Raw genomic sequence first — 57671 nt, forward strand, 5'->3', positions numbered from 1 at the left:
AAACAATTTTTCTCCTTTTGTCAATCGAAGTGCTGACATTTCGTTTATGCGTTCGCGAAGGCGATCCGCAAAACCGTCTGGATAGCTATGTTTTCCTCGATTGATAAATTGATAGCGTGCTTTTGCTTTTGGAAACAACTTTACCACGGCAAACTGCATCGTAAATTTGTAAAAGTCGTTGTCCAATATGGAAGAAATTCCGGCCATGCGAGAAAATGTTGTTGTAGCCTGTGAAAATAGCAAATACTTTCGAGATTGGCCATAATCAACAAGAAAGCGGGAAGATCGCTCTGCCCGCTTTGCATATAAATAAACAATTAAATAGACTTCTTGAAAACTTTCTCCGTTAGCGACTAGTTCTGCCGGATGCACCTCTCGATGACGAACCTTCAGATGATGAGCGGCCGCTGCTTCCTCTTGACGAAGAAGAGGTTGCTCGACTGCTACTGCCGCCTGACGCACCGCGCGACATCGTGGTTCCTCGAGATGATGATGACGATGAAGATCGGCTCATCGTTGCTGAACTTCCTCTTGAACTGCTGTTATTCACGCTAGATTCTGAACGTGCAGCGCCTCTGTTGCTCGTTGCGCTTCCGCGCGAAGAATTATTGACGCGCGATTCTGATCGACCTGATGAAGCTCTTCCGCTTGAACTCGATGAACTTGCTCCGCGTTGAACGGTACCTGTAGAACGATTGCTCGCGCCACGATTGCTGGTTGAAGTTGCTCGCTCATTAGTACGCTGATTAGTTGCGGTTCCGCGGTTAGTAGTTGCTCCGCGCGAGGAGGTGACTGTTCCACGATCCGAATTGGTCGACGTACGTCCGGAAGCTGCGCCGCGTCCGCTGTTGTTTCGAGAACCGATTGCTCCGCGATCCGATGCATTCGCTCGTGATGAAGCACCGCGCGAGCTTGTGTTACTTGTCGCTCCGCGACTGCTTGTTACCGCTCGTCCACTTGTTACGGATCTGCTGTCGCGGTCCGGGCGATAAATATTTACCGTGCGATTGGATACACCTCGCGATGAAGGACGATCGGTGTAAGCCACTTGGTTGACGCGAACACGACGACCAGTATTTCTTTCGATGTTTTGTCTCGACGGCCCGCCATAATAATGGTTGTTGTTCACGATGTACGTATTATTAATAACGGTTGTTCTATTGAAAATACTGCGATGTCCGCGCGACCAATAGCGATTCATGTTTTGCGCGTAGATGCGGCGTGTCGGAATAAAAATCCAAAAGTCCATCGGTACGCTCGTTGCCACCAAAACACGAGGTCCCATTGGCGCCCAGCCGTAATAACCGCCGCCATTACGCCATTCTACCCAGCCCGGTCCCCATTCGTATCCCGGAATCCAACCCCAACCGCGGTAGGAAGTGTGTACCCAACGGCCGTAGTGAAACGGCGCCCAGCCCCAATCGTAATTGGAAACCCAAGTATTTCCGTATTCGGTCATTGTCCAATAACCATCCGAACCATAAGGCATAAAATCTCCATCTACTTCCGGAAACCAAATATCGCCGTGGCGCGGATCATTTGTCCAATGTCCATATGGTGAAAGTTCTTGATGAAATACCTCCAAAGAAATGCGTCCTTGCGCAAGTGAAGTTTTGGCAGTGAACACACTAAATAAGGTGGTTACTATCGTGGCCAAAATAACGGATGTAAAAATTCTTTTCATGGCTCCAAGTTTTAGTTTTTTCATTGTCACTAATACTATGACTGCATAGTATTTTTTTGGTTTAACGTAACCTCGTCGATTGGCTGAGTTTTTGCGTAAAACAATTATTAGAGAAGCAGAAGTAATGCAAATGAAAAAGTTTGTAACTTTGACCTGTTTCTTCAAATTAGTCAATACTAGAAAAATCATTTTTTCCGATGGGAAACAAGATACAGGTCTTATTGCTGGAGTTTGCGAAAATCCACCGCTTTTTAATGCGTTTCTTTCGCGAAGTATTCAGTCCGCCTTACGAGTTCAAAGAGATAATCCGACAATGCTATGAAGTAGGTTGGAAATCATTTCCATTGATCAGTTTAACGGGGTTCATTGTAGGTTTCGTATTTACCAAACAGTCCAGACCTTCTTTGGAGGAGTTTGGTGCATCATCTTGGTTGCCCGCGCTGATATCAATTGCAATCGTTCGAGCACTCGCTCCGCTAGTGACGGCCTTAATTGCTTCAGGCAAGGTTGGTTCCCAAATTGGCGCGGAACTGAGTTCCATGAATGTTACCGAACAGATTGATGCGATGGAGGTTTCCGGAACAAATCCTTTTAAGTTTTTGATTGTTAGCCGTATTTTGGCGACCACGTTCATGATTCCGATCTTAACGTTCTACGTGGCGGGAATTGGCTTATTTGGAGGATATCTGAGTATCATTTCGAAAGATCAGCTTAGCTTATTGAGCTTTTTAACGCAGGTTTTCGATAAGATTGCACTCATTGATATCTTCGCGATGTCCATACGTGCGTTGGTGTTCGGATTTACGATAGGATTCGTTAGTACATACGTAGGTTTTTATTCATCGAAGGGAACAGAAGGAGTGGGTAAAGCAGCGAATGCTGCGGTAGTTGCATCGATGTTCATCGTTTTCATCGAAGAATTGTTAATTGTTCAGGTATTAGCTTTAATCGGGTAGCAAACTATGGAAAAGACTAAAACAACGGCAATTGACCGAAACGATGCGGTAATCCATGTAGACAATGTGAGTAAATCGTTCGGCGATTTACACGTATTGCGAAATGTCGACTTGAAACTTTATAACCGAGAAAACCTCGTTGTACTTGGACGTTCAGGAACAGGTAAATCGGTGTTGATCAAGTTGATCTCCGGTTTGTTGATGCCAGATGCCGGGAAGATTCGCGTTTTAGGCGAAGAAGTAACTGATTTGCCCGAAAAGGAACTGATGAAGTTACGTTTGCGCATCGGCTTTTCTTTTCAAAATAGCGCACTTTACGATAGTATGACGGTGCGCGAAAATTTGGAATTTCCTCTTGTGCGAAACAAAAGGAATTTGACACGCGCGGAGATCAATAAAGAAGTAGAAGATGTTTTGGAAGGAGTGGGGTTATCGCAAGCGATTAATCAAATGCCTTCAGAGTTAAGTGGTGGACAGCGCAAGCGGATTGGTATTGCCAGGACGTTGATTCTACGTCCAGATATTATGCTTTACGATGAGCCAACAGCTGGTTTGGATCCAATCACATGCTTGGATATCAACCGATTAATTAATAGCGTGCAAGAGCGCTACCAGACTTCGTCGATTATTATCACGCACGATTTGGCTTGTGCCAAACAGGTGGGCGATAGAATGGTTATGCTTTTGGATGGCCGTTTCGAAAGACAGGGAACTTTCGAACAGATTTTTGACACGGAGGATGCCCGCGTCAAACCTTTTTATGATTATAATTTTATAATGTAGTTTATAGCTATGAGCAATAAAACAGATAGAAAACGTTCGATAATTGTTGGCCTATTCGTACTTGTCGGCTTAGTTATTTTGGTTGCCGGAATTTTAGTTTTGGGGACACAACAGAACAGATTCAGTAAAAATATTCAGATTACGACCTATTTCCGGGATGTGAAAGGATTAAAAGTTGGTAACAACGTTTGGTTTTCGGGGGTTAAGGTTGGTATCGTTAAACAAATTGCTTTTGATGGCGTTTCCAACGTTCGCGTGGTGATGAACATCGAGGAGAAATCGGTGGAGTACATTCGTAAAGATGTGCAAGCATCTTTGGGTTCGGATGGTTTAATTGGTAATGCGATTATCAATTTGGAAGGCGGAACTGCCGCTGCTCCTGCGATTACAGAAGGCGATCAGATCGGTTCAAAAGCGACTGGTGGCGTAGAAGCGATGTTGCATACTTTGCAAGATAACAACGAAAACTTGTTGCAGATTACGAAGAACTTCGCCACGCTTTCGGAGAACTTGGTAGAAGGGAAAGGTTCTGTTGGTGCTTTGCTTGCTGATGAATCGATCGCTAATTCTTTAAAAGCAACCTTGGCTTCCATGCAAGGTGCCATGGCTGGCGTAGATCGCAGCATGAAGAATGTGGAAGTGTTGACTAAAAAGCTGAACACTGAACAAGGTTTGATTCATGATTTGACAACTGATACAGCTGTTTTTGCTAGCTTGCGTGCATCAGCGGCACAATTGCAAGGTGTTACCCAAACGGCCAACGCATTAATGGCCAATTTGGATCAGGTAACGACGCGTTTGAACGAGAAGGATAACGCCGTTGGCGTGCTGACAAACGATGCGCAGGCTGCTGAAGAAATCAAGCAAATCCTGCAAAACTTGAACCAAGGTACGGCCAAGCTGGATGAAAATATGGAAGCGCTTCAGAGTAATTTCTTGTTTCGCGGTTTCTTCAAACGTCGCGCCAAAGAACAAGAAAAAGCGCGTCAGGATTCCATCAAAAATATTAATCGTTAATTCGAATTATCAAAAAGGTAAATGAGTATTTCGGATAAAGACGTCATTTTTGAGGATAATCATCTCATCGCGATTAATAAGCGTGGTGGTGATATTGTCCAGGTGGATGTAACGGGTGATCTTTCGCTAGAAGATATGGTAAAAGAATACTTGGCCAAGAAGTATGATAAACCCAATGCCGCATTTTTAGGTGTGATTCATCGATTGGATCGCCCTGTCAGCGGGATGATTCTCTTTGCGAAAACGAGTAAAGCGCTGGATCGCATGAATCGCCTGTTTCATGACCGTAAGGTGGAAAAAACGTATTTGGCTGTTGTGCGCGAGCAACCACCGAAAGAAGCGGATAAATTGGTGAATTGGTTATTACGTGATCGTAAGAAAATGATCACGAAAGCCTACAATCGAGAAGTTAAAAACGGTAGCCGTGCGGAATTGGATTATCGGGTTATCGGCGAATTAAATGGATTCTATTTGTTGGAGGTAAAACCTTTAACTGGTCGTACTCATCAAATTCGCGCGCAATTAGCCTACATGGGATGTCCGATTGTCGGCGATAACAAATATGGCTATCAGCGCGGAAGCCATCAGCGCACTATTTGTTTGCATTCTCGCTCACTAGGTTTCGAACATCCGGTGAAACAAGAAGCTACTTTGCTGAAAGCCAACTTACCAACAGACGGATTTTGGGAAAAATTCAACAGCTTGCTATAATCCCTTTCTGGGATTTTGAACGATAATTGTTTACTTTTGTAGCATGGCTTATATCAGGCACTTTGTAATGACAACACTGCTGTTTTTAGCAGTTTCTACCTTGACTCCGCCAACTGCACAAGCGCAATGCGCTATGTGTACATTGAACGCGGAAAATAGTACCAAAGAAGGGAATATGCAGGGCAAAGGATTAAACGACGGCATTTTGTTTTTGTTGGCAATGCCATTCTTAATTGGTGCCGGCGTCGGATTACTTTGGTACAAGAAATTTAGAGTGAAATCGAACTAGTGTTGCATATATTGCATCAAACTATCGAAGATAAATGCGCGCTCGGGATGGTTGCTTCCCAAATAAGACTGTAATTGCGTCAGGTGTTGATCCTTAAATTTTTCTACGCTGTTCCTATCGTTAAAAATAAGTTGCAAAGAATACGTATGGCCTTCATGCGGAGAATCCAACATAGCAAGTAGCTTGGGCGTGTATTCGCTAGCAAGTGATGGAAGAAATGAGGTTTTGATCCAATTTAGTGCTTCAGCGTTAGCACTGTCTTCTACTATGATTGAGATGTTGTACAAATACATAACGCGAAAATACACTTTTTGAACGAGGAAAATCATCCACAGCGAACTATTCCTCGTCCTGTAAAATTAAAGTTGCAGAAGAGTGAAATCACCAAATAATTCCAATATTTGAAAATGTGCTGCTGGAATTAATGACATACAAGATAAAACATACGGCTTACCTGTTGTTTTTGTTTTCGTTGCTATGGCAATCATGTGCGGAGAAAACTAAAGACGAAAAACGTATTCCGGTCGAAAATTTCATATTCAAATCTGAAAAGAGCAACTTCAAACTATCTCCTGATGGTAGCAAGATTGCTTATTTGGGTATGCACGATCATTGCAAAAATATTTTTATCAAAGATTTGCAGAACGATGATCTTTCGAAACAGCTGACTTACCAAGAGAATTTTAACGTTGCCAACTTTCATTGGGCAAATGATAGCATAATCGTTTTCTTTAATTCGTGGTACACGGATGATGCGCTGAAAGTGAGTGCAGTAAACGTAAAAACAGATTCTATAAGTAGCGTTTTAGAATCAACACAAAGCAAGCTAAAGTTTGCTCAACCCATTCGAGATTACAACGGCGCGTTATATGCTTCGATCAATTTACGCGATTCTACGGTATTTGATCTATATAAGGTGTTTTTAGATGGGAGAAAGCCACAGTTGGTGTACGAAAATCCGGGTAAAATTACTTCTTGGATTCCATCGGACGACGGTGTTGTTCGTTTAGCTTTAACGAGTGATAGCGCACAAGAATCGATCTTGTATCGAGCGACTGATAAGGAGAAATTTAAAGAGGTGACATCAAACGATTTTAAAACTTCCATCTATCCATTCGGCTACGCAGGACAATCTACTACGCATATTTTTGCATTATCGAACCAAGATCGAGATAAATTGGCTGTGGTAGAATACGACGTGTCGAAAGGAGAAGAAGTACGGGAAGTTTTTGCTGATGTGGATGTAGATGTAAACTGGGAAGGATATTCGCATTATCGCAAAAAGCCTTTGTTCGCGTCGACCAGCGCTTGTCGTAAACACTATACTTTCTTCGACCCAACTATGCGTGCGGTACACGATGCTGTGCAACAAAAGTTTGAAGGATTTTCGATTGATTTTACGGATGTCGATCAGAACTTGCAGAATTTTTTGATACGCGTTTACAGCGATTTACGTCCAGGTGATATCTACCATTACAACCGCATTAAGCATGAGTTTACCAAATTGGTAACGGTTTATCCGGACTTAGAAAGTGATGATATGCGCCCCATGGAATCCATTAAATTCAATGCGCGGGATAATCAGGAGATTCATGGGTTCATTACCTATCCGAAAGGTAAAAAGGTAAATTGTCCATTGGTTGTTTTGGTGCATGATGGGCCGGGACGTCGCGACGAATGGGGATTTAATCCGGAAGTGCAATTTTTAGCGAATCGTGGGTATGCCGTTTTCCAAGTAAACTATCGCGGTACGACCGGCTATGGTAAGAAATTTTGGTCTGCCGGCTTTAAAGAATGGGGAGGTAAGATGCAAGCGGATATCATAGATGGTGTAACTTGGTTGATTCACGAAGGTAAAGTCGATAAAAATAGAATGGCGATTATGGGAACTGGGTTTGGCGGTTATTCTGCTTTGTACGCAGCGGCTTTCCATCCATCTATGTATAAATGTATCATCTCTTCATCGGGTTACAGCAATCTATTTACGTACTTTAAAGAAATACCGCCACATTTGAAACCGTACGTACAGATGTACGCGCAGATTATCGGCGACCCCGAACGCGAACCAGAATTTTTTAAAACCATTTCTCCGCTATTTCATGCCGGAAGGGTCAAACAACCGGTCTTGTTTTTTCAAGGAGGAAAGGATAAGTACACGTCCGTAACAGATGCGAACCAATTTGTGTCGAGATTAAAACAAAATAATGTGCCTGTTCGCTATATTTTTAAGGAGGAAGAAGGCAGGCGTTTCAAGAACGAAGAAAATATGGCTTTGTATTTTCAAGAAGTGGAACAGTTCTTGGCCAAGTATTTAAAATAAACTGAATTAAGTGTCCCAACCTGTTGTCCGTTATCAGAAAAATTTTGGTTTGCTGATAGCCTTCTTGGCTATCGTTACCATTTTGTATGTGGCGTCGGTTGTGTTGGCTAGATCCACAATTACCAATCATGTAGAGTCCGAGTTTTATAACCGAAAAACAGATGTGTTCGACGCTACTATTAAACCTTTCAACGACTTCCTTTACAACGGAATTCCGGAGCTTTCTTATTATCAAGGTTTTCTGGATTCGGCACAAGCCAGACAGTTTGCGGATCAAACCTTGCGTAAAAATCCGTTCGTGGAAGAGGTGGTTTTCTATGACGTGAATATCACCAATTCGAAGTTGGTAAATCGCGGAGTTCGCTATCGCGATAATCTGCTGTTTCATCCCAAATCGATTATCAGCTTTGCATTGGATTCCGCATATCGACTAATCATCAATTCTAATTTTCGCGAACAGCTGGATCCCTTTGGCGGCGATTTCAATAATATGGCGATCAAATTCTTCGATTATATTGCCAAGGTTGACGAATCAACCACGCTGACGGAAGATGAGATTTACCGTGTATTCTATTCCTTGTCGCCCGGAAAAATCGGGTACTTAAATATCCCAAGGATCAACGATTTACTGCTTTATAAAACCTTGTTGGTAAACGATAGCTTACCGGAAGCGTATTTTGAGCAAGATATGTTTATGTTTCAGATCAATCCGCAAAAGCTGAAGCTGAGTAATACGCAACCGCGTTATTATGAGAAAGTGATGATTACGCCGCTAACGGATCCCGCTGCAATGGAAGAAACACCATATTATGCTACGGAATTACCTTTACCCGGTGCACTTTCAGATTTTAAAATTAAGTTCGAGTCATCCCGAGAATTTGTTTCCAAAGAAGTTTATCGCTGGTTGATTCCGGTGGTGGTTGGGCTTTCTTTCTTATACTTAGTTCTACTGTCGATCATTTATTTGATTTACCGAAACATTAGTAATAACGGCAGATTGTATCGATTGCAATATGATTTCATCAATAATTTAACGCACGAATTCAAAACACCAGTCAGCGTTATTAAGATCGCTGGTAACAATATAAAAAGCGCACAACACGTAAGCGAGCAAGAACGGCAAATGTATGGGCGGATCTTAGATCAGGAAGCTGATAAGCTGAATAATCTGATGAATAAATTATTATCATTCGCTCAAATTGAAAACAAATCGATACGATACAAAGGCGAGTGGATTAATTTGCACGACTTTTGCGATGAGATGTTCAGCGCATGCCGAATCAAGTACCACGATATTAAGTTGACGTATCGGGTGGAGGTTACAGATGAGATGTACACGGATCCAGTGTTACTTACGTCGGTCTTTCAAAATCTGGTGGATAACGCATATAAATATTCGGATTTAAATAATAAAGTGATCGATATTTCGGTCGTTGAGGCGAAGAAGCATTTTACGCTCATTTTTAAGGACGAAGGAATTGGCATCGCTAAAACTGAGCTAAAGAATATATTTAAGAAGTTTTATCGTATAAAAAATCAGTACAACCAAGGCGGAAGTATCGGTTTAGGATTAGCGTTTTGTAAAGAAATCACAGAATTTATGGGTGGTGAAATTCGTGTAGAAAGTGTGTTGGGCGAAGGCACCACGTTTACATTGACATTCCCTAAATAATAGTAGAGATAATATGGAAAAGGAAATTACCGTAGCAGTTGTTGAAGACGATGAGAACTTGAGATTCTTGGTAAGTCATCGCTTACAGACCGAGAACTACCAAGTTATACAAATCGGCGATGGATTAGAAGCTGAGAGAGAGATTCTAGAGAAGCAGCCAGATATCGTGCTTTTGGATTGGATGCTCCCGGGCAAGGAAGGTATTGAAGTATGTGAAGCTGTGCGTAAGGCAGGCTTCGAAAATATCATCATCATGATGACTGCAAAATCGCAGGATGTCGACAAAATTGATGCATATAGCTATGGAGTTACCGATTACATTACCAAACCATTTAATATGGATGTTTTGGTTGCGATGATTGAGAACAAAGTACGCTTTTTTGTCCCGAAATCAGGCTCCGAAATTTATCATTTTGGTCAAACAGAACATCACCCCAATATCCATTCGCTCGTGCGCGACGAGAAGAAGATTGAGTTGACGATTTTGGAAAATCGCATTCTATTGCACTTTTTGCGCAACAAGGGAAAAGATGTAACGAGAGAAGAATTGATGGAAGCTGTTTGGGGGTATAGTTCTAATGTAAATACGCGTACCTTAGATATGCATGTCGTTCGTTTGCGTAAAAAAATCGAAAAAAATCCTGATAAACCCTCTTATTTACAAACAGTTAGAGGGTTGGGGTATAAGTTTGTAGACGAAGAGTCCGAAAATCCAGATTAAATTTGCTTTTCTAAATAGGGTTGCCTATTTTCGTAATAATGAGCAAGGCCATGTCATCCACGTCGGATAATATGGTCTTGTCTTTTTTATTGTCCATTATAAAAGTAAAAAAGATTAATATAATTCAATTATGGCAGAAGTAACGTATTACACCGAGGAGGGGCTGGCAAAGCTGCGCGAAGAGTTGCAGTACTTAAAAACAGAAGGCAGAGCAAAGATTGCCAATGCCATTTCAGAAGCTCGCGATAAAGGCGATCTTTCTGAAAATGCGGAATATGATGCTGCTAAAGAAGCACAGGGATTGCATGAAGCAAAAATTGCGAAGTTGGAAGAAGTGTTGTCAACCGCTCGTATTATCGATGAATCCAACTTAGATACATCAAAAGTGTTGGCTTTATCCATTGTGAAAATTAAAAATGTGAAAAACGGTGCGGTAATGACTTATCAGTTGGTTTCTGAAACGGAAGCAGATTTGAAGTCAGGTAAGATTTCTGTGAAATCGCCAATCGCTCAAGGTTTATTGGGCTTGAAAGTAGGAGACGTCGCTACAGTTAGCGTTCCTGCTGGTCAAATGGACTTGGAAATCTTGGAAATATCACGTTAAAAATATAGTCGGTTATGTGCGGTTCTGCCATAGCCGCACGGTACAAACCAACACAGTGAAGAAAGAAGTCGAAATACCATATTCCGACTTCTTTCTTTTTTTGTTATATTTGCTAATGATCACCAAGTCGACTTTTGCTTGCTTAAGTTTTCCGATCGGCTGTTCTACTAGCTATGTAGGAATTTAAGATTTGGGTTTTTTATATACGAATAGTATCTATGTCAACAATATTTTCGAAGATTGTCTCTGGAGAATTACCAGCCTACAAGGTAGCAGAAAGTAATGATTACTTGGCCTTTTTAGATGTCAGACCACTTACAAGAGGACATGTTTTGGTTATTCCTAAGGAAGAGACGGATTACATATTCGATATCGGCGATGATTCCTACATGAGTATGTGGATGTTTGCAAAGATCGTCGCACAAGGAATTAAACGAGCAATTCCCTGCATTCGAGTGGGGGTAGCGGTAGTAGGTTTGGAAGTGGCGCATGCGCACATTCATTTAGTACCTATCAACCAAATCTCAGATCTTAATTTCGAAAACCCCAAACTGAGTTTCTCTGAGGATGAAATGTCCGAAACTGCAGAGCAAATTCGAGAAGCAATTTCTCAAATTACACATGGATAGTTTGTCTGATGACCATTGTTCCCCAACCTTGGATAGATTTTCTATCAGTACGGATTTAAATTGATTGACATGCACGAGTTTTTACTATCGTTTCAACAATTAATGGATCCGGAGTACCTGCTAAGTCATGGCGGATTCTATATCGTTTGTCTCATTGTTTTCGCGGAAACAGGTTTATTTTTCGGTTTCTTTTTGCCGGGCGATTATCTGTTATTCCTAGCAGGCTTGTTCTGCGCACTAGGAAAGATTGATGTCGATATTTTTACCCTGTATTTCGGGATTCTGGCAGCTGGCGTGTTAGGTAATTTCGTTGGTTATTGGTTTGGTAATCGAGCCGGACCAATGCTGTTTAAACGAAAAGATTCCATTCTTTTCAAGCGCAAATATGTGGTTATGGCGGAGGAATTCTTTCAGAAATGGGGAGGTACTGCGCTGATTATCGGGCGTTTTGTTCCGATTATTCGTACATTTGCTCCCATATTTGCGGGCGTAGTACAGCTAAACTTTCGAAAATTCGTGCTTTACAATATCATTGGTGCGTTTTTGTGGGTTTCGTTGTTAACATTGACCGGTTACTACCTAGGTGTGAAATTCCCGGAAATCATCAACTATGTAGAATACATCATTATTGGCCTGATCGTTATTGCTTTCCTGCCAATTGCTATTGCCTTATTGAGAAGACAGATCAAACAACGTAAGAATCAAATAAAAAATTAATAGTTAATACCATTACATGAGTACACAACATCCTTGGCACCAAGTGTCGCCTGGCGACGATTTGCCTAGTTCCGTAAATGCCATTATTGAAATCCCGAAAGGTTCTAAAGCAAAATACGAAATCGACAAAGACAGTGGCTTGATCAAGTTGGATCGCGTATTGTTTTCGTCTGTGATGTATCCTGCAAACTACGGCTTCATCCCGCAAACATATTGTGACGATAAAGATCCGTTAGATATTTTGGTGCTTTGTTCGGTAGATGTATATCCAATGAGCTTGATCGAAGCGAAAGTTGTTGGTGTTATGCACATGATCGATGGCGGTGAGCAAGATGATAAAATCATTGCGGTAGCCAAACACGATATGTCTGTCAACTACATCAACGATCTTTCTGAGTTGCCTCCTCACACAATGAAAGAAATTGTACGTTTCTTCCAAGATTATAAGGCTTTGGAAAATAAGAATGTTACAATTGAAAACTTATATGGCAGAACATACGCAGAAAATGTTATCTTAGAGAGCATTGAGCTGTATAAGAAAGAGTTTGGTAATAAATAGATAAAATATAAATGGGTCTCGATCTTTTTTGGACAATTTTCTTGGTACTTGCTAACGGATTTTTCGTGGCGGCGGAGTTCGCAATCGTAAAAGTTCGCGCATCACAGATAGAGCTTCAAGCAAAATCTGGAAGCAAAGTGGCCGCGATGGCCAAAAATATAACCGAGCACCTAGATGGCTATTTAGCTGCCACACAATTAGGTATTACCTTAGCTTCCCTAGCTCTTGGTTGGGTGGGCGAGAAAGTGATGACGGAAATCGTAAATAGTATTTTCGGATGGTTCAATGTAGAGTTAACAGGCCGTTGGGCGACCAACTTAGGTCACGTACTAGCCTTCTCCATCATCACTTTCCTACATATTGTATTCGGCGAGTTGGCGCCCAAATCCATCGCTATTCAAAAACCGGTGGCCACAACCATGCGTATTGCGCTGCCGTTGCAATTCTTCTACTACATCTTCAAACCTATCATTTGGGTATTGAATGGCTTCGCCAACTTCCTGTTGAGATTAATTGGCATTCAGGTAAATGCACATGAAGTCAGCCATTCATCGGAAGAATTACAATATTTATTGGAAAAAGGACGTGAAAGCGGTGCTTTAAATAATTCAGAGCACGAGCTTATCAAGAACGTTTTTGATTTCAACGAACGAATTGTTAAAAACATTATGGTGCCACGTACCAAAATCGTGGCGGCTGAAGTGAATGAAAATCCGCAGGATTTTATTAATCGTGTTACTGAGGAAGGTTATTCTCGCGTACCGATTTATCAAGATAATATCGACCAGATTATCGGTTTGGTGCATACCAAAGACTTATTGCCGATCGTTGCCAATGGGAGGGAAGTGGTATTGAAACGCATCATGCGCAAACCTTACTTCATTCCGGAAACGAAAAAGATCAATGATCTAATGGCGGAGTTCCAACAGAAACGTATCCAAATCGCTTTTGTGTTGGATGAATTTGGCGGTACAGCTGGTATGGTAACCTTGGAAGATATTGTGGAAGAGTTGGTCGGCGATATTCAAGATGAGTACGATGAGGAAACACCTTTGGTAGAACGTATTTCCGACACCGAGTTTATGGTAGATGCGGGTGCGAATGTACACGACGTAAATGAGTTCTTGCCACTTGAATTACCGGAAAGTTCAGACTACGATACCGTAGCTGGTTTGGTAAGCCATGTTTTCGAACGCATTCCTGATGTGGGCGATAGCTGTGAAGACTTGGGTTACAACTTTACCGTTATCAAAAAAACACAGCAAAACATTGAGTTTGTAAAACTCGATCTTGTGGAAACACCGAATGATGATTCGGAAGATGACGAGTAATCTATGTTGTTGTTTTACACACCGGATATACGTCCCAATCACAAAGAATATTTACTTTCAGAAGAAGAAAGTAAGCACGCTATTCGTGTGCTTCGCTTAAACGTGAATGATAAAATTCACTTGGTAAATGGTATTGGTGATCTGTTCGAAGCGGAAATTATTGATGCGCACCCAAAGCGCACTGCTCTACGTATTTTATCCATTCAAAGCGAATTTGAAAAGCGAAGTTACTACCTGCATATCGCGGTAGCTCCAACAAAAAATATTGATCGTTTAGAATGGTTTATCGAAAAAGCGACCGAGATAGGAGTCGACGAGATAACACCAATTATCTGCGAACATTCAGAGCGCAAAGAAGTGAAAATTGATCGTTTGAATAAAGTGGCAGTCGCTGCCATAAAACAATCTTTAAAAGCTTATCTACCTCAAATCAATCCCGCAATTAGCTATTCGCAATTTCTTACTCAGCAACAGAATAACTCTGAGAATCATTATAAAGCGATTGCGCATTGTGTGGATATGGAGAAAACGTATTTACCTGCAATCTTTCCGCCGAATTCGTCTGCGCTGATGTTAATAGGTCCTGAAGGAGATTTCTCTCCCAAGGAAATAGAATCCGCTCAATCCGCTGGTTTTGCGATGGCATCGCTTGGCGATAGTCGTTTGCGTACCGAAACAGCCGCATTAATGGCGGTAGCAGAGGTTTCTTTTATCAACCGATAGAAGAGGAATAACTTTTTTCTTGTGATATTTTTGGTGTTTCTTAAACTTATCTTGATGACAATTTGGTTCAATTAGATTGTGCCGCGTTGTTCCTCCTCGTAACGACGAAAAGAGAGGAGGACAACCTTAAAAGTTTGCGTTATCGCGTGGCCCAGAAATGATTGTGAAGCAATCTCAACACTTTACGAATCAACGACTTCACAGCTAAACAATATCTACTTTACCAATACGGCATCTACGATCTGCACTTCTGAATTTCCCTTCAAAGGCTCCGGGTTAAAGACCATCTTACCTCGCAATTTGATTGGTTCGTCCGAAAATTTTACCGTCGATCCATTTTTCATGATAATCTCCACCATAGGCGGAATACCGTTTGTCCCACAAAATTGACATTGTGCCAAAGGTAAAACCGACATCATAAAAGTATTATGATTACGACCACTCTTCAATGGGACCATATACCCAGGCAAATCTACCTGCTTATTTTCTAACGCTTTTAGAACAGGGGGATATTCTGGAGTATATACCTTTTTGTTTCCTTTGGTAGAAACTTTGTACATCATTTTATCGATCGCTTCCCATGTTTTATTCATCATGGGCGTATGATCAGGCACATTCATTTCCGGATATTGCTGCCCGCCGATTTGCGCTTTTGCACTGATTGCTGTAAATGCTAAGAGTAGGACAAAGACTAAATTTTTCATCTGTTTCTGTATATTTTATTTATCTCCCAGTATGCTGGAAATTGTTGTGTTGTATGCTTTGATGGCCGGTAAAATGGCTGCAATCATTCCAATAGCGGATGCGATTAGTAAAATCAACCATTCGGTCAGATTAATAGCTAGCGCCTGAATGAAATCTGCACTTTGTCCGGTTTGCGTGCTGATGTAATACAAGGCTAAATGTCCGAGTAATAGACCGACTAATCCACCGATGAATGTAATAACTAATCCTTCGACTATCACCAAAGTGAATAGTTTAGTTTTTCCTGCACCCAAGGAACGCATGACGGCCAAGTCGTATTTACGCTCTTTTAAGGCGTTGTACAAGCTGATAAAGACACTTAATCCAGCGATTAACATAATCACATAAGCCAATATCTCCAGAGAATCAATACCTACCCCCAATAAAGAGAATAAGCGTGTTGTTTCCATCGCTGGCGAAGCGGCTTGCATGGAAGTGGATTGGTTAATCATCCGCGGAAGCGTACTAATTGCTGCCGGACTGCTGTAACGAATCAGTAAGGAGGTTATTTCCAAACCTTGTGTTTTGTACACATCGTCCCCAATGCTTTTTACCACACGTACTTCGGAAGTATCTGCTTCTTCAACCGTATGATCATGAGCATGCAATTCCTCTGCATCATGATGTTTGTGATCGTGGTCGTCGCTTTCAGCATGATGATGCGCATCTTCATGTTCCTCGGCGTGCTGATGGTTGTGATCTGCTTCATCGTGAGCAATATCGTGCACATCCCAAATGCTCGCCAAATCGCATAACAATAAGTTGTCTACAACGGTTGCTGTCGGCTCAAGAATCCCGACGACTTTAAATGGATGCTCGTCGTGCACATGACCATTTTCCGCTAGTCCATGTGCACTGTGCACTTCATCCCCGATTTTTAATTTATTTTTCCGTGCTGTTTCACTTCCAATAACCGTTTCGAAGCTCTTTTCCCACATCTTGCCTTCTGCTAAAGTCAGCTCATATAGATCGAAATAGCTGCTATCTGTTCCGATAATGCGGTGGCCTTGGTAATTGTCGCCAAGCGACATCGGGACCGCCAAATCGATCAGTGGATTATTGCGTAATTCTTCCGCATCGGACAGTAAAATGTTTCCCGTTGGATAATCGACGTGGTAAATTGAGCTTAAAATCAATTGTAGTGGACTGCCCTTTGCGCCAACAACCAAGTCAATATTCTTGCTGTTGTTGTCCAATTGTTTTTCGAATGTATCGCTCGTGATATAAATGACTACCAAAATCGCTACACCGAATGCTGTTAATAAAATGCTGAGCAGCGCCGATCCCAATTGCTGCGTGATGTTTTTCCAAACTAAATGTAATGTACTCATATCAGAAATAGCAATTAAAGGAGGTAAGTATTTACAAATTCATCTTTCAAGCGTTTGTCGTGCGTTGCGATTACCAAGGTTGAACCGTGTTGATTGGCCATCTCTGTTAATAATGTCAATACACGTTGCGTATTATTGTCATCCAAAGAAGCTGTTGGTTCATCGGCAAGTAAGATTGCAGGTTTATTGATTACTGCTCTAGCGATTGCCGCGCGTTGTAATTGTCCACGGCTAAGCTGATTGGGTCGTTTATCAACATGCTCCGCAAGCTGCAGTTGCTGTAATAATGTAAGCACATGTGCTTTGTCTACCTTATATCCCGCCAAAGATTGTGCAAGTTGGATGTTCTCCGTCAACGTCAAGTTCTTGAGAAGATGCGCTTCCTGAAAAATGAATCCAATATTTTGTGCGCGAAATTTATCTAAAGCGGATTCGGACATGCGATAAACATCTTCGTTTTTTATATGGACGCTTCCGGAAGTTGGATGGGAAAGTCCGCCCAAAAGGTTGAGCAAGGTACTTTTTCCCGTTCCGGAATCTCCGAGCAGTAGGGTGTGTTGCTGTTTAGTGATAGTAAGGTTATTGAAATTGAGCAGCGGACTGCTTGATCCATACCGAAAAGTCAAACTTTCCGTATTCAGGACGTAATTCTCCATGCCGACGTCTTTTTTCTGCAAAATAGCACTTTTTTTAGGCTTAAGCGAATGGAGTAGGGGAGGAATGTAATGAATAACGAGTTATTTATACAAAAAATGTCCTAGTGAAATTTTCACTAGGACATTTCCTGTTTTATATATGGGTTAATCTAGAAACCTACAGTCCAGCCTTTAGCCCACTCTGGCTGATCAACTCCAGAACCAGCACCAACTGCGCTAGCATTTTCAGTGATCATTTTGTTGATGTCAACAGCTGTACCAGCAGTGTTCGAACCTTTAACTTTCGTTCCTACGTTAATAAATCTAACGTTGGTAGCTTTCAATGATCCTGCGTTAACAAAAGCAATACTAGCATCGTGTTGGATGTCGAAACCGGTTCCCCAGTTTGCTAAAACCACATTATCCAAATTGCCATTCGTTCCAAAACGCATTTTAACTGCTTGGTTTTCGTCTCCAGCGTTATTGCCTACTAAAGTGATGTTACGAAGTGTTGGGTTAGAAATTGGGGTAAGGCTACTGTTTGTTTGGTTGTTATCCGCTTCAATACCTCTATTTCCATTGTTAGTTCTTTTACCGTACCAGTTTTCTCCAGTTCCAACCCAGCCCTCAGTCCAGTCGAATAAATCATCACCAACTTTTTTGTTATCTACATTGTTGTTGATCACTACTAAGTAACGAGAATCAACCGTTCCACCGAACCATTCAAATCCATCATCTGAGCCCTCGTAAGCTTGAACATATTCTATAGTTGTGCCTTTACCTACACCAAACAGAGAAAGACCATTGAATTCTTTGTCTGTACTGTATGAATAGCCTGTATATTCTAATCTAAGGTATTTGATAGATCCCGAGTTGTCATTAGCATCAGTCCCGCCGTAAGTCAATTCGGATACTTCTGCTGTTCCAGTTTGTCCTTTATTTATTGGAGCTTTACCGCACAATACCAAACCACCCCATGCTCCAGGGTTTTTTGTCGTAGCGGTCATTACCACTGGGTTAGTAGCCGTTCCTTTTACATTTATTTTTCCACCTTGTCCTACAGCTATATAGCGAATTTCTTGCTGTTGAGTAGTAACATCGGTAGCTTCAATAATCACGCCTGGTTCCACAGTAAGGGTAGCACCAGAACGGACTTCTAATTTTCCTGTAAGTTTATAAGTTCCAGAGTTTAATACAACTTCGCCATCTGTGATAACACCTCTTAAATCTTCTCTGTTTAATTCAAAACTTGAGGTGCTACCTGTGTTGTCATCGCTACTACAAGAAGCGAAAGTGACCAATGAAACAATAGCTCCCAAGGCTAGGTTTTTACAATTGGTTAAAAATGTCTTTTTCATTTTGTTATTGTTTTTTCTGTCTCAAAATTAATGCTACAATTTATCCTTTGTTTTACTTCTATGTTATCCTATTGTTAAAGGCGGTATCTTACTCCAATTGAAAATCGAACACCTCTTTTATAATTAAACAACGTGGAAGGGGCCAACACTTCGCCTTCTGATGACTTGTTCTCTTGAATACGGTTGAAATTTGGATTCGTCACATTTAAAATATTGGCATCTATACCCAAACGATTATTGATTTTGTATTTGAGGATAAAATCTAAAGTGCCTACGCCCTGGTCAATCTGATTGCCACGTCCTTCGTTACCGAATGCATACAATCGATCAGAGAAATAATTATATACAACCGTTGCTAATATGTCAGAAGAGTTTTCAAATGACTTATAGTAGGATACGTCTGCGTTAATAAGAAAATCCGAAGCACCAGTGAACTTAGACCGCTTATCCGTTGTATTAATATTGTATTGACCGCCGGATGCAAATTGAGTTTCTCTGCGTACTTTTTCTGGATCGATAACCTGATCGGTATTCATATACGCTGCATTTGCACCTGCAGATAGTTTTCCAAATCCCTCTGATTCAATCATATCTTTTTTGAATTCCACCTCTATGCCGAATACGGTACCGTAGTCGCCAATGTTCACATAGGATATATCGTTTGAAGAAGAAGTCAACTGTACCTCATTGATGGGGTTTTGAATGTATTTTCCGAAAAGTGTTGCCGAAAGAAGTTCAGAAGATTTTGGAAATGCCTCCCAACGAAGGTCAAAGTTATAATCCGTCGATGGGTACAAATTTGGATTACCCTGTTTAGACTCGTTGACATCTCTGTAGTTGAAAAATGCTCTTTCTTTAAATTGTGGTAATGTATATGTTCTGCTGACACCCATTCTTAGGTTTTGTTTCTCTTTTAAAACATATTTTAAGAGTAAGCTAGGTAGAAATTCATTTCTCGTGATGTTATTGTTTCTTCCGCTTCGATCTAACTGTGTTCTAAAGCTGATATCTTGAGAAATATTTTCATATCTTAATCCTAACACACTACTTAATTTGTCTGTCAGATTATATTGTACGTTTGTGAAAGGCGCATGAATAGTTTGTTTACCATCGTACGTCTGAGGCAAATCTGCATTAAAACCTTCTTGAGAGAAATCTTCGTTATTGAGATTCGTTTTGTTGAAGAACTCATCCAAATTTTTAGGGTCAATCGGTCGATCTCTAGGAACAACGAAATTTACTTGGAAATCCTCGAAGCTTCGTTCTTTGATTTTTCCGCTATATCCAACAGACCATAAGCCTTTGTCGTTATTGAGTTTGTAATTTGCGGCAAGATTGATTGCTACTTCGTTTTCTGTCAAATCTTGAAAATATCGGTGGTTATCCGTAGAAGTATTTCGGATGAAGACATAGCTTTGTAGCGTGTCATTGTACGACATGTAGTTTTGTATACGGTCTGGTATTTTTGTTTTTACCGCATTGTAAGAAGCCCCCCAATTGATATCGATTTTATCGTTCAGCTTATGCTTTCCCAAAAATTGATTCGTTATTACGGTATTCTGCATGAACGTGGAACGACGGATTAAACCATTATTGTTTTCAGCCATGTCGGTCAGATGTCCAGTGTAGGTATCATAAAATTGATCCGAAGAATTCATTAACAAAAAGTTGTATGTTATTTTGTGGTTTTGGTTAAGTGCATAGTTTGCGGTAAGCATACCGGTAGAATTTGTTGTAAACCCTTGTCGTACTTGTGATAGGTCATTGATTACCCCGCCGCCGGCACTTAACTGTCTGTTCACGCCTTCCCGATGGTAAGTATCGCTTGAAAAGTTGGCGGAAGCAAATAAATTCAACTTATGCCCGTTACTGAAATCAAAAGATTTTCCTCCCAACAATCCGAAGTTTCCATTCCAAGGAGTTTTCTTGACTGGATTCATGCTGTTCTGAAAGTTGAATCCACCTAGGGGATCGTTTGGAACACCATAATTCGCAAATCCCAAAGGACTAGGACCATCTTGTAAATAGAAGTTGTTCCAGTTATTTAACACATTCGTATTGACACTACTTCCTAATTTAACCTCGAAAAATCCTTTTCCTTCGTAGTTTTTGGAAGCGATATCAACGTTTCCGCCTGCGAAATCACCAGGAAGATACGTGCTATAAACTTTATCAATAGTTATATACTCAATAATATCTGAAGTGAAAAGACCTAACTCGAGATTTTTTAATTCAGGATCATTCGATGGTACAGGTAGGCCGTTCAACGTGGTGTTATTATAACGATCTCCTAATCCACGTACAAAAACCTCGTTACTTCCCTCTTGTCTCGACACGCCCGTCATTCTATTCACTGCAGCTCCAGCGTCCGAGATTCCTTTTCTTGAAAGCTCTTGCGCACCCATTAATTCTACCATCAAATTCGATTGCTTTCTCATGTCGAGCAATGCAATTTCGCTGGCACGTTCGCGACGGCGCGAGACAACGATTTCATCTAATACAGAATTTTTGCTAACTAGCGATATGGTTGCAAATACCACGTCATCATTTCCACGATCTACTATGATGGTATCAGAATCGTAACCGATTACACTCGCTACAATTTTATATGATTTGTTACCCTTAGGAACCTCAAAAAAGAAGTTACCTTGAGCATCAGAAGATGTTTGTGAGTTTCTTTCGATTAACTGGATGGACACTCCCTCAATCGTTTTCATTGTTTCGACGTCTAAAACAACGCCTTTAATGCCATTTTGCTGGGCGGAAACGCTGACGATTGCACCGATGAATAGTGCCAAAGAAATTAGTAGATACTTCATTGTTTGCATATTTGATTGCTTTTACTCCAATCCGATGAGCAATTTTCTGTGCATGTCGCGTGAACATATCACTTTTCGCCTCAAAGCATTGTTAATATTTTGTTGCAAATCTATAAGCAAAGTGTTACCCTAGAGTTAAGGGTAAATTATGTTAATGGTCACTATTTGTTAAGTAATTGTGAACTGTGACTGGTAGTATTTTGGAAAAAGTAGATTAAGGTATTTTTATGTAAAAGAAACGCGGGTTGTCTATTTAGACAACCCGCGTTTCTTTTACCCCAAATCCAATTCCTGCCTTTGTCCAGTTTCGCAGGCTCGGTAAATCGCTTCAATAATTTTCATGTCTTGGACGCCGACGTTGCCGTCTACCGGGATGATTGGAGATTTTCCATCCAAGATGATCTGTGCCATTTCATCCATTTGGGTCGTTTGATGCACTGTATGCGGTTGGTTCAATGAGCCATCTTTCGTTCTGCCTTTTATAGGACCGTAATTTGTAGAAGGTTGCATTTCTACGAAATTCTTTTCACCTAGCAGGTAGAAGCGGTCGAGATGATCCATCGCGTAAGTGGAAAGACAAGAAGCAACAGCTCCGCTTGGAAAACCTAATTGAAATTGAATCGTTTCGTCCACGCCCTCTTTAAAAATTTCGGGATTTGTCTTCGTTTCTTGCGCAGTAACCCAAATCGGGTCTTCACCGACCATATAACGCGCACCGTTGATGGCATAAATTCCAATATCCATCAGAGAACCTCCACCAGCTAAAGTTTTATCAACGCGCCATTGATTTGGGTCGCCAATTTTAAATCCCGTTTGTCCTTGGAAGAATTTTATTTTGCCGAGCTCGCCGCTTTCGCGCATAGCATGAACTTTCAGCGTATTCGGCTCGAACCGCATCCGATAACCAATCAATAATTTAACACCAGCGGCTTCACAAGCATCCACCATTTCTTGGCCTTCCCTGACGCTTACTGCCATTGGCTTTTCACAAATCACATGTTTGCCCGCTTTCGCGACGCGCAATGTTTGTCCGTGATGCAATGCGTTCGGAGTAATGATGTAAACCGCGTCGATTTCTGGATTATCCTTAATTTGATCGAAATTTTCATAGTTATAACGACTTTCTTTCGGGACCCCGTATTTCTTTCCCCATTTTTCCAACTTTTCTGGTGTCCCACTAATTAGCCCAGTAACTTTAGCTCGTTGACAAGATTGCATAGCTTCCGCTACACGCTCGGCGTAACCGCCCAATCCCATCAATGCGACCTTTAGTATCGGTCTGTCTGGATCAAGATTTTGCTTCGCGTAAATGGAGAATGGATAAGCTGAAATTGTCGGAAGCGCGATGGCGGACAACGTCAGTTTTTGAAGAAATTTTCTGCGAGAACTGTTCATAAGCAAAGAATTAGGTTATTTACTTATGAAACAGTTAATATGTAGAATGGTTTGGTTGCTCCTTAAAAGGAGTAACCAAATGAAATTTGCGGTAGGTAAGGAATAAAATCACCATCGTAAATTATAGGTGATAGACCTGCACGGAAATTGAAACCGCCATCCACTGGTTGTCGACGATATCCGAACAACAAAGTGCCCATGATATGGCTGTCCTTCCGGGTGATGTAATCGCTTTGGTAATAACCTTCACCATAAAAATGGGTATCGTACGTGTTTAATACGTAAGATGCACCACCCCCAATCTCGAAGTAATTGCCATTTTTTCCAATTAAATAATTGATTTGTACCGGGATAGTAAATACGCTTTTATCCTCGATTTTGAAGTAGCCAATACCGCCGCGCGCACCTTATCCATTTCTCATTTTATTAAAACGGGTGTCGTAGTTTAACGAAAGGAAACCGGGGCCGCCAGCTTCAACGAAAAATCCTTGTGCGCGCGTTCCGGACTCGTATAAATCGACTTTGCGTTCTTGGGCTTGGAGCTGTAAGATGTTTACTAAAAAGGTAATCGACGCGATTACACACCTAAAAGTATTTGTTTTCATAAATCAATATTTTGTTTACCAAAGATGATAAATATTTCTTTTAAATTAAAATTAGTTCTTAACAAAATATCTACTTTTTAAGTAGATATTATTTAATTTTGAGTGCTTATTCTACAAAATGTAGAATATGGTTGATAAAGTGATAACATCAATAAATTTCTATGTCTAACAAATTGTATATTTTCTTTGCGTTCGCTTTACTTAGCGCGGTAAACGTTTTTGGACAAAATAAAAAGCCCGTAAACCTCTCTGGAACCATAAAAGGATTCGACGGAGAGCAGGTTTACCTGCAACGATACGACAACAAATTATTTAAAACCATTGATTCTGCGGAAATTGTGGATGGGAGGTTTGCATTTGAAACATCGGTTCAATTGCCGGAATTGTATGGTGTAAGTTTTCATCCTGAAAATATTGATCTGCAACTTTTCTTAGATGGAAACCCTACAACCATCGACGTTGTAAAAGACCAAGATTTACGGGGTGCAAAAATTAAAGGATCGAAATTGCAAGATCAGTTCTTGTCGTATCAGAAGCGTTCAGAAAAACTGACAGCTAAAAGTTTTATTGAAGAAGATCCGACCTCAGTGGTTGCTGCCTTTGTGCTATTTCGTAATTATTCCTACGACTTGTCGCCGCAAGAGATTCGCGAGCATTTGGCGCTGCTTGATCCATCGCTTGCGCAAACGCAGTATGTTCGTATCTTAAAGGATTTGGCGGATAAGCAAGAAGCCGTATTGCCGGGAAATAAGGCTATTGATTTTGTGTCAAAAGATGTGGATGGTAACGAAGTTCGTTTTTTTGATCATTTAGGAAAGGGATATGTGCTTTTGGATTTTTGGGCGGGATGGTGCCCTCCGTGTCGTGCGGAGAATCCGAATATCGTAAAGGCCTATCAAAAATATAAGGACAAAGGATTTACGGTGTTTGGTGTATCACTAGATAAGAAAAAGGAATCTTGGCTAAAGGCAATCGAAGACGATCAGTTGCATTGGACACAAGTTTCGGATTTAGCATTTTGGGATACCGAAGCACCAGCGCTTTACGGCGTTCGATTTATTCCATCAAATTTGTTGATCGGGCCAGACGGCGTTATCGTTGCGCGGAATGTGGCTGGACAGGATTTACACGATTTACTAGCTAAATTGCTGGATTAGTAGTTTCTGGTACGGACAAATACAAACAGCCTGCAATGTTGAATTGCAGGCTGTTTGTATTTTTGGCTTCACTAGAAGCTTGATTTTTAAATGCTGTTAACGCGTCGTTGCAGCAGGGTAGCTTGTCACGACTTTACTAACTTGCCAAGTTCCGTCAACTTGGTGCATAGTGATGTAATCCACACGCGTAAAATCTTCAAATTGCATAGTTACTTTTGCCACGCTCGTATTTCCCGTTTCGTCCAACAAAGTAAATGTCGTTCTGCAATCGAATTTCAAGCCTTTGTTTTGTTTCAAGAATTTTAAGTATTGTTTGCGGCTGTATTTTCTTTGGCTCACATCGGCCGCATTGGTGTACTCGAATTCTTTAGCGAAGATCATTTCATTCAGCCCGTCTGAACCTTCAGTTAGGGAACTGATGTAAGCACTAATTGTTTTTCCAGAGTTACTCAAAGAGTTGTTCTCGTTTGGATTGGCAGCGAAAGATGATAAACTGGTAATCATAAGGACTGCTGCGGTGATGGTGGTGATGATTGTTTTCATGATGGCTATATTTTTATATGTTTCTTGTTTTTGTATAGTCCAAAATTAGCCTGAAAACGCGCCCTAGCGAATGGGAAATAGATCAATGTTGGTGATTACTCGGTAAACGTTCTGCAAAAATCGGTAAATGCGATCGTTGGATAATGCTGATCTCGGTAAGATGTATTTGATTGATTTTCACCGGTAAAAACAAATCCCGTAGCGGGGAGCTACGGGATTTAAACCAAACCAATTATTAACCTAAATTATGAAAATTTACATATATAACGGCGGTATGTATATCGATATTGTATCGACATGATATTTTTTTTAAAAATTATTGATTTATTGTTGCTCTGACGATTTCGCAGACATTTCTTCAAATAGCCCGCTGCGTTTTAATAGCCACATGCCTAGCTTTTCTTGCGCAACGCCATTGGTCAATTTGTAGGTGAAATGTGGAAAGCCTTTTTCGTTTGTATCCGTTTGCATACATTTCGCGACAAACTGACCAGCTCCATCTATTTGATCTGCCAATTCGATGATGTGAGAAGATAGGATAACATACGGATCAGGAATGTTTTTCAACTGTCGTATCACTTCAGAAGAGGCGTCGAATGCATCTTGATAGTTTGTGCCTTTAAATAGTTCATCGAAAACAATCAACGCATTGGAATCCGATTTTAGTTGACTGAAAATTTCGCGCAGTCTTACCGCTTCTTGATAAAACTGACTATATCCAGCATGTAAATCATCTGGAATATTAATTGTTGTGAATAAACCATCAATGACGGGCAACGTTATTTTTTCGGCGGGAACGGGCAATCCGGCGTGTGCTAAAAATACAACTGTAGAAAGTGCTTTGATGAATGTCGACTTGCCAGCCATATTAGCACCTGTTAACAACCATTTGTTTTTATCTGCCGAAAAAATGAAATCATTCCTCACGCTGTCGGGTTTAAATAAATGATATAATCCCACGATCTCCATTGCGTGCTGTTGAGCTTTTGGTTTTAGTTTTGGAAATGTTAAGCCGTTAGTTCTGGCAGCTTGTGCAATCGAACAGAATGCATCTATTTCGTAAATCAACTGAAGGATATCCCGTAATTGCTGACGAAGCTCCACACGAATTGTTCGATCTAAGCTATCTATGTTGGCTGTTTGTATGGCGATTCTCGATCCGTTCTTTGCGAACGCGGATAAGCGTTTGTAAACTTCGCGCGCGTGCACAGCCAATTCTTGGAAACGGGCAGGAACATTTTGCTTTTCTACATTTGCATGTAACCATGTGTTTAATCTTTCAATAACAAGCAACGTATCCGCAATATCTCTCGAACGATAATAAAAGTTCGCGTTGTATTTTCTCCAAAAATAAAATCGATCCATCCAGTGATTTTCCGCCTGGGGTAAATCGTGCGACGAGCTCCAATATTTGGCAATGTCCTTGATGAGTTGCGCATCAAATGGAAACAACTTATTGTTTGCTAAGCACCATTGAGTTGTCGCTTGCCTTTCCTCAATAACTGATAGATCTGTGCTCGGCGAACGGAAAATAGCATACAGCTCTTCCTTGCCACCATCAGTGATTGTTTTGTCGAAATAGTCGATAACGCTAATGCCATTTTTGCTAACAATTTGCAAATCCTGATAGGTTTGTTCGTCAATTTGGAAAGTTTGGCTCATAGAAAGATGTAGGTGCGTCGACTAGTTTCTCAAATATAATAAATTTCGACAACCGATCCGTAATCGATTGTCGTCTGAAAAAGGATTTTAATATTTGGAAACATCTGCGTTACACGATGTAACTAAAACGTTTTTTGTAACCTTTAGGCCAAGTATAATCGCTATCTTAACGGCTCAAAAATACATCATATGCTAAGCTTAAAGTCATTTATTCTTTTGTCGGGTGCTGTTGCTTTGTTTCAGGGTGCGGTCGCGCAAGATCAAACCACGCAAAGCAGCGATAAATCGCCTGTAGATTATGTGAATCCTTATATGGGAAACATCAGCCACCTGCTGGTACCAACCTTTCCCACAGTGCATTTACCGAATAGTATGTTGCGCGTTTATCCGGAAAGAAACGATTTCACGACGGATCAATTACGCGGTTTGCCGCTGGTTGTGACGAGCCACCGCGGCCGTTCGGCTTTCAACTTAAGTCCAATTCATTCCGATGGTAAAACCACGTTAAAAAATGTGCAACTGTATGCTTACGATAACGAAGAAATCAAGCCATATCATTATGGTGTTTCCTTGTTGGATGAGCAAATTGATGTTTCCTATGCGCCATCGCATCAATCAGGGATTTACGCATTGGATTTTCAGCAAGATGGCGATCGCACGATCGTATTTAATTCGGGATCGGGAAATGTGGAAGTGAAAGCGAATCACATCATCGCTTCGCAGGAACTACAAAACAATACGACTATTTACGTTTACGGAGAATTTGATCAGAAGGCGAAAACGTTCGGTGCGTTGACGAACGGGAAGATTAATAGCAAGCAACAGAAGGTTTCCGGTAAACAAGCTGCGGTAGCACTTTCTTTTGCGGGTAAAAATAAATCCGTGCATTTCCGTTACGGTATTTCGTTTATCAGTGCCGATCAGGCAAAGAAAAATCTGCAGCGTGAAATCAAAGGGTTTGATGTGCAGCAAGTAGCTGATGCCGGACGTGAAATTTGGAACAAAACATTGTCAACCGTGCAGGTTAGCGGTGGACAAGCGGATGATCGTGCTGTATTCTATACATCATTGTATCGTTGCTTTGAACGGCCGGTAAACATTAGTGAAGATGGGCGTTATTTCAGTGCATTTGATGGTCAAGTGCACACCGACGAACGTCCGTTTTATACGGATGACTGGATTTGGGACACCTATCGCGCAACACATCCTTTGCGTTTATTGATCGATGAAAAGGTGGAGGCCGATGTTTTGCAGTCGTATGTGCGCATGGCGGAGCAAATGGATCATTTTTGGATGCCCACATTCCCAGAAATCACCGGGGATTCGCGTCGTATGAATTCTAACCACGGTGTGGTTACGGTTGCGGATGCGTATGCTAAAGGTTTGCGCGGATTTGATATTGAAAAGGCGTATGAAAGTGGAAAACGCGCGGTTCAAGAAAAAACATTAGCACCATGGTCAGCTGCGCCAGCGGGGTGGTTAGATCAGTTCTATAAAGATCATGGATTTATTCCTGCGCTTTATCCCGGCGAAGAAGAAACGGTTCCCGAAGTGCATCGTTTTGAGAAACGCCAACCAATCGCCGTAACGTTGGGAACATCATATGATGAATGGGCGCTTGGACAACTGGCTTCCAATTTAGGGCATCATCAAGATACGGCAGGTTTCTTCAAAAATGCATTAAACTATCGGAATCTGTATAAAGCAGATACTAAATTCTTTCATCCGAAGGATAAAAATGGAAAGTTCATTGAACCATTTGATTATCGTTATGATGGCGGGCAGGGTGCGCGTGAATATTATGGCGAAAACAACGGTTGGGTTTACCGCTGGGATGTGCCGCATAATGTACAAGATTTGATCGAAATGATGGGCGGACGCGATTCATTTAATTACGAATTGAACCGCACATTCCGCGAGCCACTTGGAAAAAGCAAGTACGATTTCTATAGCAAATTGCCGGATCATACGGGAAACGTTGGGCAGTTCTCAATGGCTAATGAGCCGAGTTTGCACATTCCTTATTTATATAACTATTCCGGTCAGCCCTGGATGTCGCAAAAGCGAATCGACGATTTGATTCATCAATGGTTTAGAAATGATTTGATGGGTATGCCGGGCGATGAAGATGGCGGCGGTATGTCGGCATTTTTAGTGTTTTCTATGGCAGGATTCTATCCCGTAACACCAGGTTTGCCTGTTTATACAATCGGAACACCATTCTTCGAAATAACCACCATGACCTTGTCCAATGGAAAGCAATTCACGGTAAATGCGAAAGGACGTTCAGAGAAAAACAAATACATTCAATCTGCTAAGTTAAATGGCGAAACTTGGTCGAAGCCTTGGTTCAGCCATGAAGATTTAGCGCAAGGCGGCGTATTGGAATTTGAGATGGGCGATCGCCCGAATCGAACTTGGGGCGCAGATACGCCACCTCCATCATTCAAAATGCCTTAGGTGAGAACCTAAGGCATTTTGCCTTTTAAAAAGGCCATTTTGTATCTCGAAGAATTAAAACTTTTCTTATTTAACGACCGCTGGATCGTGTTTGTGTTTGAACATAAAGGAGAACAAGAATGCAACGATTAAGGCGTAAGCAGCAAAGCACAGCCAAATTTCTGTCCACATCATTTGTCCGTCGCTATCCAATAAAAAGCTGTCGATCGCATATCCACTCAAGCGACTTCCCAAAATAGCACCAAATCCGTTCGTCATCATCATAAACATACCTTGCGCGGAAGAGCGAATATCCGGCGTTGTGGATGTTTCTACGAACAGCGAACCCGAAATATTGAAGAAATCGAAAGCCATTCCGTAGATGATACAAGACAAAACGATCATCCACAATCCATCCGCCGGATTTCCATAAGCCAACAAAGCAAAACGAAGCACCCACGCTAACATACTGATCAACATCACTTGTTTGATGCCGAACCGTTTTAAGAAGAATGGAATTGCAAGAATAAATACTGTTTCGGAAATCTGAGAAATCGACATAATAATTGTCGAGTTTTTCACCACCAGCGAATCCGCATATTCTGAATACGATTCGAAATGTGAAAGGAAAGTATCTCCGTACATATTCGTTAACTGCAATGCAGCGCCTAAGAACATAGAAAAGATGAAAAATAGCGCCATCTTGTAGTTCGCGAAAAGCTTAAAAGCTTTTAAACCCAACTGCCCAGAAAGCGTTGATTTTTCGGAAGGTAATTTGGACGGTGGGCACGCCGGCAAGGTGAACGAATAGATACCTAAGATGAATGCCGCAATGGCGGAAATGTAGAATTGGCCTTCAGAAGCTTTGTTTCCCGAAAGGTTTGTGAACCACATCGCGCCAATAAAGCCGATCGTTCCCCAAACGCGAATAGGAGGGAAGACCTTAATCACATCCAACTTTTTCTTTTCCAAAATGCTGTACGCAATCGAATTGGAAAGTGCTATGGTCGGCATGTAGCAAAACATCGCAGCAAGAATAATCCAAAAGAACTGATCTGGGTCGTTTACTTGTGGTAGGTAGAGAAAAATTAGGCCGAATGCGATGTGCAATACGCCGTACAACTTTTCTACGTTCAGCCAACGGTCTGCAATAATTCCTGTCAATGCAGGCATGATCAGCGAGGAGATTCCCAAAGTAGAAAATACAGCGCCAAAATCGTTGCCCGACCAGCCTTTATTTTGAAACCAATAAACGCCAATGGTAATTAACCAAGCTCCCCAGACAAAGAACTGAAGAAAGCTCATGATGGTCAACCGCAATTTTACAGACATATAAAAAAGGTAGGATAATAAAAAAGGTTATTTAGTTATACTTTATTATTTTCGTCGATCAATCTCGTCGCGAATCTGCGCTGCCGCTTCGTACTGCTCGTTCTCAATCGCTTTTTCTAGATTTTTCTCTAATTGTTCCATAGAAAAAGATGCGTATGGCGAATTCGCGCCGTCGAATTTCTTATCTTCCGGCTTTTCTTCTGATGATTTAGAAGCGATCGTTTCCTCTTCGCTTACGCTGTCTGAATTGCTGGTAGAAAAGTTTTCAATATTTTCCAAAAATGCGAAATCATTTCCTTCGATTACAATACCTGCCGAACTCATGATGAAATCATACGTGTATATCGGGCATTTGAATCGTACCGCCAACGCAACGGCATCCGATGTGCGCGCGTCGATCTCGGTGATACCATGTTCCTTGTCTTTGCAAAACAATTTCGCGTAAAAAATACCGTCTACTAAATTGTAGATAAGGACTTCTGTTACGCTCAAAGAAAATGTTTCGGCAAATGTTTTAAAAAGATCGTGGGTTAGCGGACGACTTGGAGTCATTTTCTCGATCTCCACAGCGATGGCCTGTGCTTCAAATCCACCAATAATTATCGGTAGTCTACGATTTCCTCCCACTTCTCCCAATACAAGTGCGTATGCTCCGGATTGTGTTTGGCTGTAGGAAAGTCCTACGATATCTAGTTGTATTTTCTTCATGCACAGTGTCCCATTGGCCGTTTTCGAAACTTAGCGGAATAGCTAAACTTGATTAGCTAGACGCGAACTTCAAATCGGCCCGTTTTCCGCTACAAAGATGGGAATATTAAAAGCAAAAAAAAAGCAACCACGGCATTTTTTAGATGCTGTGGTTGCCTTTGAATCAGCCTGTAAGCTGTTCGGTATTCTTATTAATTTGCCTTATGCGCTTTAATGGCTGCGGTTAATTTGGGGAGAATTTCCAAAGCATCACCAACCATCCCATAATCTGCTACCTTGAAAAATGGTGCTTCGGGATCTTTGTTGATGACAACAATGGTTTTCGACGAACTCACACCTGCTAGGTGTTGAATCGCTCCGGAAATACCCACTGCGATATATAAGTTCGGGCCCACCACGATGCCCGTTTGGCCAACGTGCTCCGAGTGCGGTCGCCATCCCGCATCAGAAACTGGTTTCGAACATGCAGTCGCCGCGCCCAATGCTTCGGCCAATTCTTCTACGACGCCCCAGTTTTCAGGACCTTTCAATCCACGTCCGGCAGATACCACAATTTCTGCTTCCGGCAAAGATACTTTGTCCGTTGCACGAACAACTTCCTTGACCAATACATTCAAATCGGAAGCATCAACAGAAGGATTCAACGCTTCAATTGTTGCGCTGCCTTCTTGTTTAGTTGGCTCTATTGAATTCGGGTTGACCGCAATTACTTTCTTCGCAGCGCTCACTACTTCCGTAGCGAAAGCTTTGTTAGAAAACGCGGTTTTCTTGACGTGCAGCTCGCTTCCTGACGTAGTTGGCAACTCAATGGCGCCGTCTACCAAACCTGCTTCTAATTTTGCGGCCAAGCGAGGCGCAAGTCCTTTCCCACTAAAGGAATTCGATAAAACGATAATATCGGATTGTTCTGCCTTTGCGGCTTCCGCGATAACCGAAGCGTACGCTTTGTTGACGAATTGCTTAAGTTGATCTTGATCGACCTTCAGGATTTTGCTCGCGCCATATTCGACTAATTTATTCAATTCGGAATCTTCCACCTTTCCGATTGAAAGTGCGGTTACCGTTGTATTTTGTTCGCTTGCGATTGCTTTTGCATACGAAACAACTTCGAAAGCAGACTTCTTAAAAGTGCCTTCAATATGCTCTACATAAACGAGTATTGCCATGATAATTATTTCTCTAAAATGTGTTTACAATACTTTTGCCTTGCTGTGCAAAAGGTTAACCAATTGATCGACATCATCCACCATAGAAACTTGTCCACGTGGCGCAGGCGATTCGTATTTCGCGATGTTGTTTAACACGGGAACGTCGATTGCCGGAAGTATTTCCAACGGTTTGGTACGTGCCGACATAATACCGCGCATATTTGGGATTTTCGGTTCAGCGACACCTTCTGCTGTGCCAACAACCACAGGCAACTGCGTACTAAGCACCTCTTTACCACCCTCGATTTCCCGATCGATCGTAATTTCTTGGCCGTCGATTGTCAATTTTTTAGCGATAGAAACGGACGGGATATTCAGAATTTCACCTACCAAAGCAGCAACCTGAGATCCATTGTAATCGATAGATTCTCTTCCTGTCAGAATTAAATCGAACGATTTATCTTTTGCATAATGCGCAATTTGTTTAGCAACAAACCATGCATCCCGTGGTGCAGCGTCGATGCGAACAGCATCCGTTGCGCCAACAGCAAGTGCTTTTCGAATAGTCGGTTCTGTGCTGGAATCGCCAACATTGATAACGGTGATGGTACCGTCAGAGCCTTCAGTCAGCTCGACAGCTTTCGCTAAAGCGATTTCATCATATGGATTGATAACGAATTGTATGCCTGCAGTATTGAACTCCGTGAAATCACTGTTAAATGTGATTTTCGATGTCGTATCAGGCACATGGCTAATGCAAACTAAGATTCTCATAATTTATATATAACGATGTGTGTGCGTTCTCTCAAACTTACACTATTATAAACTAATTTTTAGCGTGTATTGTTGTGTTTGTGTTTTAAATCTGGTGATTTACTGATTTCATTATTTTCCTTTTTAAGCTATTTTGTTGTGATATTCTTATTTAATAACTTGTTGTTTGATTTTATTTTTAATTTATGTGTCTTAATTTTGATTTTACCGTAAATATCACATCCTTGTAAAAATCTATGCTTGCATAGTAATTTTTGCTTTATTGTTGGCTTGATGGTGCGTGCATAAAATGAAATTTGCATCGCTATATTTCCTTTTGTTAACTTTGGTTTATGAGCGAACGATTAGTGCAATTAGAGGAACTTCTGAAGGAATCTCCGACGGATCCATTTCTACATTATGCGATTACGATGGAACATGTAAAACTTGGCGACGACTCCAAATCGAAACAAGGTTTCGAAAATCTGGTAAGCCAATTTCCCAATTATTTAGGAACCTATTATCACTTTGGGAAATTTTTAGAAAAAACAGGTAATACGTCCCGAGCGATTACAATTTACGAACAAGGGATGGAATTGGCGAAAAGTTTACGTAACATGCACGCTTTGGGAGAATTACGTGGTGCACATGCCTTAGCTTCCGGATTTGATGACGAGAATGATGAAGACTTCCTCTAAATAAAAGTGTAAATAAATGTTAATTTTAAAACAATTCTGTTAGCGTGGTATTTTTTTTGTTAGCATTCGGATAAGTATACAATTATACCGTTATGCGTGTCCTAATCTACATATCCATTTTTATTTCGCTTTGCTTAGTGATGAAATCCTGCATCAACAATAAGGCGAATGCTGATGTGGATGCATCGGGAGATCGTAGTAGACATGCATATAATTTGACAGGACGTTACGAAGGCGATTTACCTTGCGCGGACTGTTCCGCAATTTCCACTACATTGGTTTTAAATAAAGATCGTACGTACTCTCTTCACTATCGCTATGTAGGTAAAAGCGATGAGCTTTTCCAAAAAAGTGGAAATTGGAGTGTGAATTCCGATGTTTTATTACTGGAAAGCGAAGATTATAACTACAAAATTGAAGGAAATCGATTGAGCCAATTGGATCTTTCGGGAAAAGAAATGAAAGGAAACTTAGCTGGAAAATATATTTTGGACAAAGTTGACTAAAGCATAGCGGCATAATCACACAAACATAAAAAGACAAAAGCTAACAATATTGTTAGCTTTTGTCTTTTTACTACTATTCGAAATAATGGTTTCGAAGAATTTATTTGGCGTAAATTTTTTCCAATTCGCTGATAACATAATCTATCTCCGCGCGCGTGTTGTGTTTGCAGAAGGAGAAACGAACGGATGGTCGTGAAGGATCAACACCGATGCCACGTAAAACGTGTGAACCGATATCTGAGCCCGAACTGCAGGCGCTACCGCCAGAAGCAGAAATACCTTTAATGTCTAAATTAAATAACATCATATCCGCCATATCGCTAGGAGGAAGGGAAACATTTAACACCGTATATAGCGAATCTTTTTCTTCGGTGACGCCATTGAAAGAAACGCCCGCAATCTTTTGCGTAAGTTGCTCTTTCATATAGTCCTTAAGTGATTGGATATGTAGGCGGTGCTCTTCCATGTGCTCGTAAGCCAACTCCAAAGCTTTCGCTAAACCCATAATCCCGTAAACATTTTCTGTTCCACCACGCATGTTGCGTTCTTGGGCACCACCAAATAGCAAAGGTTTGATTTTATTTTTACCATTAATATACAAAAACCCGACGCCTTTTGGTCCATGAAATTTATGAGCAGCACCTGTAATGAAATCAATGTGCAATTCTTTTAAATCATGTTTGTAATGCCCCATGGTTTGTACGGTGTCGGAATGGAAGATGGCTCCGTATTGCTCACAAAGTGCGGAAACTCGTGCGATATCCGTTAGATTACCAAGTTCGTTGTTGGCGTGCATAATGGATACAAGCGTTTTAGGATTATTGGCTAGAAGTTCTTCTAAATGATCTAGATCAATCACTCCCTTTTCGTTTACGCGAAGCAAGTCCAGTTTAACTTTACCTTCTTTTTCCATTTCCTCCAGCGTATGTAGTACAGCATGGTGTTCTAGTGGAGAAGTTATGGCATGCGTAATTCCGAAGCCTTCGATGGATCGAACAATCGCCATATTATCAGCCTCCGTGCCGCCGGAAGTAAAGAAGATCTCGGACGGAGAGGCGTTGAGCAAATTAGCGACAGTTTTGCGTGCGCGCTCGACCATCGTTTTTACCTCACGACCATGTCCATGTATCGACGACGGATTTCCATAATTGTTTGTCATAGCTTCCACCATTACATCAATCACCTGCGGATCGATGGACGTGGTTGCTGCGTTATCGAGATAAACTTGCATAGCAACAAAGATAAGGATTAGCGATAAATAAATCTATTGGGAAGTCCTTCGGATAATCAATAATATCACAAATAACATTGTCAAAATCAGGAATACATAAGCCAACCAATCTCGATATTGTGTATATATAGTGAGATCTTCGTTGAGATTAATTTCCTGCGTAAGCGCGGTCGGTTCCCACCAAGAAGAATGCTGGACAATATCGCCACGCTGATTGATAAATCCGGATATGCCGGTATTTGCTGAGCGAACCACCCAACGACGATTTTCAATAGCACGAAGTTTTGCATATTCGAAATGTTGATCTTTGCCGGAAGTATTTCCCCACCAACCATCATTAGTTACTATGGCGATAAATTGTGCGCCTTGCGCAATGTATTGCGCAACGTAATTTCCCCAAATTGATTCGTAACAAATCACCGGTGCAGCACCTATTCCGCTTTGTGAATAGAAAACACTAGGTTCAGATTGGCTACCATAACCGCCAGTTGTACCACCGAAATGCGCAAAAAGTGGCTTCATAAAAGATAGTGCTTTTCCGAATGGTAATTGCTCCACACCAGGAACCAATTTTGATTTGTGGTAAAAATCCAATTTGCTGGATTGATCAATTAAAACTGCAGCATTGAAATGGTCAACGAACATGTTCGGAGCATATTCTCTCGCCGTAATTGTTCGCTGGGAGCTGTACGTTTGATAACTTTCTATGCCAGACAATACGTTTCCATTGCGGTAAGTATTTAGGAAATCGAAAATCTTTTCATAATATGGGTGCGCTCGAAAATCTTCTTCGTTAATTCCTTGAGATGAAGATATGGCCGTTTCTGGCCAAATGAAAAACTCCGTATTTGACTTTGCCACTTCGCCAGAAAGTCGAAGTAAGATTTCCAATTGTTCATTAGGAGATATGCGACCGAACTTGCCATAAGGATCGATATTCGGTTGCACGACAACCACTTCAGATGGATTGATATGCTCCTCGTAGCTGTTGTATTTCCAAAGCGAAAATGCAATGGGTAACACGATAATTCCTGCTAATGTCGCGCCTAGCATGCGATTTGAATAGATAGCAACTTTCGCTCTGTACTGCCAAAACAGCAAGAACCCAGCGATGTTGCTTAACCAAATCCAAACCGTTCCACCATAAACGCCTGTATATTCATACCACTGCACCAATTGATGCGTCGAAGCAAAACCGTTGCCTAACGTCATCCATGGAAACGCTAAATCCCAACTTTGATGCAAGTATTCGTAGCTGACCCAAAATGCAATTAATCCAAGGAAGCTTACTAGAATCTGATTCTTTTGTCGCAAAGCATAATAACCGCGGAAAGCGAGTGCTATCAAAAGCGGTCCCAAACAAAATGGAATTAATGCAATCAAAATGGAAACGCCCGCCGGTAGAAAGGCATTCATCGCATTGTAAACCCAATAAATGGACGCAGTATTCCAAAGTACGCCGGTAAGAAATGCTGTGCCAAATACTTTTCGGCCTTTCTTTTTGTAATCGCCTCGAGCAATTTGTTCGATTGCAATCAGCAATGGAATGAAAGCGACCAGCAATAAACCACTCGTGTACGGAATAGGCGGCCAAGCAAACCACAATAAAAAGGCACTTAACAGTGCCAAAAGATAATTATTTCGCATTATTTTTTAGAAATCTTTCAGTATTTCTGCTTTCTTCGATTCATATTCCGCTTGGGAGATCAGTTGGCGATCGAATAAGCTTTTTAGGCGTGTTAATTTTTTTGTCGTTTCATCGTCTTCCTCTTCGCTGCTCACTTCTTTCGGCGTTGGCGTTGATGGCGGTTGCACATAAGCAGGAGCCGGACGTTCGGAAGGTGCCGAGAAATTACCAGGAAGTTTATCCATTTCATTTTCTACCGGAATCGTTTTCGGTGCAGGCGTTTCAGGATGCGGGATGTGTAATGGCGTCGATTCCACGTCTGGTTTGCGCTCTACGGCGTTGGATTTTCCACTTTGAATATTATCTAAAGCTTCTTTAATGAGCTGATACAATTTACGCGCCTGTACTTTGGGAATATAATCTACCGTCAGATTCTCGCCGGTAAACGGGATTACAGTTACTTTCGAGCCGAATATTTCTTCTTTGAACGATATATCTTTGATGTCGTGCCAAGAGAAAATCTCGAAATTGGTAGCTAAACCTAATTTTGCAAATTCACACAAGAAAATACGCTTGTTGCTTACCGTGATGCTGTCCGGAAATAGCGTTACCGCAGGTTTTTTCTGTACAGCGATGTAGTCGATGGATTCGCCAGAAGTTAGCATATCCATAATTTTGCCGTGAATTTTTTCAATGATTTTGGCATCTTGGCCGTCCCATGTATATTTTTCTATACTCATTGCTGCTATAATAAAGTGGTTAAACCCAAGGAATGTGTCCTTGATCAAATATAAACAAAATGCCTTACTTCCCTTCCCGACCCGCTACGCAGAAAACAAATTCTCCTTTTACCGGATTGGCTTCGAAGTGTGCTTTTAATTCCGTCAGCGTTCCACGAACTGTTTCTTCGTAAAGTTTAGATAGTTCACGGGATAAGGATGCCTGCCTTTCCTCTCCGAAGTAATGAATGAATTCTTCGATGGTTTTTAATAAACGATGTGGCGATTCGTAAAATATCATCGTGCGCGTTTCATTGGCTAAAGCCGTTAGGCGCGTTTGTCGACCTTTTTTGACTGGCAAAAAACCTTCGAAACAAAACCGATCATTGGGCAATCCGGAGTTGACTAATGCAGGTACGAAAGCTGTCGCTCCGGGCAAACACTGGATTTCAATGCCTTCTCGAATCGCTTCGCGTACCAAAAGAAATCCGGGATCGGATATAGCGGGCGTTCCAGCATCCGATATCAAAGCAATCTGCTGTCCTTGCTTCAGAAACTTAATGATTTCTTGAACGGCCTTATGTTCGTTGTGCTGATGATGCGCAAATACCTTCTTTTCGATACCGAAATGTTTTAGCAAAGGCGCGCTGGTGCGCGTATCCTCCGCCAAGATCAAATCAGATTCTTTTAAAATGCGAATAGCTCGGAAAGTCATGTCTTCCAAATTGCCAATCGGTGTAGGAACTAAAAATAGCATAAGCAAATATACGCTTTAAACGTTATTCGTTTATGGCAATGTAGTCGTCGGATTTCGGAATATGCTGTATATAACCTTGCCAATCTGCCGGAATGTTTGTCAGCTTTCGTGCTTTTAGATCCATCCATGCGCCGTCTACATTTACTTCAGCCGCTTTTACGCCGTTCTCTTTGTAGATCGTATGCCGAAAAGAGAATCGTGAATTTTTAAGATTGTATTTGTTCATTTCGACTTCTACGCGAATGAACTCATCCAGATGCACCTCACGGTGATAGATCAATTCTTCACGAAATAGGATGGGGCCGATTTGATGTTTGGCAAAATCAGTAAGTGAAAGCCCAATTTTCTTCAACATATTCGATCGAGCTTGCGCACAGAAATCGGCGTAAGAAGAATGTCTTAAATGTCGATTGGCATCAATTTGTGCCCATAAAACTTGTCCTTCGTAAAATGTCTTTTCTGGTGTTGCCATGATGGATTTATTTGTTTTCCTAAGTTATCAAATCATTTTTGAATAAACCTGAAAGCACGGCAGTTGGTTTCGACTAATCGTCAAGTTCCTGCGTGGCAGCATAGAATTCTTTCAATCTTTGCCACGCTGCACATCGGTTAATATCGCCTTTGTGGCGCTTTATCATGTCGAATTGTATATGGAGGAACGGTGCCGCCTCAATAACTATAGCGGCCTGATTGATGCGGATATTGTCGGGGTAGGTTTTTCCTAAAAGTTCGGCTTCGAGTTGTTCGGGCGTTAAATCCATAGTACGAAGATAGCTATTTTTGTATTTTTGAAAAATATATGGATGGAAAGACTAGAGCGGATATTAGACGAGGAGCACTCGTTAATATCATTTTGAAGAAAGATCAGCGTAGCGGAGCGTTAACTGAAGGTATCGTCAAGGATATATTAACATCAGCGGCTTATCACAGTCGCGGAATAAAAGTTCGATTGGAAGATGGAAGTATCGGACGTGTTGCTGAAATTCTTCCTGACGAAGATTTTTAAACTATTAACCTGCTTTCGTACTGTGCGATAAAAGTTCGACGGGAATTTCCGCATTTGGGAATGTCAAATGAACGGTTGTGCCCTTGCCGATTTCACTTTCAACTTCGATGGATGCGTTTAGTCTTTCGATTATGCGCTTCACAATCGCCATACCGACGCCAGAGCCTTCAAAAGAGCCCGAATTGGACATACGTTTGAAAACATCGTAAATGTGTGCCAATTCGGCTACATCAATCCCAATACCATTATCGCGGATCGTATATTGAATATTGTCGTTGCGAATTTGGCTTTCTATGCAGATCTTTGGGTCTTGTGTTTTGCTACTATATTTTATTGCATTGCCTACGATGTTTGCGAAAACTTGATGAAACAGCGTTTTTTCTCCATAAACTGGTAATAGATTTTTGATCTCAATGTTAATAGGATCCATTTGGAAGCGGTCAGAATATTCCGTTACAATCTTTCGGATTGAAGTAGAAACATCCACCCATTCTGGTGTGTATTGATATACTTTCGCTCTAGAAAATTCTAAGATTTTTTCCATTAAATTTTCCATAACATCCACTGCATCCAAAATGTTGGCAGCACTTCGCGCGGCAAGATCATTTTCTTTTCCGAGCTTCAGTTGCAAAAATTGACCAGTCAATTTTATAGAAGCCAATGGATTGCGCAGATCATGCGTGACCGTATAAGAATACGTATCCAAAGCGTTGTTTAGTTGAATCAACTCCTGATTTAGGCTGTTTATTTCTTCAGATTTACGAAGCATGCTTTCACGTACGATCTGTCGAATACGTTTTAGTGCAAACAGCTCGTCGTTGCTCCAAGCAGGAGCAGTTCCGTGAATTTGTTTTTTCCACGCATCGAAAGATTGACGCGGAGATGGCCTGAACAGATTTTCTCCAGCATCATATTGCATGATTTTCTCTGGATTTCCAGCCCATTCTTCTTCAACAACCACTTCATTGCGGAATGCGTAAATACTGAACGTACGACTTAAATCGATATCTACACGTACTAATCCGGCAAAAGGGATAGGGAAGGCAATTTCGTCTTCGTATTTTATGGTAAAACGGTGGTCTTCAAAAAGTAGTTTTCCTGTCTTATTGGATACAAAATGATGTAACTCAATCATCTCGTCGTCCATAATCAAAGTTCGGTACAGTAAGATACGGTCTTTGTCTACTATAGCGAGCCCATCTGCATTTAGCAATTGAGCGAGCTGCGGCAGATGTGCCCTCAGCGCGGTAAAGACATCATTTTTTATTAATAACTGCTCTTTTAGCTTTAACTCTAGCGATGCAATTTGGCGATCGAATTCCAGATCGCGCTCGCGTGCCATCGTTAGGTGTTTGTTAACTGCAAATTCGGTTAAAAATAAAGCTAAGCTGCGTTTGTGATAGTCGACGTGCAATGCTTCGCCATGCTGGCAAGCCACTAAGCCCCATAATTTGCCTTGCACAATAATGGAGAAGCTCATACTAGCTTGCGCGCCTCCATTCTTCAAGTATTGTAAGTGAATAGGTGAAAGTGCTCGAAGATCGCAATCTGTTAAGTCGAAAGCATCCGATGTTTTAGAAAGAATAGCATACGTTTCCGCATCAATATTTGATGTTTGTCGAGCGTGATTCTTCAGATACAACGCACGCGCCTGTTTTGGAATGTCAAACTCAGGAAAGCGAAAGCCGAAATAGGATGTGATATCTTCGCGTTTGCTTTCGGCAATAACCTGACCGCTGGCGTCTTCTAAAAACTGATATACCATCACGCGATCGTAGCCGATAATATCACGAATGCTTGCTGACAAAGCTTCCCAAACCCGATCTTCAGCTTGATTGAGCGCTTTAGAATACGAAGGGAGTTGGAGCGCGTCCTGATGTTCGTTATCGCTATTTTCAAACTCAATATACAACAGAGAATTTACGCGATAAGCACGAATTACATAACTATCGCCGAAGATTGTGGTTTGAGCAATTTCCTTTTCGGTACTCAAATGAGGTAGCTTTTTCAATAAATCATCAAGAACAGCGTTATTTTCCTGATCAAATTGATTAAATAGTTCGCTAATGGATTGCCCTAGATACGATGCAGGATCTGTAGTATTGAGCCAAGATTCGGTATTCTCGCTGATGCCAATGATCTGATGATTGTCGTCCAATACAATAAATTTTCCAAAACCTTGAATCTTTCCTACAAGATGGATTGGTTCGTTTTCGCACAGGACTTGATTTACGGTCATTACAATCTGGGATAGTCTGTAAAGGTAGTGTTTAATATCAATAAAACAATAGGGCGAATAATCCATCGCGTCGGCGCAAAGATTGGATTAAAGAAAACTAGTCGACTGTTTTATATGTATATATAGTATGAATACACATACGATTACTCCAGAACAACTTGAGAAGCTTGTAGAAGCTATTGATAAGGAATTTAACGATTACCTATCCAGTAATAAAGCCAGTATCCAATCCTTTCGAGAATGCTTTTACATCCCAGACATGTATGAAGAGCAAGGTTTATATGCTTTAAAAGATGAAGCATTGGATGATTTTCCAGATGAGGTTCGACAAAAAGCACATAATATGATTGCTGAATTTTCGAGCGTGGATTAACATTGCGTTATCCTGATTTATATCCCTACTTTTGCATGCGGTCGCGCCAACCACTGATGGCGTAATGCTAATTTGTCATATTTGACGGTTTAGTGGATCGTATCGTATTTGCAAGAGGCAATACGGGAAATAATCAACGTTCAAAAGAAAATACATGACATTCGAAGAATTAGGATTAATTGATCCTATACAAAAAGCTTTGAAGGCGATCAAATTCGATCAGCCGACGGCTATACAATCACAAGCTATTCCGGTAATTCTTTCCGGTCGCGATCTCATTGGATGCGCCCAAACCGGAACTGGAAAAACGGCGGCATTTGCTATTCCTATTATTCAACACCTTTGCGAATCTACCAATACAGATAAGGCTATCAAGGCATTGGTGCTAGCACCTACGCGCGAATTGAGTATCCAAATTGGGGAGAGCTTTAGCCTATTCGGAAAGTTTACGAAACTAAAACATAGTGTAATTTTCGGAGGAGTTTCGCAGAGCAAACAAGTGGATGCGATAAAAGCCGGTTTAGACATTGTTATTGCTACTCCGGGAAGGTTGTTGGACTTAATGAACCAAGGTTTGATCAAGCTGAACAAAGTCGAATATTTGGTGCTGGATGAAGCCGATAATATGTTGGATATGGGATTTATCCATGATATTAAACGTATTTTAAAACAAGTGCCTGAAAAAAGACAAACCTTGTTTCTTTCCGCGACGATGCCTGCACCTATTCGCAAATTCGCATCTACGATCTTACAAAATCCAGAAGAAGTTTCCGTATCTCCAGTTTCATCTACCGCTGAAACGGTAAAGCAATCCATATACTTCGTAGAAAAAGTAGAAAAATCAGACTTGCTGTTGAAGTTGGTAAAGCGAATGAACATGCAGCAATCCTTGGTTTTCTCACGTACCAAACATGGCGCGGATCGTTTAGCTAAAAAGTTAACGAAAAAGGGAATAACCGTTGCTAGTATTCATGGCAATAAATCTCAGAACGCTCGACAAAAAGCATTGGGAGATTTTAAGGCGGGAACAATCAGTATGCTCATTGCAACCGATATTGCTGCGCGAGGGATTGATATCCAAGAACTTCCTTATGTAATCAACTACGATTTGCCTGCTGATGCAGAGACTTATGTGCACCGCATTGGTCGGACCGGCAGAGCAGGGCGTGGAGGCGTCGCAATGTCATTTTGTAGCCCCGAGGAACAAAGCGTATTAAAAAGTATTCAGAAGCTGATCGGTTTTCAAATCGAGAAAGGAGCTTAATATAACGCTTATAAAAAGAAAAATCCCTTTTCATCAATATGATGAAAAGGGATTTTTTATGTTTTATATCAATAACCGACATCGTGTTACAATCGGCTATCCGCTTAGCGGTTAACTTTGTAGCTCTACTTCGGTGATTTGATTGCCTTGTTTGCTGCGCGCATATTTAAACTTAACCTTGTCGCCAATATTCAAATCGATCCCTGCAAGGCGATCGTTGAAGTACACGGTTTCACTGGTTTCGTTATCACGGATGAAGCCATATTTACCCGTTTCGTTGAAATACGATACTTTTCCGTAATGATAAAGTTCTGTCGGATCTACCGGACGTTCCAAATCTTCTTCCTTAAATTTGTAGGTCGTCTGAGGCGGCGTGTTGGAAATATTTCCAAACTCGTCAACATACGCGAACATTTCTTCTAGGTCTTTACCTTTATTATTGTTCGATTTGTTAAACTCGCGTCTTTCCAGTTTTTCCTTTTTCTTTAGTTGTTGCTTTTTAGCGCGTTCTTTTTTCTTGAATGTGAGCTGATTTCTTGACATATATGGATTTAAGTGAAACAATAATGAAATAGTCAACATTTAGATGTGTATCGGCTATTTCGATATATTGGTCGGTCTGACCAATCTCTTGTGAAGTGTTGATACAAAGGTAAGCATTTTTAAGATAATATCATAATCTCGGATACATCGCCGAACGCGGAACCATAGGGAGACTGTCATAAATAATTCAGCTCATTCCGTACGGAATGAGCTGAATGAAAAACGATACGACGTATAGGATTTTTGTTTTTTTAGAACGCTCGCTCGTATTGTTTTGGTTCGATGTTTTCTTCTCCGAACGCAATGGCTGCCGATAATGGGAGATAGGGATTTCTTAATAATTCTCTAGCCATAAATACCAAGTCGGCATCGCCATTTAACAGAATAGTTTCCGCTTGCTCCGCATTAGTAATTAATCCTACGGTAGCTATCGAAATACGGTCGGATAGTTCCTTTTTCAACTTACTTGCCAGCGGCAGTTGGTAGGCAGGACCTATTGGTATTTTTACCCCTCCAACCACGCCACCGCTCGAAACGTCAATCACGTCAACTCCTTTATCTGCGAGTTGTTGTGTGAGCCAGATTGAATCGTCTAATGTCCAGCCTTCTTCCACCCAGTCCGTTGCAGAGATTCGCACGGAAATAATCAATTCTGCTGGCCAAACTTCTTGCACAGCATCAACAATGGAAAGAAGAAGGCGCGCTCTATTCTCCCGACTTCCACCATAATCATCCGTGCGTTTGTTGGATAGTGGTGATAGGAATTCGTTCAATAGATAGCCATGTGCACTGTGGATTTCAATCCATTGAAATCCAGCTTCCGATGCGCGACGCGCAGCATCTTTAAAATCTTGAATAAGTTGCTGAATATCGTTTTCGTCCATCTCGCGTGGCAAGGGTGTTTCAGGAGAGAAAGGAATCGCCGATGGCGCGATTAGTGGCCAGCCGCCCTCTTCGGTACTATGTAGTATTTTCACCTCGCTTCCCGCTGTCCACGTGCTTCCCTTGCGGCCAGCGTGTGCCAACTGGATAGCAGGTACGCTGCCGCTCTCGCGAATAAAACGCGCTATACGCGATAAACCTTCGACATGCTCATCTTTATAAATGCCCAAATCACCAATCGAAATACGACCTACCGGATTCACGGCGGAAGCTTCTACCATTACTGTGCCGGCACCGCCTATCGCTCTGGTTCCGTAATGCACCAAATGCCAGTCTGTAGCAAAGCCGTCTTGCGAAGAGTACATGCACATGGGAGATACGACAATTCGGTTTTTTAATGTGATTGATTTTAGCGTCAACGCACTAAACAGTTTTGACATATATGTGTTGTTTTTAGTTTTTAAATATTTGAAGGATAAAGCGTTACAGCGTAGTCATGTCTATAACAAAACGATATTTTACATCGTTCTTCTCCATACGGCTGTATGCTTCGTCAATATAATTCATATTGATTACTTCTACATCGGAGGTAATATTATGTTCTCCACAGAAATCAAGCATTTCTTGCGTTTCAGCAATACCACCAATCATCGATCCTGCTACGCTATTGCGAGACATAATCAAGGAGAACGGTGGAATCTGAGCCGGTTTAGGCGGAACGCCTACGCAGATATGGGTGCCATTTGTTTTTAACAAAGACATATAGGACGCGATATCGTGTTCAGCACTTACTGTATCCAAGATAAAATCAAATGATTTAGCAGCAGCTTTAAATTCATCTTTATTAGTTGTGATGACGAAATGGTGTGCTCCTAAGCGTTTTGCATCTTCTCGCTTACTTTCCGAAGTGCTCAATACCGTAACTTCTGCGCCAAAAGCAACGCCAAACTTTACCGCCATATGTCCTAATCCTCCTAAACCTAAAACGGCGAGTTTCGATCCTTTCCCTACTTTCCAATGGCGCAATGGCGAATAAGTAGTAATGCCGGCACACAACAATGGAGCGGTGCCAGCGATGTCCAAATTTTCAGGAACGTGAAGTACGAATTCTTCCTTAACAACGATGGTTTTCGAATAGCCGCCATAAGTTGGCATACCATCCGTATATTTATTAACGTTGTTATATGTTTGAATATTTCCTTCTGCGCAGTATTGCTCTTCACCATCGTGACAACTTTCGCATTTCCCGCAGGAATCCACCATACAACCGGTGCCTACCAAATCGCCAACTTTAAACTTGGAAACCTCGTCGCCAATTTTCGCGACGCGACCGACAATCTCGTGTCCCGGAACCATAGGAAAAATTCCTTCGAACCAATCATTTCTAATTTGATGTAGGTCGGAGTGGCAAACTCCGCAGAAAAGTATGTCGAATTGGACATCCTTTGGTCCCAAATCTCTGCGTTCGAATGTCCATTCTACCAAATCTTCACCCGCATTCATAGCGGCATATCCCTTTGTTGAAATCATAGTTCTTGTGTTTGTGATAAACTAATATATGCTTATTTAACCATTAAATGGAAAAGATGGTTTTACTGGCTAGAAGGAAAATACAAGGTGCAAATCGGTCAGAATATGCCTTTTATTTACACGGTTAAAGAATTTTTTTATGCATTTACCGCGCATATACATAGATTCTGAAAATAATTGCATTTAAGAAAATCCAAAGAGCTATCTATCGTCGTAGATGTCATAAAACTATCATTTTAAACACTAAAATAACTCGTCATGAAAGAATTAAACACGATTACAGACCAAATGGCATCGGAAGAGTCCGGTCTGTCGAGCCAAAACCTTCAACGCAGGAACTTTTTGAAAATGGCAGGCGGCGGTTTGGCCGGAATTGCATTGCTAAATTTTGCGAGCTGTACAAAAGACGACGGTCCGAGCGACATGGGAGGTCGAGATTTTTATTTCGGAAGTGGCGATATCGCTATTCTGAATTATGCTTATGCTTTAGAGCAGTTGGAAGCAGCATTTTATATTGAGGTGGCTAATAAACCGTTTTCGGGAATGACGGAGATGGAAAAAGCCTTATTGACTGATATGCGTGATCACGAGGTTGCTCACCGCGAATTTTTCAAAGCTGCGCTAAAAGATGGCGCGATTAAACAATTGGAATTTGATTTTTCTTCTGTTAATTTTTCTAGCAGAGATAGCGTTTTGGGAACGGCTAAAGTTTTCGAAGATTTGGGCGTTTCCGCATATAATGGCGCGGGTTGGTTAATCAAAGATGAAAACTACCTGCTTTTGGCCGGAAAGATCGTTTCGGTAGAAGCTCGCCATGCTGCGGTTGTGCGCGATTTAATAGATAACGGAAGTTTTGCGAATAGTGAGGTAATCGATGGCAACGGTTTGGATGTATCAAACAGCCCGACAAAAGTTATTCAAGCTGCGGCACCGTTTATCAAATCGAAAATCGACGTACGCGATTTACCAACCTATTAATCTTTAGTATTCTCATTTAAAATAGAAAACCATGAACTTACAAAATATTTTAGAATCGATTTCACATGTTGATCCCGAATTCAACGAAAGAATAAGTCCACGTCGCCAAGCTATTCGCAATATGTTCAACGTGGGGCAGAAAGTAACGATGGCAGCTTTACCATTAGCGGTATCGGCATTGTTCAATAAAGCATACGGACAATCCGCTCCAACAGATGTGATTGGCGTACTTAACTATGCGCTGACGTTGGAATTTTTAGAAGCGGAATATTATACGTTGGGAGCTCAGCAGTCAGGTTTGGTTCCTTCAGGAAAACCGTTGCAGGCGATAGAAACTATTCGTGATCACGAAGTTGCTCACGTAAAGTTTTTACAAGGCGTATTGCAAGATAAGGCGGTTTCTAAGCCTACATTCGACTTTACGGCCGGCGGAGCATTCGCTGATGTTTTTAGTAATTATGATACTTTTCTAGCGTTGGCACAGGCATTCGAAGATACGGGAGTGCGTGCTTACAAAGGGCAAGCGGGGCTATTAAAAGGAAATCAAATCGTCTTAACCGCTGCTTTGCAAATCCATTCAGTAGAAGCTCGTCATGCGGCGCATATTCGTTCTATGCGTACTGCTCGCGGTGGTGCGGCATCGGGTCAAAAACCTTGGATTACTGGAGCAAATGATTCCGGAATTGGTGCGGCGGTGGATCCTGTATACGCGGGAGAAGACAATAAAATCCAAGCGGGAGCTGATATTACTACGCTCGACGGAGTTAGCGGTAAAGTTTCTACCAATATCGCAACACAGTCTTTCGACGAGCCATTAACAGCACCAGCTGTATTAGATATTGCTAAGCTATTTATAAAGGCTTAATCAAAAAATACATTTTTGTTTATTTAGGAGGGGGATAGTGACGTAAGGTCTGTTTCAAACGAAGCAGGCCTTTTTTATTGGAATAAGGATTTGCGTTTATGGATTAAATTTCGCCAATGACGTGCAATTCGGATAGGTTAGGAGTTGGTTTCCCTCCTTCATCTTCCAATGTGATAGCGAACGCTTGCGCATTATTGATTGGCTTCATGCTATGCGTTTCTCCAGCCCCATTCAAAGGAATTACGCCGGCATCAATTGGTTGGCCATCTAGCAATGCCCAAAGTTGATATTGCTTTCCTTTAGGAACTTCCGGTAAATTTTCCGCAACAAGGTAGACGGAGTTGTCGTCCTTATTCCATAAAACCATCGCACTGGCTTCTGGATGTGTTTCCACGCCAGCAAGCGCAATTCTGCTCACTGCTGGATTTTGGAACATATCCAAATTGCGGTAAGCATCTGATAACAGCAATTCACTACTTTGATTTTTATTTTGCAAAGCGATGATTTCTTGTTCTGACGTTTGGTTTCGTTGGTAGAAATAAATATTTGCAGCTACACTACCAACTAAAAGTGCGGTAGCAGCTATAGCGAATGGGCGTAAACTGACAATGCGGATTGGCTCATTTTTTGGAAAGGCTGTTTCCGTTTTCGCGCTATTGTTTTCTTTAAAAATCTCCGAAGGTGTTTCCGATTCAGCAACTGTAGATTCCAAACTAGCCCAAATACTATCTCTCAAATCTATAGGCGGCGCAATGGATTGTATAGTAGCTGTATCTTCCATCAACTGCTCCGCTTCCCGAATGGCTTGTTCCACCTCGGGATGCTTGTTGCGCACACATTCTAGGATACTCGCTTCCTCTTCGGTTGCGACACCTAGAACGTATAGTTCAACGATTCCGGACGATATGTATTCTTTAATATCCACAGTTATTGATATTCATTCAGCACTTGTTTCAATTGTAGCAATGCTGCTCTGACTCTAGTTTTTACGGTGCCAATGGGCAAATCCAGCTCTTCAGCAATTTCTTTTTGGGTATACCCCTGATAGTACGCCAAATCAATTAGCGTTCTCCATTCCGGTTTCAAAGCATTTAAAACTTCTTTTACACCGATTACATCCGTTTTTTCCTGAGGTTCTGTCACAGCATAACTAGCACTCTCAGTCCTATTTACGACATCGGGAAGCGATTGGTTTTTTTGCTCGTTTTTTACTCCCTTCGATTTAATGTAATCGATAGAAGCGTTACGCGCAATGTTTAGCATCCAAGTGTACACGCGTCCTTTTTGTTGATCAAATTGATCAATATTGTTCCATATTTTGACGAAAACATTTTGGATAACTTCGTCAGCATAATTTTTATAAAGTACAATGCGAATGACCACACCATACAACGCCCCCGAATAATTATCGTAGAGATAATTGAAAGCCCTGCGGTCCCGTTTTAGGAGCAGTTCTATCAAGGTTTCTTCAGAAAGGTTACGTATGGGGCTCAAGCAAGTTTTATTTATTTCAAATGTAGGTATAACTTATCATATATCGAAGGGTGCCATTAATTTCTTCTATTCGGCAAATGCGGATCAAACCAAAGAAGCTTGATAAGCGTATATAAAAGAAAAACAGATCATGAGAAATCAATCAAATTTATCGCTGATTAAAATAACTTTCACGATGCTCGCTGTCGTATTTACAACGGTAACGGCATCCGCTCAGCAAAAAAGCAATCCGTACTACAGCCGAACGGAAATAAAAAAACTGAAAGTTTCCAATGCAGAATGGAAAAATATTTTGTCGCCAGATTTGTATGCCGTTGCGCGTGAGGGTGCTACTGAAAGAGCATTTACCGGAAAATACACGGATTTGGATGCGCCTGGAACGTACTTCTGTGCGGTTTGTGGGAATGAACTTTTCCGCGCAGACGCCAAATTCGCTTCTACCTGCGGTTGGCCATCGTTTTATGAGCCGTCTAGAAAAAAATCAGTGATTTATAAAGAGGACCGTTCGCACAATATGGTACGTACGGAAGTAAAGTGTGGACGATGTGATTCTCACCTTGGACATATCTTCGATGATGGACCGGAACCAACCGGAAAGCGCTATTGCATGAACTCCATTAGCCTAGATTTTGAGCCTGACGCTAAGTCAGTTAAAAAATAAATCATAAAAATTATTCATTTCAAAGAACCACTCGTTCGCCAGCCTCGTAAATAATAGAAACAACAATAAAATACATTACATAAAAAGAAGAATCATGAAAAAGTCAACATTATTTGGTGCCGCTTTATTAGCATTAGCACTTTCAACACAAACAGGATATGTGCAAGCTCAACAAAAAGAGAAAACAGTAACCGTGGGCGGTGCACCGATGTATCCATCGAAAACAATCGTAGAAAATGCAGTAAATTCTAAAGACCACACTACATTGGTAGCTGCAGTAAAGGCAGCTGGTTTGGTAGAAACGTTATCTGGTAAAGGGCCATTTACTGTGTTCGCACCTACTAACGCAGCATTCGATTTGTTGCCGGCAGGTACCGTTGAAAACTTGGTTAAGCCAGAAAATAAATCAACATTGACAAGCGTGCTTACTTACCACGTTATTCCCGGTAAATTGGACAGCAAAGCGCTTTGGAAAAAATTAGACAAAGATGGCAAGGCTGAATTAACAACCGTTCAAGGCGAGAAGCTGACTGTTTGGAAAAAAGATAAGGATTTATATATCAAAGACGCTAAAGGTGGAGATGCAAAGGTTTCGATCGCTGATGTGCATCAATCAAATGGTGTTATCCACGTTATTGACCACGTGTTGATGCCATAATTTTAGTTACTAAAAGGTCAATCGTGTTTAAGTACAAAAATGACGAAGCCTCCCAATGTGGAGGCTTCGTTGTTTTTTTATGGATTCAAAACTTCGGTGATCGGTTTCCCGATGCTACCATTTGGTTCCATGATATGGAGCAATGCGGAAATCGTAGGTGCGATATCGGTAATAGCAACCGGACGATTCGTTTTCCCTTGTGGAATGCCCCATCCCATAAATAGTAGGGGAATATGAGAATCGTAAGGCGACCAAACACCGTGTGTGGTTCCCGGAGAACGCGGCGTTCCGGCATACCATTGTGGTTCAACGAGAATCTGAATTGAGCCACTGCGTTTTCTATTGTAACCATTAATTACTTTCTCTTTCAGCGCAGCAGGAACGACCATTTCTTGAGAACCTTCCAAATCCAATACGTAAGCGATTCCATCTTCTTTTTTCAGCAATTTGATAACACGTTCGCGAATCGCTTTTTCGTCTAATTGCAAAGAATCAATTAATTGGTGATTGAAATGAACTTGATAATTAGTCATGCTTCGTACCAATTTATCTTGGCCGAACTCTTCTTTCAAAGCACCGTTCAACGTGCGCTGAATTTGTCGATCGAATAAATATCCTCCGCTTCCTTTTTGATCCGTGTAATATAAGGGATTGTAGGATACGGCGTGATCTGCTGTTAAGAAGAATGTGTAATTTCCTTCACCAACCGTTTCATCTAAATATTTTAAGAAACTTGCGATATCTTGATCTAAGCGTAAATAAGTATCTTCAATTTCGACTGATGATAGGGAATAACGATGGCCAACATAATCTGTTGCAGACAAACTCACGCATAAGAAGTCAGTTTGCTTATCTGCATTGTTGCCCAGATTTTCATTCTTGATGGCATCCTTTGCGAAATCTAACGTAAAGCTATTTCCTTGCGGCATGGTTTTGATGATTTCCAAACCAACATCTTTTACCAATTGAGATGTTTTTCTGGGCAATACGGGCTTTTCTTCCCCTTGCCAAGTGCCCTCGTAGATATTATCGTCGGCAATACTGTTTTTATAGGTATCGATCGGATAAAGCGTGTTCCAATCTTGGTTTACATATTTGGTTGCTAAATCCTTTCCGTTGAAGGTATTCACCCATTTCGGTAGCGCATCCATATAAAAGGTGCTAGAAATCCAATTGCCGGATTTGCTATCGAACCAATATGCTGCGTTTGCAAAATGTCCAGCAGGAAGAATTCCGCCACGATCTTTGATGGAAATACCGATTACTTTCGAACGAAAGTTGCTTGCCAAGCGCAATTCGTCGGTTACTGTGGATGCCAATAGATTTCGTGGAGACTGCTGTCCATCACGACCTTCTGCACCCAAACCTTTTACTAAATCATCCTGCGTACAATACATTGATCTTCCGGTCGCTTGTTCGATCCAATCATTACCAGCGATGCCGTGAATGGAAGGTACAGATCCAGTGTAGACCGAGCTGTGGCCAATTGCGGTAAATGTTGGAACATAGTTGATTACCGTGTTTTCGCAAGAAAATCCTTGCTTCAGCAATCTATTAAAACCATCATCGCCAAAACGGTCAGCAAATCGGTATAAATAATCCCAACGCATTTGATCCACCATCAGACCAACCACTAATTTCGGACGCTCGACTTGGGCAAAAACGGAGGAGGAAAGGGATATCGTCAACAGGTGACACAGCAAAATAACAACCTTCTTCATAATAAATAAAGCACAAATGATAAGGCAACAAATGTAGCAATTCTTTTATGATAGAAAGTTTAGTCTTGGCTTTGTTACAAGTTGCAGTCGGCGTTTTTAAAGCCAATTTTACATACGAGGAGATTCCGGCTGGTTGTAATCAACCGAATCGCCGATAGCAGAATCCGCGCGTAAACTGTCGGAAGCAGATGTTTCCTTTCCGGATTCTATTCTTTCAGGTGCGAGGATGGGTTCATTTTGTTTATTTTTCGATTCCGAACAGGATACACTAATCGATGCTGCGATCGAAAGTATAACAAATGCAACTGATATCTGATTTTTCATGGCAAAATGGTTTAAATACTTAACTATTTAAACCAACAAAATATCCATAGTTATGTTAGCGTTTGGTCATAAAAAAAGGTTTTCAAACGGGGAGAATGAAAACCTTTACTAACCAATTATAAACCTAAATTATGATGATACAAAGGTAGTGTACAAACTACACTATTGCAAATTTTAATAGAATAAATTTTTTGTTTTTTTTTCGTGAAGTATTCTGTGCTGAAATTATCGGACCCGACATTCAAAGATTTTTTACAGAAAGCTACAAAAAGTAAAAGTCGTCCGGGGGGGTGGACGACTTAATACCAAATATGCTGTGTAAAAAAATGTGCTTGTTAATTGCAGTTGTATTTACAAAGCTGATGCCAACAACTGGTCGTTTTGCGGAAATAAGTACAATCCACGTATCATTCAAGTAAAAACCACTTGAATTGCGCTATTTCGCAAGCGAAATTCCAAAACGCTTCGGTATAAAGGTTGCTACTATTCAAGCAACAATCCAATCGCTTTGGCAGCGTAAAGTCTCAAAGCATTGCTGATTTTCTGCATCTTTGTACCAATCATTGAAGTTCAATTTTCCATCGTGAGTAAAGGCAGGGATACATTTTTAAACGATACATCGAAACGCATTATATTCGTGACGTCAGCTTTGCTATTGCAATACTTGGTGATGTATCTCATGGATCCTTTTACCGATTATTGGGCGACTTTCTTTACGCGTCCAAGTAGCCATCTGATTACAGATCTGTCCTCCTCATTGCTTTTTTGCTTTTCCATATCCGAATCCAGCATCGCGATTGGCAACTATTTAAATAGAAAAATTTCTTGGACTTCGCATCCCGGAAAGCGGCTGGCACTAGAAACCGCAATGAACGTTTCCTCGGTACTTCTCATCAATCAAATCATTTGTTGGACCTATTTAACCTTTTTTCAGGAACAATTGCTGATCGACAACAATCCAATTTCCGGCGATGCCGAAACGCGCGAGATGCTGCGGTGGGTTTTGGTAAGCATTGTTTTGTCGTTGATGATTATGGGAATCAATATCGGGAATCATTTGGTATTAAATTGGAAAAATGAAGCTATACGATCTGCAGAATATGCACAAGTTGCGATGGAAGCGGAATTGCAATCGTTGAAACTGCAAATCGATCCGCACTTTGTGTTTAATAACCTGAGCGTACTCTCTGAATTAATCCTAGAAGATCAGCAATTGGGCTACGAATATGCCGAGAATTTCAGTCGGATATATCGCTATTTATTGATTAATGCAAAGAAAGATGTATGTACACTAAAAGAAGAATGGCGATTTTTGGAAACTTATCAATTTCTGATAAAACAACGCTTTGGCGATGGGATTCAATTTAGTGTCGATGTAGATCCGCTTTATTTTTCCTATCAACTTCCTCCGCTAACACTACAACTGTTGGTTGAGAATGCGCTGAAACATAATAAAACCAGTAAAAGAAATCCGCTCGAAATTCGCATTTCTACGAATGAATTAGGTGAGCTAATTGTAGAAAATACATTGCTGCCTTTAGAAAAAATTATTTCCTCATCAGGCATTGGTTTGAAAAATATTATAAGACGATATAAACTGCTTTCGCAACCTGAACCCAGACTATATCGTAATGAAGAAAGATTCACGGTTGTACTTCCATTGTTTAGGTTATGAGAATATTGATTGTTGAAGACGAAAAGCCGAATGCCGATCGCATAAAACGCTTGGTAAACGAAATACGTCCTCATTTCGAAATCGTAGGGGTTGTGGAATGCATAGGCGATACCATCGAATGGTTATCTATGAATCGGCCACCCGATGTGATGTTGATGGATATTCGGCTTTCCGACGGATTAAGCTTTGAAATTCTCGAACATCGAACAATTACTTGTCCGATCATCTTTACTACTGCCTATGACGAATACGCAGTTCGCGCGTTTAAGCATAACAGCATTGATTACCTTTTAAAGCCGGTCGAAAAGGAAGAACTCGCTGCAGCTTTTCACAAGCTGGAGAGCAACGACTTGCCGACCTTAGATCAACCTACGTTGGCCGGATTGATCAATTTTCTCCAACCCAAAAACTTTCGGAAAAGATTCCTTTTACCCTATCGAGATGGATATCGATCGGTGCTAGTGAAGGATGTAGTTTACTTCTTTTCAGAATGGAAAGTAACGCACGCAAAGTTAGCTGATGATACGGAAGTAGTCATTCCTTTTACTATGGAAGAGTTGGAACAACAGCTTGATCCAAATGCATTTTTTAGAGCCAATCGACAATATATTATCTGCGTCGATGCTATCGGTCAGGTTCACAATTATTTCAATGGAAAGCTGAAAGTTGATCTGCAAAATCACCCATCGGTCGAGGTCATTATAAGCCGAGAAAAAGCCCCGATTTTTAAAAACTGGCTCAACTACTAAGCGCTCTTTTTCCTCGTTTTTTCAGATTACATCATTGTCGTTTTGGTTACCAATTACGACGGTTCGGTGAAAATCGTTGCTAATCTGTCGCTTTAGCACTTACTTTTGATCACATTTTGAAAATTTTTCCAATGAAGAAGCATATTCACACGTACAGCGTGTTCAAATTTTTAGCGTTATCCTCGACTTTTCTTGGCCTTTCGTTTTCCTGCAGCAATCAATCGCAGGAAGCACCGCCAATGGAAACCGTTGAAGTAGATTTTCAAGAACTTCGACACGATGACGCACAGATAGAAAAGCGTTATCCCGGTAGCGTAGAAGGAACAGTGAACGTCGATATTAAAGCACAAGTAAGCGGTTATCTAGATGAGATTTTTGTGCAAGAAGGAGGCTATGTACAAAAAGGACAATCCTTGTTTCGCATTAAAGCAGATGTATTTAATGAACAAGTAAATAGCAGTCGCGCAGCCTACGAAGCAGCAGTTGCAGCGGAGCAGAATGCGCGTATCGAGCTAGAGAAAGTGAAACCTTTGGTACAGGGAAAAGTGTACACTGAATTGCAGCTTGAAACGGCTGAAGCCAACTACGCAGCAGCGAAAGCACAGGTTTCTCAGGCGCGTGCCGCATTGGGCTCTTCGGAAATTAATGCAGATTTCAGCTTGATAAAAGCACCGGTTAGCGGATATATCGGCAGAATTCCGAAACGCATCGGAAATTTGGTCACACCGAATGATGCAACGCCATTAACCACTTTGTCCGAGATTAATGAGGTAAATGTTTATTTCTCCCTAACGGAAGCCGATTTTATTGCCTTCGTAAAAGATCGTCAATCTGATCAAGGTATGAATACGGTTCAGTTCGTTATGGCCGACGGTCGCGTTTACGAGCAGAATGGACGTGTAGAAATTGCGAGCGGTAATATCGACCGTACGACCGGAAGTATTGCTATGAAAGCTACTTTTCCGAATCCGGATAAGGTGTTGCGTGCAGGCGGAGCAGGTAAAATTATCTTGACGAAAAAAGTGTCGGAAGCACTAACCGTTCCTATGGCTAGCGTTCGCGATATTCAAGATCGTTTCTTCGTATTTGCCTTGGCAGATAGTAATAAGGTGGTAATGAAACCGATTGAGATTCGTGGAAAGGCAGGCAATCAATACATTGTTCAGTCTGGTGTGGCGCAAGGAGAGAAGATTGCGTTAAACCGCATTGATGTACTGAATGAAGGTATGGTTGTGCAACCTACGATGGCACAAGATTCTGTGGGTAAATAATAAATTTTAATTAGCAAAAGAAGTATCCATGATACGAAATATTATAGATCGGCCGGTACTGGCGACGGTCATATCAGTTATATTTTTGATTTTGGGAATTTTGGGTTTGTTGCGGTTGCCGCAAACACGTTTTCCTGATATCGCGCCTCCAACCGTGCAAGTAACCGGAAGCTATCCAGGAGGAAATAGCGAAACCGTTTTGCGTTCGGTGGTTACGCCCTTGGAGGAACAGATTAATGGGGTGGAAAATATGCAGTACATCACTTCCACAGCGAGTAATGATGGTACGTTTTCCGTTCGTGTCGTTTTCAAGCAAGGCGTAGATCCGGATCAGGCGGCAGTGAACGTACAAAACCGCGTGCAGCAAGCAACACCGATTCTTCCGCAAGAAGTGATCCGAATGGGATTAACCACTTCGAAGCAACAGAACAGTATGATTATGATCTTCAGTATTTACGCGGATGATAATGATAAATACGATGAGTTGTTCTTGCAGAATTATGCCAATATCAATTTGATTCCTCAGATAAAACGGGTGCCGGGGGTCGGACAAGC

General features: G+C 41.3%; 59 protein-coding genes (2 of these 59 cut by a window edge). 29 read left to right on the forward strand and 30 right to left on the reverse strand.

The genetic code is table 11. The annotated features are described in order from the left end of the window. Together pncB and ACFSQ3_RS14155 are read right to left on the reverse strand one after the other, a co-directional pair. Nucleotides 1-462: the 5' end (the start) of a nicotinate phosphoribosyltransferase gene (gene pncB / locus ACFSQ3_RS14150; protein WP_380870223.1), read on the reverse strand. It extends 963 nt beyond the left edge of the window; only the first 462 of its 1425 coding nucleotides appear in the window; its start codon is at nt 460-462; the stop codon falls past the left edge of the window. Then, nucleotides 347-1684: a DUF6600 domain-containing protein gene (locus ACFSQ3_RS14155; RefSeq protein ID WP_380870224.1), complete on the reverse strand. Its 1338-nt coding sequence runs from the start codon at nt 1682-1684 to the stop codon at nt 347-349. Before ACFSQ3_RS14155 ends, pncB begins: the two co-directional genes overlap by 116 nt. Before the next feature lie 197 nt (nt 1685-1881). Between ACFSQ3_RS14155 and ACFSQ3_RS14160 the strand changes: the two genes are divergently transcribed. The 5 genes from ACFSQ3_RS14160 to ACFSQ3_RS14180 are packed head-to-tail and all read left to right on the forward strand — an operon-like array spanning nt 1882 to nt 5440. Then, the gene (locus tag ACFSQ3_RS14160; RefSeq protein ID WP_380870225.1) at nt 1882-2640 is read left to right on the forward strand and encodes an MlaE family ABC transporter permease; all 759 of its coding nucleotides are present in this window, start codon (nt 1882-1884) and stop codon (nt 2638-2640) included. A 6-nt stretch (nt 2641-2646) separates the two neighbouring features. Beyond that, nucleotides 2647-3423: an ABC transporter ATP-binding protein gene (locus ACFSQ3_RS14165; RefSeq protein ID WP_380870226.1), complete on the forward strand. Its 777-nt coding sequence runs from the start codon at nt 2647-2649 to the stop codon at nt 3421-3423. Nucleotides 3424-3432: 9 nt separating this feature from the next. Continuing rightward, a complete protein-coding gene (locus ACFSQ3_RS14170) occupies nt 3433-4440 on the forward strand; it encodes an MlaD family protein (RefSeq protein WP_380870227.1) in 1008 nt (335 codons plus the stop codon). A gap of 21 nt (nt 4441-4461) precedes the next feature. Next, complete coding sequence (locus ACFSQ3_RS14175; RefSeq protein ID WP_380870228.1) at nt 4462-5151, forward strand: RluA family pseudouridine synthase; 690 nt, start codon at nt 4462-4464, stop codon at nt 5149-5151. A gap of 43 nt (nt 5152-5194) precedes the next feature. Next, nucleotides 5195-5440 (forward strand): hypothetical protein, encoded by a 246-nt coding sequence (locus ACFSQ3_RS14180; protein WP_380870229.1) that lies wholly within the window; start codon nt 5195-5197, stop codon nt 5438-5440. Here ACFSQ3_RS14180 and ACFSQ3_RS14185 read toward each other — a convergent pair. Next, nucleotides 5437-5733 carry a DUF4286 family protein gene (locus tag ACFSQ3_RS14185; RefSeq protein ID WP_380870230.1) on the reverse strand — a complete coding sequence of 99 codons (297 nt, stop codon included), beginning with the start codon at nt 5731-5733 and terminating at the stop codon, nt 5437-5439. The two genes, ACFSQ3_RS14180 and ACFSQ3_RS14185, sit on opposite strands and share 4 nt — an antisense overlap. Nucleotides 5734-5864: 131 nt before the next feature. Between ACFSQ3_RS14185 and ACFSQ3_RS14190 the strand changes: the two genes are divergently transcribed. From ACFSQ3_RS14190 to ACFSQ3_RS14230, 9 genes are all read left to right on the forward strand, one after another. Continuing rightward, nucleotides 5865-7760, forward strand: coding sequence for an alpha/beta hydrolase family protein (locus ACFSQ3_RS14190; protein ID WP_380870231.1), 1896 nt, complete (start codon nt 5865-5867; stop codon nt 7758-7760). Nucleotides 7761-7770: 10 nt separating this feature from the next. After that, a complete protein-coding gene (locus ACFSQ3_RS14195; RefSeq protein WP_380870232.1) occupies nt 7771-9432 on the forward strand; it encodes a sensor histidine kinase in 1662 nt (553 codons plus the stop codon). Nucleotides 9433-9445: 13 nt separating this feature from the next. After that, nucleotides 9446-10153: a response regulator transcription factor gene (locus ACFSQ3_RS14200; RefSeq protein ID WP_380870233.1), complete on the forward strand. Its 708-nt coding sequence runs from the start codon at nt 9446-9448 to the stop codon at nt 10151-10153. 130 nt (nt 10154-10283) lie between these two features. Continuing rightward, a complete protein-coding gene (greA, locus tag ACFSQ3_RS14205; RefSeq protein WP_380870234.1) occupies nt 10284-10757 on the forward strand; it encodes a transcription elongation factor GreA in 474 nt (157 codons plus the stop codon). 218 nt (nt 10758-10975) lie between these two features. Next, nucleotides 10976-11386 (forward strand): HIT family protein, encoded by a 411-nt coding sequence (locus tag ACFSQ3_RS14210; RefSeq protein WP_380870235.1) that lies wholly within the window; start codon nt 10976-10978, stop codon nt 11384-11386. A gap of 69 nt (nt 11387-11455) precedes the next feature. Then, the gene (locus ACFSQ3_RS14215; RefSeq protein ID WP_380870236.1) at nt 11456-12103 is read left to right on the forward strand and encodes a DedA family protein; all 648 of its coding nucleotides are present in this window, start codon (nt 11456-11458) and stop codon (nt 12101-12103) included. 16 nt (nt 12104-12119) lie between these two features. Then, the gene (locus ACFSQ3_RS14220; protein WP_066757895.1) at nt 12120-12662 is read left to right on the forward strand and encodes an inorganic diphosphatase; all 543 of its coding nucleotides are present in this window, start codon (nt 12120-12122) and stop codon (nt 12660-12662) included. A gap of 11 nt (nt 12663-12673) precedes the next feature. After that, nucleotides 12674-13993 (forward strand): hemolysin family protein, encoded by a 1320-nt coding sequence (locus ACFSQ3_RS14225; RefSeq protein ID WP_380870237.1) that lies wholly within the window; start codon nt 12674-12676, stop codon nt 13991-13993. 3 nt (nt 13994-13996) lie between these two features. Further along, nucleotides 13997-14716 carry a 16S rRNA (uracil(1498)-N(3))-methyltransferase gene (locus tag ACFSQ3_RS14230; RefSeq protein WP_380870238.1) on the forward strand — a complete coding sequence of 240 codons (720 nt, stop codon included), beginning with the start codon at nt 13997-13999 and terminating at the stop codon, nt 14714-14716. Between the two features lie 215 nt (nt 14717-14931). On the opposite strand, the gene ACFSQ3_RS14235 is transcribed toward ACFSQ3_RS14230, so the two are convergent. The 7 genes from ACFSQ3_RS14235 to ACFSQ3_RS14265 form a co-directional block, all read right to left on the reverse strand. Then, a complete protein-coding gene (locus ACFSQ3_RS14235; RefSeq protein ID WP_380870239.1) occupies nt 14932-15420 on the reverse strand; it encodes a hypothetical protein in 489 nt (162 codons plus the stop codon). Between the two features lie 15 nt (nt 15421-15435). Further along, nucleotides 15436-16791, reverse strand: a complete 1356-nt coding sequence (locus tag ACFSQ3_RS14240) for an ABC transporter permease (RefSeq protein WP_380870240.1) — start codon at nt 16789-16791, stop codon at nt 15436-15438. 14 nt (nt 16792-16805) lie between these two features. Then, on the reverse strand, nt 16806-17468 hold the full coding sequence (locus ACFSQ3_RS14245; RefSeq protein ID WP_380870241.1) for an ABC transporter ATP-binding protein: 663 nt from the start codon (nt 17466-17468) through the stop codon (nt 16806-16808). A 128-nt stretch (nt 17469-17596) separates the two neighbouring features. Then, nucleotides 17597-18784 carry a hypothetical protein gene (locus ACFSQ3_RS14250; RefSeq protein ID WP_380870242.1) on the reverse strand — a complete coding sequence of 396 codons (1188 nt, stop codon included), beginning with the start codon at nt 18782-18784 and terminating at the stop codon, nt 17597-17599. A 74-nt stretch (nt 18785-18858) separates the two neighbouring features. Further along, a complete protein-coding gene (locus ACFSQ3_RS14255) occupies nt 18859-21603 on the reverse strand; it encodes a TonB-dependent receptor domain-containing protein (RefSeq protein ID WP_380870243.1) in 2745 nt (914 codons plus the stop codon). 273 nt (nt 21604-21876) lie between these two features. Next, complete coding sequence (locus tag ACFSQ3_RS14260; RefSeq protein ID WP_380870244.1) at nt 21877-22998, reverse strand: Gfo/Idh/MocA family protein; 1122 nt, start codon at nt 22996-22998, stop codon at nt 21877-21879. A 407-nt stretch (nt 22999-23405) separates the two neighbouring features. Beyond that, nucleotides 23406-23603, reverse strand: coding sequence for a hypothetical protein (locus ACFSQ3_RS14265; RefSeq protein WP_380870245.1), 198 nt, complete (start codon nt 23601-23603; stop codon nt 23406-23408). A 161-nt stretch (nt 23604-23764) separates the two neighbouring features. Here ACFSQ3_RS14265 and ACFSQ3_RS14270 point away from each other — a divergent pair, with 161 nt between their 5' ends. Continuing rightward, entirely contained in the window at nt 23765-24760 is a 996-nt protein-coding gene (locus ACFSQ3_RS14270; protein WP_380870246.1) for a redoxin domain-containing protein, read from the forward strand. 96 nt (nt 24761-24856) lie between these two features. Here ACFSQ3_RS14270 and ACFSQ3_RS14275 read toward each other — a convergent pair whose 3' ends face one another. Next, the gene (locus ACFSQ3_RS14275; protein ID WP_380870247.1) at nt 24857-25303 is read right to left on the reverse strand and encodes a nuclear transport factor 2 family protein; all 447 of its coding nucleotides are present in this window, start codon (nt 25301-25303) and stop codon (nt 24857-24859) included. Nucleotides 25304-25627: 324 nt separating this feature from the next. Then, nucleotides 25628-26965: a MutS-related protein gene (locus ACFSQ3_RS14280; protein WP_380870248.1), complete on the reverse strand. Its 1338-nt coding sequence runs from the start codon at nt 26963-26965 to the stop codon at nt 25628-25630. Nucleotides 26966-27154: 189 nt separating this feature from the next. Here ACFSQ3_RS14280 and ACFSQ3_RS14285 point away from each other — a divergent pair, with 189 nt between their 5' ends. Further along, the gene (locus ACFSQ3_RS14285; protein WP_380870249.1) at nt 27155-29425 is read left to right on the forward strand and encodes a GH92 family glycosyl hydrolase; all 2271 of its coding nucleotides are present in this window, start codon (nt 27155-27157) and stop codon (nt 29423-29425) included. Between the two features lie 66 nt (nt 29426-29491). Here ACFSQ3_RS14285 and ACFSQ3_RS14290 read toward each other — a convergent pair whose 3' ends face one another. The 4 genes from ACFSQ3_RS14290 to ACFSQ3_RS14305 all read right to left on the reverse strand — a co-directional run bounded on the left by ACFSQ3_RS14290 (nt 29492) and on the right by ACFSQ3_RS14305 (nt 33366). Further along, nucleotides 29492-30736, reverse strand: coding sequence for a nucleoside permease (locus ACFSQ3_RS14290; RefSeq protein WP_380870250.1), 1245 nt, complete (start codon nt 30734-30736; stop codon nt 29492-29494). A 45-nt stretch (nt 30737-30781) separates the two neighbouring features. Continuing rightward, on the reverse strand, nt 30782-31444 hold the full coding sequence (locus ACFSQ3_RS14295; protein WP_380870251.1) for a bifunctional nuclease domain-containing protein: 663 nt from the start codon (nt 31442-31444) through the stop codon (nt 30782-30784). Nucleotides 31445-31635: 191 nt separating this feature from the next. Next, a complete protein-coding gene (locus ACFSQ3_RS14300) occupies nt 31636-32610 on the reverse strand; it encodes an electron transfer flavoprotein subunit alpha/FixB family protein (RefSeq protein ID WP_380870252.1) in 975 nt (324 codons plus the stop codon). Between the two features lie 24 nt (nt 32611-32634). Beyond that, a complete protein-coding gene (locus ACFSQ3_RS14305; protein ID WP_380870253.1) occupies nt 32635-33366 on the reverse strand; it encodes an electron transfer flavoprotein subunit beta/FixA family protein in 732 nt (243 codons plus the stop codon). A 332-nt stretch (nt 33367-33698) separates the two neighbouring features. On the opposite strand from ACFSQ3_RS14305, the gene ACFSQ3_RS14310 reads away from it, so the two are divergent. Beyond that, nucleotides 33699-34043 carry a tetratricopeptide repeat protein gene (locus ACFSQ3_RS14310; RefSeq protein ID WP_380870254.1) on the forward strand — a complete coding sequence of 115 codons (345 nt, stop codon included), beginning with the start codon at nt 33699-33701 and terminating at the stop codon, nt 34041-34043. Nucleotides 34044-34135: 92 nt separating this feature from the next. Beyond that, nucleotides 34136-34549 carry a copper resistance protein NlpE gene (locus ACFSQ3_RS14315; RefSeq protein ID WP_380870255.1) on the forward strand — a complete coding sequence of 138 codons (414 nt, stop codon included), beginning with the start codon at nt 34136-34138 and terminating at the stop codon, nt 34547-34549. Nucleotides 34550-34649: 100 nt separating this feature from the next. Here ACFSQ3_RS14315 and ACFSQ3_RS14320 read toward each other — a convergent pair whose 3' ends face one another. The 6 genes from ACFSQ3_RS14320 to ACFSQ3_RS14345 all read right to left on the reverse strand — a co-directional run bounded on the left by ACFSQ3_RS14320 (nt 34650) and on the right by ACFSQ3_RS14345 (nt 39644). Beyond that, nucleotides 34650-35780 (reverse strand): cysteine desulfurase family protein, encoded by a 1131-nt coding sequence (locus ACFSQ3_RS14320; protein WP_380870256.1) that lies wholly within the window; start codon nt 35778-35780, stop codon nt 34650-34652. Between the two features lie 33 nt (nt 35781-35813). Beyond that, nucleotides 35814-37427: an apolipoprotein N-acyltransferase gene (gene lnt, locus ACFSQ3_RS14325; protein ID WP_380870257.1), complete on the reverse strand. Its 1614-nt coding sequence runs from the start codon at nt 37425-37427 to the stop codon at nt 35814-35816. A gap of 6 nt (nt 37428-37433) precedes the next feature. Continuing rightward, nucleotides 37434-38147 (reverse strand): PH domain-containing protein, encoded by a 714-nt coding sequence (locus ACFSQ3_RS14330; protein ID WP_380870258.1) that lies wholly within the window; start codon nt 38145-38147, stop codon nt 37434-37436. Nucleotides 38148-38211: 64 nt separating this feature from the next. After that, the gene (gene rsmI / locus ACFSQ3_RS14335) at nt 38212-38883 is read right to left on the reverse strand and encodes a 16S rRNA (cytidine(1402)-2'-O)-methyltransferase (RefSeq protein WP_380870259.1); all 672 of its coding nucleotides are present in this window, start codon (nt 38881-38883) and stop codon (nt 38212-38214) included. A 22-nt stretch (nt 38884-38905) separates the two neighbouring features. Next, nucleotides 38906-39355 (reverse strand): acyl-CoA thioesterase, encoded by a 450-nt coding sequence (locus ACFSQ3_RS14340; protein ID WP_380870260.1) that lies wholly within the window; start codon nt 39353-39355, stop codon nt 38906-38908. Between the two features lie 73 nt (nt 39356-39428). After that, a complete protein-coding gene (locus tag ACFSQ3_RS14345; protein WP_380870261.1) occupies nt 39429-39644 on the reverse strand; it encodes a DUF6965 family protein in 216 nt (71 codons plus the stop codon). A gap of 38 nt (nt 39645-39682) precedes the next feature. On the opposite strand from ACFSQ3_RS14345, the gene ACFSQ3_RS14350 reads away from it, so the two are divergent. Beyond that, on the forward strand, nt 39683-39889 hold the full coding sequence (locus ACFSQ3_RS14350) for a YwbE family protein (protein ID WP_380870262.1): 207 nt from the start codon (nt 39683-39685) through the stop codon (nt 39887-39889). A gap of 4 nt (nt 39890-39893) precedes the next feature. Here ACFSQ3_RS14350 and ACFSQ3_RS14355 read toward each other — a convergent pair whose 3' ends face one another. Beyond that, nucleotides 39894-42128, reverse strand: a complete 2235-nt coding sequence (locus ACFSQ3_RS14355) for an ATP-binding protein (protein WP_380870263.1) — start codon at nt 42126-42128, stop codon at nt 39894-39896. A 127-nt stretch (nt 42129-42255) separates the two neighbouring features. Between ACFSQ3_RS14355 and ACFSQ3_RS14360 the strand changes: the two genes are divergently transcribed. Then, complete coding sequence (locus tag ACFSQ3_RS14360; protein ID WP_380870264.1) at nt 42256-42501, forward strand: hypothetical protein; 246 nt, start codon at nt 42256-42258, stop codon at nt 42499-42501. 154 nt (nt 42502-42655) lie between these two features. Continuing rightward, nucleotides 42656-43765 carry a DEAD/DEAH box helicase gene (locus ACFSQ3_RS14365; RefSeq protein ID WP_380870265.1) on the forward strand — a complete coding sequence of 370 codons (1110 nt, stop codon included), beginning with the start codon at nt 42656-42658 and terminating at the stop codon, nt 43763-43765. Nucleotides 43766-43876: 111 nt separating this feature from the next. On the opposite strand, the gene ACFSQ3_RS14370 is transcribed toward ACFSQ3_RS14365, so the two are convergent. The 3 genes from ACFSQ3_RS14370 to ACFSQ3_RS14380 all read right to left on the reverse strand — a co-directional run bounded on the left by ACFSQ3_RS14370 (nt 43877) and on the right by ACFSQ3_RS14380 (nt 46720). Next, nucleotides 43877-44308: a cold-shock protein gene (locus tag ACFSQ3_RS14370; protein WP_380870266.1), complete on the reverse strand. Its 432-nt coding sequence runs from the start codon at nt 44306-44308 to the stop codon at nt 43877-43879. Between the two features lie 251 nt (nt 44309-44559). Further along, nucleotides 44560-45630, reverse strand: a complete 1071-nt coding sequence (locus tag ACFSQ3_RS14375) for an NADH:flavin oxidoreductase/NADH oxidase (RefSeq protein WP_380870267.1) — start codon at nt 45628-45630, stop codon at nt 44560-44562. A gap of 43 nt (nt 45631-45673) precedes the next feature. Next, nucleotides 45674-46720 carry an NAD(P)-dependent alcohol dehydrogenase gene (locus tag ACFSQ3_RS14380; RefSeq protein ID WP_380870268.1) on the reverse strand — a complete coding sequence of 349 codons (1047 nt, stop codon included), beginning with the start codon at nt 46718-46720 and terminating at the stop codon, nt 45674-45676. Nucleotides 46721-46978: 258 nt separating this feature from the next. On the opposite strand from ACFSQ3_RS14380, the gene ACFSQ3_RS14385 reads away from it, so the two are divergent. Both ACFSQ3_RS14385 and ACFSQ3_RS14390 read left to right on the forward strand, forming a co-directional pair. After that, complete coding sequence (locus ACFSQ3_RS14385; protein WP_380870269.1) at nt 46979-47698, forward strand: ferritin-like domain-containing protein; 720 nt, start codon at nt 46979-46981, stop codon at nt 47696-47698. 31 nt (nt 47699-47729) lie between these two features. Continuing rightward, nucleotides 47730-48563, forward strand: coding sequence for a ferritin-like domain-containing protein (locus ACFSQ3_RS14390; RefSeq protein ID WP_380870270.1), 834 nt, complete (start codon nt 47730-47732; stop codon nt 48561-48563). Nucleotides 48564-48666: 103 nt separating this feature from the next. On the opposite strand, the gene ACFSQ3_RS14395 is transcribed toward ACFSQ3_RS14390, so the two are convergent. Both ACFSQ3_RS14395 and ACFSQ3_RS14400 read right to left on the reverse strand, forming a co-directional pair. Beyond that, nucleotides 48667-49488 carry an anti-sigma factor gene (locus ACFSQ3_RS14395; protein WP_380870271.1) on the reverse strand — a complete coding sequence of 274 codons (822 nt, stop codon included), beginning with the start codon at nt 49486-49488 and terminating at the stop codon, nt 48667-48669. Between the two features lie 2 nt (nt 49489-49490). Then, a complete protein-coding gene (locus ACFSQ3_RS14400; protein WP_380870272.1) occupies nt 49491-50057 on the reverse strand; it encodes an RNA polymerase sigma factor in 567 nt (188 codons plus the stop codon). Nucleotides 50058-50187: 130 nt separating this feature from the next. Between ACFSQ3_RS14400 and msrB the strand changes: the two genes are divergently transcribed. Then, nucleotides 50188-50718 carry a peptide-methionine (R)-S-oxide reductase MsrB gene (gene msrB / locus ACFSQ3_RS14405; RefSeq protein ID WP_380870273.1) on the forward strand — a complete coding sequence of 177 codons (531 nt, stop codon included), beginning with the start codon at nt 50188-50190 and terminating at the stop codon, nt 50716-50718. A 94-nt stretch (nt 50719-50812) separates the two neighbouring features. Next, nucleotides 50813-51376 carry a fasciclin domain-containing protein gene (locus tag ACFSQ3_RS14410; RefSeq protein ID WP_380870274.1) on the forward strand — a complete coding sequence of 188 codons (564 nt, stop codon included), beginning with the start codon at nt 50813-50815 and terminating at the stop codon, nt 51374-51376. A 77-nt stretch (nt 51377-51453) separates the two neighbouring features. On the opposite strand, the gene pafA is transcribed toward ACFSQ3_RS14410, so the two are convergent. After that, the gene (gene pafA, locus ACFSQ3_RS14415; protein ID WP_380870275.1) at nt 51454-53097 is read right to left on the reverse strand and encodes an alkaline phosphatase PafA; all 1644 of its coding nucleotides are present in this window, start codon (nt 53095-53097) and stop codon (nt 51454-51456) included. Nucleotides 53098-53205: 108 nt separating this feature from the next. Next, complete coding sequence (locus ACFSQ3_RS14420; protein ID WP_380870276.1) at nt 53206-53421, reverse strand: hypothetical protein; 216 nt, start codon at nt 53419-53421, stop codon at nt 53206-53208. A gap of 583 nt (nt 53422-54004) precedes the next feature. Here ACFSQ3_RS14420 and ACFSQ3_RS14425 point away from each other — a divergent pair. The 4 genes from ACFSQ3_RS14425 to ACFSQ3_RS14440 form a co-directional block, all read left to right on the forward strand. Beyond that, complete coding sequence (locus tag ACFSQ3_RS14425) at nt 54005-55096, forward strand: sensor histidine kinase (protein ID WP_380870277.1); 1092 nt, start codon at nt 54005-54007, stop codon at nt 55094-55096. After that, nucleotides 55093-55845 (forward strand): LytR/AlgR family response regulator transcription factor, encoded by a 753-nt coding sequence (locus tag ACFSQ3_RS14430; RefSeq protein WP_380870278.1) that lies wholly within the window; start codon nt 55093-55095, stop codon nt 55843-55845. Before ACFSQ3_RS14425 ends, ACFSQ3_RS14430 begins: the two co-directional genes overlap by 4 nt. A 131-nt stretch (nt 55846-55976) precedes the next feature. Beyond that, complete coding sequence (locus tag ACFSQ3_RS14435; protein ID WP_380870279.1) at nt 55977-57116, forward strand: efflux RND transporter periplasmic adaptor subunit; 1140 nt, start codon at nt 55977-55979, stop codon at nt 57114-57116. Between the two features lie 28 nt (nt 57117-57144). Continuing rightward, a protein-coding gene (locus ACFSQ3_RS14440) for an efflux RND transporter permease subunit (RefSeq protein ID WP_380870280.1) crosses the window boundary here: on the forward strand, nt 57145-57671 show its beginning. Its footprint extends 2620 nt past the window's final position; 527 of the gene's 3147 nt are visible here — the first part of the coding sequence; its start codon is at nt 57145-57147; its stop codon lies off the right edge, out of view.

Origin of the sequence: Sphingobacterium corticis (genome assembly GCF_042684745.1) — a bacterium.
In the GTDB taxonomy this organism is placed as follows: domain Bacteria; phylum Bacteroidota; class Bacteroidia; order Sphingobacteriales; family Sphingobacteriaceae; genus Sphingobacterium; species Sphingobacterium corticis.

Bases quoted from the DNA above. Each gene is read 5' to 3' on its own strand.
- ACFSQ3_RS14345 (WP_380870261.1), bottom strand. From the start codon at position 39,644: ATGGATTTAACGCCCGAACAACTCGAAGCCGAACTTTTAGGAAAAACC.
- ACFSQ3_RS14380 (WP_380870268.1), bottom strand. From the start codon at position 46,720: ATGATTTCAACAAAGGGATATGCCGCTATGAATGCGGGTGAAGATTTG.
- ACFSQ3_RS14275 (WP_380870247.1), bottom strand. From the start codon at position 25,303: ATGAAAACAATCATCACCACCATCACCGCAGCAGTCCTTATGATTACC.
- ACFSQ3_RS14320 (WP_380870256.1), bottom strand. From the start codon at position 35,780: ATGCAAGTTTATCTCGATAACGCAGCAACCACGTCCATCGATCCGCAG.
- ACFSQ3_RS14385 (WP_380870269.1), top strand. From the start codon at position 46,979: ATGAAAGAATTAAACACGATTACAGACCAAATGGCATCGGAAGAGTCC.
- ACFSQ3_RS14190 (WP_380870231.1), top strand. From the start codon at position 5,865: ATGACATACAAGATAAAACATACGGCTTACCTGTTGTTTTTGTTTTCG.
- ACFSQ3_RS14170 (WP_380870227.1), top strand. From the start codon at position 3,433: ATGAGCAATAAAACAGATAGAAAACGTTCGATAATTGTTGGCCTATTC.
- ACFSQ3_RS14250 (WP_380870242.1), bottom strand. From the start codon at position 18,784: ATGAAAAAGACATTTTTAACCAATTGTAAAAACCTAGCCTTGGGAGCT.
- ACFSQ3_RS14290 (WP_380870250.1), bottom strand. From the start codon at position 30,736: ATGTCTGTAAAATTGCGGTTGACCATCATGAGCTTTCTTCAGTTCTTT.
- ACFSQ3_RS14370 (WP_380870266.1), bottom strand. From the start codon at position 44,308: ATGTCAAGAAATCAGCTCACATTCAAGAAAAAAGAACGCGCTAAAAAG.
- ACFSQ3_RS14200 (WP_380870233.1), top strand. From the start codon at position 9,446: ATGGAAAAGGAAATTACCGTAGCAGTTGTTGAAGACGATGAGAACTTG.
- ACFSQ3_RS14435 (WP_380870279.1), top strand. From the start codon at position 55,977: ATGAAGAAGCATATTCACACGTACAGCGTGTTCAAATTTTTAGCGTTA.
- ACFSQ3_RS14220 (WP_066757895.1), top strand. From the start codon at position 12,120: ATGAGTACACAACATCCTTGGCACCAAGTGTCGCCTGGCGACGATTTG.
- pafA (WP_380870275.1), bottom strand. From the start codon at position 53,097: ATGAAGAAGGTTGTTATTTTGCTGTGTCACCTGTTGACGATATCCCTT.
- ACFSQ3_RS14225 (WP_380870237.1), top strand. From the start codon at position 12,674: ATGGGTCTCGATCTTTTTTGGACAATTTTCTTGGTACTTGCTAACGGA.
- ACFSQ3_RS14365 (WP_380870265.1), top strand. From the start codon at position 42,656: ATGACATTCGAAGAATTAGGATTAATTGATCCTATACAAAAAGCTTTG.
- ACFSQ3_RS14350 (WP_380870262.1), top strand. From the start codon at position 39,683: ATGGATGGAAAGACTAGAGCGGATATTAGACGAGGAGCACTCGTTAAT.
- ACFSQ3_RS14390 (WP_380870270.1), top strand. From the start codon at position 47,730: ATGAACTTACAAAATATTTTAGAATCGATTTCACATGTTGATCCCGAA.
- msrB (WP_380870273.1), top strand. From the start codon at position 50,188: ATGAGAAATCAATCAAATTTATCGCTGATTAAAATAACTTTCACGATG.
- ACFSQ3_RS14240 (WP_380870240.1), bottom strand. From the start codon at position 16,791: ATGAGTACATTACATTTAGTTTGGAAAAACATCACGCAGCAATTGGGA.
- ACFSQ3_RS14420 (WP_380870276.1), bottom strand. From the start codon at position 53,421: ATGAAAAATCAGATATCAGTTGCATTTGTTATACTTTCGATCGCAGCA.
- ACFSQ3_RS14355 (WP_380870263.1), bottom strand. From the start codon at position 42,128: ATGACCGTAAATCAAGTCCTGTGCGAAAACGAACCAATCCATCTTGTA.
- ACFSQ3_RS14300 (WP_380870252.1), bottom strand. From the start codon at position 32,610: ATGGCAATACTCGTTTATGTAGAGCATATTGAAGGCACTTTTAAGAAG.
- ACFSQ3_RS14315 (WP_380870255.1), top strand. From the start codon at position 34,136: ATGCGTGTCCTAATCTACATATCCATTTTTATTTCGCTTTGCTTAGTG.
- ACFSQ3_RS14360 (WP_380870264.1), top strand. From the start codon at position 42,256: ATGAATACACATACGATTACTCCAGAACAACTTGAGAAGCTTGTAGAA.
- ACFSQ3_RS14295 (WP_380870251.1), bottom strand. From the start codon at position 31,444: ATGAAGAAAATACAACTAGATATCGTAGGACTTTCCTACAGCCAAACA.
- ACFSQ3_RS14430 (WP_380870278.1), top strand. From the start codon at position 55,093: ATGAGAATATTGATTGTTGAAGACGAAAAGCCGAATGCCGATCGCATA.
- ACFSQ3_RS14210 (WP_380870235.1), top strand. From the start codon at position 10,976: ATGTCAACAATATTTTCGAAGATTGTCTCTGGAGAATTACCAGCCTAC.
- ACFSQ3_RS14280 (WP_380870248.1), bottom strand. From the start codon at position 26,965: ATGAGCCAAACTTTCCAAATTGACGAACAAACCTATCAGGATTTGCAA.
- ACFSQ3_RS14155 (WP_380870224.1), bottom strand. From the start codon at position 1,684: ATGAAAAGAATTTTTACATCCGTTATTTTGGCCACGATAGTAACCACC.
- rsmI (WP_380870259.1), bottom strand. From the start codon at position 38,883: ATGCTATTTTTAGTTCCTACACCGATTGGCAATTTGGAAGACATGACT.
- greA (WP_380870234.1), top strand. From the start codon at position 10,284: ATGGCAGAAGTAACGTATTACACCGAGGAGGGGCTGGCAAAGCTGCGC.
- lnt (WP_380870257.1), bottom strand. From the start codon at position 37,427: ATGCGAAATAATTATCTTTTGGCACTGTTAAGTGCCTTTTTATTGTGG.
- ACFSQ3_RS14305 (WP_380870253.1), bottom strand. From the start codon at position 33,366: ATGAGAATCTTAGTTTGCATTAGCCATGTGCCTGATACGACATCGAAA.
- ACFSQ3_RS14410 (WP_380870274.1), top strand. From the start codon at position 50,813: ATGAAAAAGTCAACATTATTTGGTGCCGCTTTATTAGCATTAGCACTT.
- ACFSQ3_RS14285 (WP_380870249.1), top strand. From the start codon at position 27,155: ATGCTAAGCTTAAAGTCATTTATTCTTTTGTCGGGTGCTGTTGCTTTG.
- ACFSQ3_RS14330 (WP_380870258.1), bottom strand. From the start codon at position 38,147: ATGAGTATAGAAAAATATACATGGGACGGCCAAGATGCCAAAATCATT.
- ACFSQ3_RS14175 (WP_380870228.1), top strand. From the start codon at position 4,462: ATGAGTATTTCGGATAAAGACGTCATTTTTGAGGATAATCATCTCATC.
- ACFSQ3_RS14255 (WP_380870243.1), bottom strand. From the start codon at position 21,603: ATGAAGTATCTACTAATTTCTTTGGCACTATTCATCGGTGCAATCGTC.
- ACFSQ3_RS14375 (WP_380870267.1), bottom strand. From the start codon at position 45,630: ATGTCAAAACTGTTTAGTGCGTTGACGCTAAAATCAATCACATTAAAA.
- ACFSQ3_RS14235 (WP_380870239.1), bottom strand. From the start codon at position 15,420: ATGAAAAATTTAGTCTTTGTCCTACTCTTAGCATTTACAGCAATCAGT.
- ACFSQ3_RS14270 (WP_380870246.1), top strand. From the start codon at position 23,765: ATGTCTAACAAATTGTATATTTTCTTTGCGTTCGCTTTACTTAGCGCG.
- ACFSQ3_RS14230 (WP_380870238.1), top strand. From the start codon at position 13,997: ATGTTGTTGTTTTACACACCGGATATACGTCCCAATCACAAAGAATAT.
- ACFSQ3_RS14265 (WP_380870245.1), bottom strand. From the start codon at position 23,603: ATGAAAACAAATACTTTTAGGTGTGTAATCGCGTCGATTACCTTTTTA.
- ACFSQ3_RS14165 (WP_380870226.1), top strand. From the start codon at position 2,647: ATGGAAAAGACTAAAACAACGGCAATTGACCGAAACGATGCGGTAATC.
- ACFSQ3_RS14260 (WP_380870244.1), bottom strand. From the start codon at position 22,998: ATGAACAGTTCTCGCAGAAAATTTCTTCAAAAACTGACGTTGTCCGCC.
- ACFSQ3_RS14215 (WP_380870236.1), top strand. From the start codon at position 11,456: ATGCACGAGTTTTTACTATCGTTTCAACAATTAATGGATCCGGAGTAC.
- ACFSQ3_RS14185 (WP_380870230.1), bottom strand. From the start codon at position 5,733: ATGTATTTGTACAACATCTCAATCATAGTAGAAGACAGTGCTAACGCT.
- ACFSQ3_RS14180 (WP_380870229.1), top strand. From the start codon at position 5,195: ATGGCTTATATCAGGCACTTTGTAATGACAACACTGCTGTTTTTAGCA.
- ACFSQ3_RS14310 (WP_380870254.1), top strand. From the start codon at position 33,699: ATGAGCGAACGATTAGTGCAATTAGAGGAACTTCTGAAGGAATCTCCG.
- ACFSQ3_RS14340 (WP_380870260.1), bottom strand. From the start codon at position 39,355: ATGGCAACACCAGAAAAGACATTTTACGAAGGACAAGTTTTATGGGCA.
- ACFSQ3_RS14160 (WP_380870225.1), top strand. From the start codon at position 1,882: ATGGGAAACAAGATACAGGTCTTATTGCTGGAGTTTGCGAAAATCCAC.